Source organism: Rhodoglobus aureus (assembly GCF_039527955.1).
Classification (GTDB): Bacteria; Actinomycetota; Actinomycetes; order Actinomycetales; family Microbacteriaceae; genus Rhodoglobus; species Rhodoglobus aureus.
Map to the genome: position 1 here is coordinate 1 of NZ_BAAAKW010000031.1, position 50,142 is coordinate 50,142.

Annotated in this window: 47 protein-coding genes and 4 pseudogenes; 24 read left to right on the plus strand and 27 right to left on the minus strand. The window is 60.7% G+C overall.

The window, feature by feature from the left end; genetic code table 11:
- Positions 1-102 precede the first annotated feature (102 nt).
- Positions 103-806: pseudogene (locus tag ABD112_RS09030) on the minus strand (IS3 family transposase); the annotation flags it as partial.
- 54 nt (positions 807-860) lie between these two features.
- On the opposite strand from ABD112_RS09030, the gene ABD112_RS09035 reads away from it, so the two are divergent.
- The 6 genes and pseudogenes from ABD112_RS09035 (at position 861) to heR (ending at position 5,183) form a co-directional block, all read left to right on the plus strand.
- A complete protein-coding gene (locus tag ABD112_RS09035; RefSeq protein ID WP_343925168.1) occupies positions 861-1,256 on the plus strand; it encodes a hypothetical protein in 396 nt (131 codons plus the stop codon).
- A 196-nt stretch (positions 1,257-1,452) separates the two neighbouring features.
- Positions 1,453-2,019: a GNAT family N-acetyltransferase gene (locus tag ABD112_RS09040; protein WP_343925170.1), complete on the plus strand. Its 567-nt coding sequence runs from the start codon at positions 1,453-1,455 to the stop codon at positions 2,017-2,019.
- A 65-nt stretch (positions 2,020-2,084) separates the two neighbouring features.
- On the plus strand, positions 2,085-2,432 hold the full coding sequence (locus ABD112_RS09045; protein ID WP_343925172.1) for a LysR family transcriptional regulator: 348 nt from the start codon (positions 2,085-2,087) through the stop codon (positions 2,430-2,432).
- Positions 2,433-2,512: 80 nt separating this feature from the next.
- Positions 2,513-3,008 (plus strand): annotated as a pseudogene (locus ABD112_RS09050) (sugar phosphate isomerase/epimerase family protein); the annotation flags it as partial.
- A 28-nt stretch (positions 3,009-3,036) separates the two neighbouring features.
- The gene (locus tag ABD112_RS09055) at positions 3,037-4,317 is read left to right on the plus strand and encodes an ROK family protein (RefSeq protein WP_343925174.1); all 1,281 of its coding nucleotides are present in this window, start codon (positions 3,037-3,039) and stop codon (positions 4,315-4,317) included.
- Between the two features lie 62 nt (positions 4,318-4,379).
- Positions 4,380-5,183, plus strand: a complete 804-nt coding sequence (heR, locus tag ABD112_RS09060; protein WP_343925176.1) for a heliorhodopsin HeR — start codon at positions 4,380-4,382, stop codon at positions 5,181-5,183.
- Between the two features lie 89 nt (positions 5,184-5,272).
- Here heR and ABD112_RS09065 read toward each other — a convergent pair whose 3' ends face one another.
- Both ABD112_RS09065 and ABD112_RS09070 read right to left on the minus strand, forming a co-directional pair.
- Positions 5,273-6,277: an NADP-dependent oxidoreductase gene (locus ABD112_RS09065; protein ID WP_343925178.1), complete on the minus strand. Its 1,005-nt coding sequence runs from the start codon at positions 6,275-6,277 to the stop codon at positions 5,273-5,275.
- A gap of 51 nt (positions 6,278-6,328) precedes the next feature.
- Positions 6,329-7,033: a type 1 glutamine amidotransferase domain-containing protein gene (locus ABD112_RS09070; protein WP_343925180.1), complete on the minus strand. Its 705-nt coding sequence runs from the start codon at positions 7,031-7,033 to the stop codon at positions 6,329-6,331.
- Between the two features lie 106 nt (positions 7,034-7,139).
- On the opposite strand from ABD112_RS09070, the gene ABD112_RS09075 reads away from it, so the two are divergent.
- On the plus strand, positions 7,140-7,745 hold the full coding sequence (locus ABD112_RS09075; RefSeq protein ID WP_343925182.1) for a TetR family transcriptional regulator: 606 nt from the start codon (positions 7,140-7,142) through the stop codon (positions 7,743-7,745).
- A 56-nt stretch (positions 7,746-7,801) separates the two neighbouring features.
- Here ABD112_RS09075 and ABD112_RS09080 read toward each other — a convergent pair whose 3' ends face one another.
- Both ABD112_RS09080 and ABD112_RS09085 read right to left on the minus strand, forming a co-directional pair.
- Positions 7,802-8,818 carry a LacI family DNA-binding transcriptional regulator gene (locus tag ABD112_RS09080; protein WP_343925248.1) on the minus strand — a complete coding sequence of 339 codons (1,017 nt, stop codon included), beginning with the start codon at positions 8,816-8,818 and terminating at the stop codon, positions 7,802-7,804.
- Positions 8,819-8,917: 99 nt separating this feature from the next.
- Complete coding sequence (locus tag ABD112_RS09085) at positions 8,918-10,618, minus strand: glycoside hydrolase family 13 protein (protein WP_343925184.1); 1,701 nt, start codon at positions 10,616-10,618, stop codon at positions 8,918-8,920.
- 177 nt (positions 10,619-10,795) lie between these two features.
- Between ABD112_RS09085 and ABD112_RS09090 the strand changes: the two genes are divergently transcribed.
- The 5 genes from ABD112_RS09090 (at position 10,796) to ABD112_RS09110 (ending at position 18,327) form a co-directional block, all read left to right on the plus strand.
- Positions 10,796-12,028 carry a sugar ABC transporter substrate-binding protein gene (locus tag ABD112_RS09090; protein WP_343925186.1) on the plus strand — a complete coding sequence of 411 codons (1,233 nt, stop codon included), beginning with the start codon at positions 10,796-10,798 and terminating at the stop codon, positions 12,026-12,028.
- 149 nt (positions 12,029-12,177) lie between these two features.
- On the plus strand, positions 12,178-13,791 hold the full coding sequence (locus ABD112_RS09095; RefSeq protein WP_343925188.1) for an ABC transporter permease subunit: 1,614 nt from the start codon (positions 12,178-12,180) through the stop codon (positions 13,789-13,791).
- A 1-nt stretch (position 13,792) separates the two neighbouring features.
- On the plus strand, positions 13,793-14,704 hold the full coding sequence (locus ABD112_RS09100) for a sugar ABC transporter permease (protein WP_343925189.1): 912 nt from the start codon (positions 13,793-13,795) through the stop codon (positions 14,702-14,704).
- A complete protein-coding gene (locus ABD112_RS09105) occupies positions 14,704-16,665 on the plus strand; it encodes an alpha-amylase family glycosyl hydrolase (RefSeq protein ID WP_343925190.1) in 1,962 nt (653 codons plus the stop codon). The genes ABD112_RS09100 and ABD112_RS09105 overlap by 1 nt, the downstream gene beginning before the upstream one ends.
- A 75-nt stretch (positions 16,666-16,740) precedes the next feature.
- Positions 16,741-18,327 (plus strand): hypothetical protein, encoded by a 1,587-nt coding sequence (locus ABD112_RS09110; protein WP_343925191.1) that lies wholly within the window; start codon positions 16,741-16,743, stop codon positions 18,325-18,327.
- Here the strand turns inward: ABD112_RS09110 and ABD112_RS09115 are convergent.
- The 8 genes from ABD112_RS09115 to ABD112_RS14615 all read right to left on the minus strand — a co-directional run bounded on the left by ABD112_RS09115 (position 18,314) and on the right by ABD112_RS14615 (position 25,806).
- Positions 18,314-19,345 carry an NADPH:quinone reductase gene (locus ABD112_RS09115; RefSeq protein ID WP_343925192.1) on the minus strand — a complete coding sequence of 344 codons (1,032 nt, stop codon included), beginning with the start codon at positions 19,343-19,345 and terminating at the stop codon, positions 18,314-18,316. The genes ABD112_RS09110 and ABD112_RS09115 overlap by 14 nt on opposite strands.
- Positions 19,346-19,413: 68 nt before the next feature.
- Positions 19,414-20,595, minus strand: coding sequence for a glycine C-acetyltransferase (locus tag ABD112_RS09120; RefSeq protein ID WP_343925193.1), 1,182 nt, complete (start codon positions 20,593-20,595; stop codon positions 19,414-19,416).
- Between the two features lie 79 nt (positions 20,596-20,674).
- A complete protein-coding gene (tdh, locus tag ABD112_RS09125) occupies positions 20,675-21,700 on the minus strand; it encodes an L-threonine 3-dehydrogenase (protein WP_343925194.1) in 1,026 nt (341 codons plus the stop codon).
- Between the two features lie 203 nt (positions 21,701-21,903).
- Positions 21,904-23,778 (minus strand): HAD-IIIC family phosphatase, encoded by a 1,875-nt coding sequence (locus tag ABD112_RS09130; protein ID WP_343925196.1) that lies wholly within the window; start codon positions 23,776-23,778, stop codon positions 21,904-21,906.
- Between the two features lie 71 nt (positions 23,779-23,849).
- The gene (locus ABD112_RS09135; RefSeq protein WP_343925198.1) at positions 23,850-24,764 is read right to left on the minus strand and encodes a cation diffusion facilitator family transporter; all 915 of its coding nucleotides are present in this window, start codon (positions 24,762-24,764) and stop codon (positions 23,850-23,852) included.
- The gene (locus tag ABD112_RS09140; RefSeq protein ID WP_343925200.1) at positions 24,764-25,138 is read right to left on the minus strand and encodes an ArsR/SmtB family transcription factor; all 375 of its coding nucleotides are present in this window, start codon (positions 25,136-25,138) and stop codon (positions 24,764-24,766) included. The genes ABD112_RS09135 and ABD112_RS09140 overlap by 1 nt, the downstream gene beginning before the upstream one ends.
- A gap of 99 nt (positions 25,139-25,237) precedes the next feature.
- Positions 25,238-25,510 carry a hypothetical protein gene (locus ABD112_RS09145; RefSeq protein ID WP_343925202.1) on the minus strand — a complete coding sequence of 91 codons (273 nt, stop codon included), beginning with the start codon at positions 25,508-25,510 and terminating at the stop codon, positions 25,238-25,240.
- A gap of 158 nt (positions 25,511-25,668) precedes the next feature.
- Positions 25,669-25,806, minus strand: coding sequence for a PLDc N-terminal domain-containing protein (locus ABD112_RS14615; RefSeq protein WP_425563818.1), 138 nt, complete (start codon positions 25,804-25,806; stop codon positions 25,669-25,671).
- Between the two features lie 311 nt (positions 25,807-26,117).
- Here ABD112_RS14615 and ABD112_RS09150 point away from each other — a divergent pair, with 311 nt between their 5' ends.
- The 5 genes from ABD112_RS09150 (at position 26,118) to ABD112_RS14620 (ending at position 29,353) form a co-directional block, all read left to right on the plus strand.
- A complete protein-coding gene (locus ABD112_RS09150; RefSeq protein ID WP_343925204.1) occupies positions 26,118-27,167 on the plus strand; it encodes a threonine aldolase family protein in 1,050 nt (349 codons plus the stop codon).
- Between the two features lie 9 nt (positions 27,168-27,176).
- The gene (locus ABD112_RS09155; protein WP_343925205.1) at positions 27,177-27,629 is read left to right on the plus strand and encodes a DUF1801 domain-containing protein; all 453 of its coding nucleotides are present in this window, start codon (positions 27,177-27,179) and stop codon (positions 27,627-27,629) included.
- Between the two features lie 8 nt (positions 27,630-27,637).
- The gene (locus ABD112_RS09160) at positions 27,638-28,180 is read left to right on the plus strand and encodes a hypothetical protein (RefSeq protein WP_343925207.1); all 543 of its coding nucleotides are present in this window, start codon (positions 27,638-27,640) and stop codon (positions 28,178-28,180) included.
- 96 nt (positions 28,181-28,276) lie between these two features.
- Positions 28,277-29,158 carry a F510_1955 family glycosylhydrolase gene (locus ABD112_RS09165; protein ID WP_343925209.1) on the plus strand — a complete coding sequence of 294 codons (882 nt, stop codon included), beginning with the start codon at positions 28,277-28,279 and terminating at the stop codon, positions 29,156-29,158.
- Positions 29,159-29,164: 6 nt separating this feature from the next.
- Complete coding sequence (locus ABD112_RS14620) at positions 29,165-29,353, plus strand: TetR-like C-terminal domain-containing protein (protein ID WP_425563819.1); 189 nt, start codon at positions 29,165-29,167, stop codon at positions 29,351-29,353.
- On the opposite strand, the gene ABD112_RS09170 is transcribed toward ABD112_RS14620, so the two are convergent.
- Positions 29,341-29,625 carry a hypothetical protein gene (locus ABD112_RS09170; protein ID WP_343925211.1) on the minus strand — a complete coding sequence of 95 codons (285 nt, stop codon included), beginning with the start codon at positions 29,623-29,625 and terminating at the stop codon, positions 29,341-29,343. The genes ABD112_RS14620 and ABD112_RS09170 overlap by 13 nt on opposite strands.
- Before the next feature lie 233 nt (positions 29,626-29,858).
- On the opposite strand from ABD112_RS09170, the gene ABD112_RS09175 reads away from it, so the two are divergent.
- The gene (locus ABD112_RS09175) at positions 29,859-30,230 is read left to right on the plus strand and encodes a hypothetical protein (protein ID WP_343925212.1); all 372 of its coding nucleotides are present in this window, start codon (positions 29,859-29,861) and stop codon (positions 30,228-30,230) included.
- A gap of 16 nt (positions 30,231-30,246) precedes the next feature.
- On the opposite strand, the gene ABD112_RS09180 is transcribed toward ABD112_RS09175, so the two are convergent.
- Both ABD112_RS09180 and ABD112_RS09185 read right to left on the minus strand, forming a co-directional pair.
- Positions 30,247-30,795, minus strand: coding sequence for a DUF488 domain-containing protein (locus ABD112_RS09180; RefSeq protein ID WP_343925214.1), 549 nt, complete (start codon positions 30,793-30,795; stop codon positions 30,247-30,249).
- A 64-nt stretch (positions 30,796-30,859) separates the two neighbouring features.
- A complete protein-coding gene (locus ABD112_RS09185; RefSeq protein WP_343925216.1) occupies positions 30,860-31,225 on the minus strand; it encodes an SRPBCC family protein in 366 nt (121 codons plus the stop codon).
- A 177-nt stretch (positions 31,226-31,402) separates the two neighbouring features.
- Here ABD112_RS09185 and ABD112_RS09190 point away from each other — a divergent pair, with 177 nt between their 5' ends.
- The gene (locus ABD112_RS09190) at positions 31,403-31,927 is read left to right on the plus strand and encodes a GNAT family N-acetyltransferase (protein WP_343925218.1); all 525 of its coding nucleotides are present in this window, start codon (positions 31,403-31,405) and stop codon (positions 31,925-31,927) included.
- A gap of 2 nt (positions 31,928-31,929) precedes the next feature.
- Here the strand turns inward: ABD112_RS09190 and ABD112_RS09195 are convergent, their stop codons facing one another.
- From ABD112_RS09195 to ABD112_RS09205, 3 genes are all read right to left on the minus strand, one after another.
- Positions 31,930-32,343 (minus strand): iron chaperone, encoded by a 414-nt coding sequence (locus tag ABD112_RS09195; RefSeq protein ID WP_343925220.1) that lies wholly within the window; start codon positions 32,341-32,343, stop codon positions 31,930-31,932.
- Between the two features lie 41 nt (positions 32,344-32,384).
- Positions 32,385-32,825 (minus strand): hypothetical protein, encoded by a 441-nt coding sequence (locus tag ABD112_RS09200; protein WP_343925222.1) that lies wholly within the window; start codon positions 32,823-32,825, stop codon positions 32,385-32,387.
- A 70-nt stretch (positions 32,826-32,895) separates the two neighbouring features.
- Positions 32,896-33,540, minus strand: coding sequence for a gamma-glutamyl-gamma-aminobutyrate hydrolase family protein (locus tag ABD112_RS09205; protein WP_343925224.1), 645 nt, complete (start codon positions 33,538-33,540; stop codon positions 32,896-32,898).
- Positions 33,541-33,613: 73 nt separating this feature from the next.
- Between ABD112_RS09205 and ABD112_RS09210 the strand changes: the two genes are divergently transcribed.
- Entirely contained in the window at positions 33,614-34,504 is an 891-nt protein-coding gene (locus ABD112_RS09210; protein ID WP_343925226.1) for an MFS transporter, read from the plus strand.
- A gap of 26 nt (positions 34,505-34,530) precedes the next feature.
- Here ABD112_RS09210 and ABD112_RS09215 read toward each other — a convergent pair whose 3' ends face one another.
- Positions 34,531-35,001, minus strand: a complete 471-nt coding sequence (locus ABD112_RS09215; protein WP_343925228.1) for an Lrp/AsnC family transcriptional regulator — start codon at positions 34,999-35,001, stop codon at positions 34,531-34,533.
- 148 nt (positions 35,002-35,149) lie between these two features.
- Here ABD112_RS09215 and ald point away from each other — a divergent pair, with 148 nt between their 5' ends.
- Both ald and ABD112_RS09225 read left to right on the plus strand, forming a co-directional pair.
- Positions 35,150-36,310, plus strand: a complete 1,161-nt coding sequence (gene ald / locus ABD112_RS09220; protein ID WP_343925230.1) for an alanine dehydrogenase — start codon at positions 35,150-35,152, stop codon at positions 36,308-36,310.
- Positions 36,311-36,349: 39 nt separating this feature from the next.
- A complete protein-coding gene (locus tag ABD112_RS09225) occupies positions 36,350-37,327 on the plus strand; it encodes an epimerase (RefSeq protein WP_343925250.1) in 978 nt (325 codons plus the stop codon).
- Positions 37,328-37,368: 41 nt separating this feature from the next.
- Here ABD112_RS09225 and ABD112_RS09230 read toward each other — a convergent pair whose 3' ends face one another.
- The 5 genes and pseudogenes from ABD112_RS09230 to ABD112_RS09250 form a co-directional block, all read right to left on the minus strand.
- A complete protein-coding gene (locus ABD112_RS09230) occupies positions 37,369-38,223 on the minus strand; it encodes an alpha/beta fold hydrolase (RefSeq protein ID WP_343925232.1) in 855 nt (284 codons plus the stop codon).
- Between the two features lie 66 nt (positions 38,224-38,289).
- Positions 38,290-38,928: a cyclase family protein gene (locus ABD112_RS09235; protein WP_343925234.1), complete on the minus strand. Its 639-nt coding sequence runs from the start codon at positions 38,926-38,928 to the stop codon at positions 38,290-38,292.
- A gap of 38 nt (positions 38,929-38,966) precedes the next feature.
- Positions 38,967-40,364: a purine-cytosine permease family protein gene (locus ABD112_RS09240; RefSeq protein ID WP_343925236.1), complete on the minus strand. Its 1,398-nt coding sequence runs from the start codon at positions 40,362-40,364 to the stop codon at positions 38,967-38,969.
- Positions 40,365-40,418: 54 nt separating this feature from the next.
- On the minus strand, positions 40,419-40,826 hold the full coding sequence (locus ABD112_RS09245; RefSeq protein ID WP_343925238.1) for a YybH family protein: 408 nt from the start codon (positions 40,824-40,826) through the stop codon (positions 40,419-40,421).
- A 17-nt stretch (positions 40,827-40,843) separates the two neighbouring features.
- Positions 40,844-41,209: pseudogene (locus ABD112_RS09250) on the minus strand (arginase family protein); the annotation flags it as partial.
- Positions 41,210-41,299: 90 nt separating this feature from the next.
- On the opposite strand from ABD112_RS09250, the gene ABD112_RS09255 reads away from it, so the two are divergent.
- Positions 41,300-41,881, plus strand: coding sequence for a helix-turn-helix domain-containing protein (locus ABD112_RS09255; protein WP_343925242.1), 582 nt, complete (start codon positions 41,300-41,302; stop codon positions 41,879-41,881).
- Positions 41,882-41,885: 4 nt separating this feature from the next.
- Here the strand turns inward: ABD112_RS09255 and ABD112_RS09260 are convergent, their stop codons facing one another.
- On the minus strand, positions 41,886-42,233 hold the full coding sequence (locus ABD112_RS09260; RefSeq protein ID WP_343925244.1) for a GNAT family N-acetyltransferase: 348 nt from the start codon (positions 42,231-42,233) through the stop codon (positions 41,886-41,888).
- A gap of 249 nt (positions 42,234-42,482) precedes the next feature.
- Between ABD112_RS09260 and ABD112_RS09265 the strand changes: the two genes are divergently transcribed.
- Positions 42,483-49,904: a DUF5979 domain-containing protein gene (locus ABD112_RS09265; protein ID WP_343925246.1), complete on the plus strand. Its 7,422-nt coding sequence runs from the start codon at positions 42,483-42,485 to the stop codon at positions 49,902-49,904.
- A 134-nt stretch (positions 49,905-50,038) separates the two neighbouring features.
- Here the strand turns inward: ABD112_RS09265 and ABD112_RS09270 are convergent.
- A pseudogene (locus ABD112_RS09270) lies at positions 50,039-50,142 on the minus strand (IS481 family transposase); the annotation flags it as partial.

Here is a 50,142-nt window from a genome sequence, read left to right on the forward strand (position 1 = left end):
GCTCCTTCGCCTTGTACTGCACATTCTCTCTACCCCTCGATCGTCCGACCACAACACACGCCCTCACATTCAGGGTGTTGCAACGATCACTGGAATCCAAGTCGTCGGATGCTCCGTGATATCGGTCACCCAAAGCTCATTCGGTGAGAGGCGGTAGAATTTGCGGTGGACGAGATCATCAGCGGTCGCAACCCCGTGCAGCCGCTTCACTTTCGCCAGCCCCGGCAGCCCCGGCAGCCCGACAATGCTCGCTTGGCTCATTAGAACAGCGACGAGCCGCTCGCTGACACGGACACCCATACCGAGGGTGAGCTCAGCATGCACTCGCCTGGAACCATAGGTTTGTCGGGACGCCGTGTGAACTTCGCGGATCAATCCGGTCAGCCACTGCCTGCGCATCTGCGTCCGGGAGATCGGCCTGTTCTTGTATCGGTAGTAGCCGGGGCTGCTGACGCCTAGGAGTCGGCAACACACTTTGGCCCGGTAGCCCGCCTCGATGAGAACATCGACTACCGGGTGAATCCTTTTGGGCCGGGACGATCCTCCCCGAGCAGCTTCGCCGCGACGTTGAGAATCTCGACCTCCTCCTCGAGTTGCCGGATCCGTTTCCTCGCTTTCGCCAGCTCGATACTCTCCGGCGTGGTGACACCGGGGCGTTCGCCTCGATCGATCTGGTCCTGGCGAACCCAGTTATGGATTACCGCAGCACTGACACCGAGCTCAACGGCAGCAGTCGTGATGGGTTTGCCAGCCCGAACGAGCGCAACAGCACGCATTCGGAACCCAGCAGGGAACGGTCGTGGCATGAGTGAAGCCTCTCAGAGCAAGCCAATCCTCACACCCTCACAGGTAACCAAACCGTGAGGCAGGTCGGCGTCGAAGCGCATGAACGTCGCGTAGCAATCTCGTTAGCCGAGGCGTTCATCGCGGAGCAGAAACGGAAGCTATCTGATGCTCGGATCGAAGACTACGACTACTTTTTCGAACTGAACAGAGCTATGACGCAGCTTGAGGCTCAGCGGGTGCCGGACAGCATCAATCGGATGCTCGAATCGGGTTCTTCTGGACGTGACAGTGGCACATCGATCGAGTTGTCCACGATGCACAATGGCGGCCAGATGGTTCAGCGGGCAGAAATGCCGTTAGAAATCAAAGTCGCCAATCGTGATTTTCTTTTGACCAAGAATGGGACCCAATACTCGCCGCGAGTTATCAACCCTGAATTCCCGAGTGGAAACGCAACAACCCAAAAGTGATGCAGTAAGACACCCGCAGTCTCCGCAAGGGGAGCTGCCGTTCGAGCTGGAATCTAGCGGCCCTTAACCTGGAATGGGATTGGGCGTTCTCCAAAAGTGCTCAACGATTTCAAGGCCACTAGAATTTAATGAAAGGGCCACAACTTGTGGTTCGCAATTCTCGATTTTGCCTAACGCGGGAGGGTCTGACTAGCCGATGAAACTAGGCTTCCGTCCGCGATTTCTTCGAGGCTCATCCCTTGAGCAGGTTGTTCGAGCGCCAACGCTGCGTACCGAGCGCCTCGTTCTGCGGCCGCATCGGCTCGAAGATGCTTCGCGCTGGTACGAGATCCAGTCATCTCCAGACGTGCTGGCATACACGTCTTGGCCGCAACGCGACGAAGCGCAGTCGCGCATCCACTTAGAGGAACGCACTAAGCAAGTGGTGCTGAGTCAGGCGAATGACTTCTTGGCGCTTGCCATTGAGCGCGATGGTGAGCTCATCGGAGACGTGGCGCTGCATTTACGCTCAGTAGTCAACGTCAGTCGCACGGCGGAGATCAGCTGGATCTTGCACCCCGACCATTACGGTCATGGCTTTGCCGCTGAGGCCGCCTCCGCAATGATGGATTTCGCGTTCGATCAGGTGAAAATCCAGTTGCTGGTCGCGCTCATCGAAGCTCCCAACGCAGCATCGATCGTGCTCGCCGAGCGTTTGGGCTTTCGAAAGATGACGCGTGATGACGACACACTTGGATACGTCGCCGGCAACCTGAGGGAATAAGCCGCGGTCTTACGAGAGGGCCGCCTCGTAGGCACATCTGAGTCTGATCGCCTACCCTGAAGCTAATGGACCATTCCCTGCTCAAACAGTTCGTCGCCGCTGGGCGACTACTTCACTTCGCGCACGCCGCTCGGTCGCTTGGCGTTCCGCGCTCGAGCCTTATCGCGGCCGTCAGATCCCTCGAGGGGCAGCTGGGGTACGCACTGTTTGACTCCACTGCCAGTTCGACCCAGCTCACGCCCGAGGGCGAAGCCTTTCTTCTCGATGCCGAGCGGCAACTAGACAAGTCGGCGAAATCTGCCGCAGCGTCCGTAGCAAAACCGGGTGGCAAAGCGAAGGCGTCAAAAGGCAAGGGGCGGGCACCAGCAGTAAAAGGTAAGTCCACGCCTGGTCGCAGGCGCCAATCACGGTAGTCGTCGAAGAACAGCTCAGGCCTGAACTCTTTTAATGATGCGCGGTCGGCAATTACGTCACCGTATGGCTCCCCGTCACCGAGGGTGTGCGCCAGCGCGCGGCCGAAGTAATGAAGAGCACGGCTGCGACTCGCAGCCAAGCTTGGAGTTAAGGCTGTCATCGGCTTCACTGGTTCAAGCATTGGGAAGTACGTAGCGATGTTCCCGCCCATCAGCAAAGAAACGATTGACGCGGGGTATCAAGACTTCTCTGGTGGTTGGAACCCGATCCTCGATATTTTCGATGAGGTCGGCGTGCGATTCGCGTATGAAGTGCACCCCTCAGAGATCGCCTTCGACTACTGGACGACAGTGCGCACCCTCGAAGCCGCTGGCCGCAGCCAGACGTTCGGCCTCAACTGGAACCCCAGCTTCCGCATGCTCAACCAGATCGGTTACGAGGGGCCTATCTCGGTGGAATGGGAGGACGCCGGAATGGATCGACTCATCGGAGCACCAGAAGCTCTCGAGTTTGTTCGCCGCCTCGCATTCGACCCGCCCGCGGCAGCATTCGACGCCGCCTTCAGCTCCAAGTAACTATGCTGAACTGTCGAGAGGAACGCGAGTGAACGCGGACGTGCGAGCTGAGCTCCGAGGGAACAACTTTGACGTTGTGCGACGCCGCAATCTCTCCATCCTTCTTGGCCGCGTGCACGCTGTCGGGGGAATCTCGCGGGCGCAAATGACGCGAGAGACCGGGCTGAACCGCTCAACGATCGCCGATCTGGTTGCCGAACTCGTGCAACTCGGTCTTGTCGTTGAGGCTGGCCCCGACCAAACAAGCCTGGTCGGGCGCCCCAGTTCTGTTGTGGTTCCGAGCGAAAACATTGTCGCCATCACCGTGAACCCGGAGGTGGATGCCGTAACGATCGGCCTCGTCGGGCTCGGTGGCCGCGTCATCCGCCAGGTTCGCTACGACACCGGTCGCGTGCTGAGTGCGCGCGAAGCGGTGAATATCTCGGCAGCAGTGATTGCGGGGATGAAGGGCGAACTCGATTCGAACTATCGCACAGTGGGCATTGGCATCGCTGCTCCTGCCCTGGTGCGTGAGAGCGACGGAGTTCTTTCGCTTGCCCCGCATTTGGGCTGGATCGATGAACCCATCGGCGACATGATGCGCGAAGCGACCGGCTATGTCGTCTATGTCGGCAATGATGCAAGCCTCGGTGCAATCGCCGAGTCGGTGCGCGGTGCCGGCGTTGATGGTCAGGAGCTGATCTACCTCAATGGTGGTGCCAGTGGTATCGGTGGTGGCGTGATCACGGGCGGTGCGCTCATGACCGGCACCTCGGGGTATGCCGGCGAAATCGGCCACACTCTCGTGAACACCAACGGTATTGACTGCCATTGTGGGGCCGTCGGATGCCTCGAAACTGAGGTGCGCCAAGAGCCGCTTCTTGAAGCGCTTGGCCTTGACCTCTCGCAGCCGGATCGCTTGGATGCACTGCTCAAGGAACGCTACGCCGCGGGTGACGGGGCCGTCGTCGAGATCGTTGACTACCAGATCAGCTTTCTTGCTCGCGCGCTCGCCAACGTTGTCAACATTTTCAATCCCGAGATCATCGTGCTTGGCGGGTTTCTGGCGTCGCTGCTTGAGGTGGCGGAAGAGTCCCTCACCCGACAGATGCGGCGTTCGGCGCTTGAAGAACCCGGGCTCGCCGTGCGCTTCGTCAAAGCGACGTTCGGCGATGAGATCCTGACACTCGGTGCTGCAGAGCTTGTGTTTTCTCACTTGATTGCCGACCCCGCGGCGACGATGCGGCCAGCTAGGGGAGCCGCCGTTGTGGACGCCGCCGTTGCGGCATCCACTTCTCCGACTCCGGGCGCAGAAACGCACCCTGCTTAGCCCTATTGCTCTCTGAGGGGCGCTGCTAGCGTGGCACTCACACCGTCGAAAGGGAGCGCCCCATGTCAAAGAAGACATATTCTCCGGAGCAGCAGGTTGATCGGCTGCGCATTTACAACATCGTGGCGGGCAGTCTGCATCTTCTGCAGGCCATTGGATTTGCGGTTGTGCTCACGATGCTCAGTTCTCAGGTTTTGTTTGCGGTGACGGCGGACTACCTCGCGGGTCCTCCCGGAGCGCCGATCCCTCCTGAGCGCGTGACCGTATTTGAAGTCAACATCGGCATCGGTGTCGTTGTGTTTCTCGCGCTCAGTGCCGTGTTCCACTTCCTTATTTCGAGCCCATGGTTCTTCGGTCGCTACAAGACTGGCCTTCTCGAGAGCCGCAACTATTTCCGCTGGACGGAGTACTCGCTGAGTTCCTCCATCATGATCTGGCTCATTTTGGCCATCAACGGAGTAACCGATATCGCAGCACTGTTTGCAGTGTTTGCTGTGAACGCTGCAATGATCCTCTTCGGTGCTCTGCAGGAAAAATACGAGCAGCCGGGCTCTGGAGGGCTTCTGCCGTTTATCTTTGGTTCGATGGTGGGCATCGTGCCGTGGATCCTCATCCTGATCTACTTCTTGCGCCCCGGAAGCGCAAACGAGGTTGCTGCACCCGGCTTTGTAGTCGGCATCGTCATTTCGCTGTTCCTGTTCTTCAACACGTTCGCGATCAACCAGTGGCTGCAGTACAAGCAGATTGGCAAGTGGAAGAGCTACCTGCAGGGTGAGCGCACCTACATCACCCTCAGCTTGGTCGCCAAGACTGCTCTTGCTTGGCAGGTGTTCTCTGGCGCGATCATCCCGGCAATTACGGGATGACGCTGAGGCGCTACTAACGCATTGCGAACGCAGAAACGCACCCCGAGCAAAGCTGTTGGGGTGCGTTTCGGGGTTGTGTGTGGAGAGCGTTAGATGCGAACGATTGCCTTGCCGATGTTTGCGCCGTTCATCATGCCGGTGAAAGCCGCGAACGCGTTGTCGATGCCATCGGCGATGGTCTCGTCGAAGACGATCTTGCCTTCGCCAAGCCACCCCTGCATTGCGGCACCGAACTCAGGCGCGAGGTGGAAGTAGCTGCCCATCGTGAAGCCCTTGATGGTCAGACCACGGGTCACGATGTTGGCGCTGTTCTTGATGCCCTCATCCTTGCTGTTGATCATAGACATGACGCCGCAGACCGCGACGCGGCCGCCGTCCTTGAACGCTCCGAGTGCTGCCGAGAGGTGGTCGCCACCCACGTTGTCGAAGTAGACGTCGATTCCGTCGGGTGCTGCAACATCCAGCTGGCCAGCAATGTCGCCATTCTTGTAGTTGAAGGCGGCGTCGTAACCGTACTTGCTGGTGAGAAGTGCGACCTTCTCGTCGGTGCCGGCGCTGCCGACGACGCGTGCTGCGCCGAGGAGGCGAGCGATCTGACCAACCATGGTGCCGACTCCACCGGCTGCACCAGAAACGAAGACGGTGTCGCCTTCCTTGATGTGAGCGATCTGGGTGAGGCCAGTCCAGGCGGTGATTCCGGTGATGCCGAGAACACTGAGGAACAGCGACGGCGAGATGCCAGGAACGTTGGGGAGTGCCGTGAATTGTCCGGCGGGAGCCTGCGCGATGTCGCGCCATCCGAGCTGGTGCTGCACAAGGGTGCCGACAGGCAGTGACGCATCGTTCGACTCGATGACTTCACCAACGGCTGCGCCGCCCATGGTCTCGTTGAGGTTGAAGGGAGCAATGTACGAGCGGCCCTCGTTCATGCGGCCACGCATGTAGGGATCGACCGAAAGGAATGAGTTGCGCACGCGAACGTCGCCGTCGGCCAACTCGGGTAGTTCGACCTGAACCTTGACGACGTTCTCATTCGTCGGCTCACCGGTGGGGCGTGAGGCGAGTTGCCACTGGGTGCTCGTGGTGGTGCTCATGTAAATCTCCTTGAATTCTGAGAGTGGTGAAGAGGGGAAAACGCGTGGTCGTTATGACTTGTCGACGACGATGCGCTCAGCGACGGCGACGGATGATGCGGGGTTCTGTCCGGTGTAGAGCTGGCCGTCGACTACGACGTACGAAGCGAAGGGCTCTGGAGCCTTGGAGTAGTCCGCGCCTAGTTCGACCAAGCGAGTTTCTACGAGCCACTTGGCTTTGTCGGCCAAGCCGCTGAGCTCTTCTTCGCTGTTCGCGAACCCGGTCATCTTGCGACCCTTGAGAACCCATTCGCCGGTCGCCTTGTCGTTCGCGGCGAGGAGAGCTGCGGGGGCGTGGCAGAGCACTCCGAGGGTGGTGTTCGACTTGACGGCTTCGACGATGAGTTGTCCTGAGTCGTCGTCGACGGCGAGGTCTTCCATGGGGCCGTGGCCGCCGGGGTAGAAGATCACGTCGTAGTCACCGGCGTTGACGGCATCCAAACGAAGCGGGTTCTTCAGGACATTCTGCAGACCAGCGATGCGTGCTTCAAAGTCAGAGAGACGCTCGGCTGAACCTACGCCGCCTTCGCTGAGGCTCACGACGTCAAAAGTGGGGGCGACACCTGCGGGGCTGGCGACCTGAATCTTCCAGCCGGCTTCAGTGAAGATGCGGTACGGCTCGAGGAATTCTCCGGCCCAGACACCGGTGGGGTGCTGTGTGCCGTCGGCGAGTGTCCAGTGTGATGCAGCCGAGAGAACCATTAGTACTTTTGTCATGCCAACTCCTTACGAAACCGTTTGGCTTCTTACCAAACCAATTGGTTCGACAGTACGTCGGCGTGTAAGCTAAGTCAAACCATCCGGTTCGATTTGGAGGTGTTTGGTGGTTTCGACAGAAATGCCGCGTGATCAACTCCGTGGCCGCGAAACAAAACAGCGCGTACTAGAGGCCGCAGCGGCCGAATTCGCCGAGTACGGTGTCGCCGGTGCGCGCATCAATCGCATCGCAGAAACAGCAAAAGCGAGCAAGGAACGCATCTACGCCTGGTTCGGCGACAAGGATGCGCTCTTTGACCATGTCATGCAGATCGGCCTCGACCGACTCGCCCAGGCGGTGCCCATCGACGCAGACCTCGTCGAATACACCGTGCGACTACACAACTACTTCGTGAACGACCAGAGCGCTCAGCGCGTCACCATGTGGGCGTGGCTGCACGACGCCGAAACCCTCGGCACCTTCTCTGAGGGGCGAGTTGAGGGCTACCGCCACAAGCTCGACGTCATCCGCGAAGCCCAAGATCGTGGTGTCGTCGATGGCTCCTGGAAGCCCGAAGAGCTGCTCGCCATGCTGCTCGCGGTGGCCAGCAACTGGGAGCGTGCGCCCGCCGAACTGCGGAGCATCGGATGCGCTGAGTTCGCCGGAAGCGAGAAAGCCCGCTGTGATTCCGTACGCGAAGTTGCGCGTCGCCTCGTTGAGCCGCGCGGCTAGAGCGCGCCGCTGACGACGGCGGCTGCTTCGGGCTACGACTCGAGCGTAAGCGCTGCTTAGCCCGTCGGCCGCGATGTGCTCGAGCGCACGATGAGGTCGTAACCGAGCGGGATGTTGCCGGGCACTTCCGCGTGCTTGCCGGGCCTCAGCTCATTCATGAGAATATCGACCGCGTGCTCGCCCTGCGCTCGCGGGTACTGGGCGATGGTGGTGAGTCCGAAAAACTCAGAGAGCTCATGGCCGTCGATTCCAATGATGGAAACGTCGCGAGGCACAACCAACCCCAGATCGCGCGCGGCCAGAATGCAGCCGATGGCCATCTCGTCCGCGGCAGCAAAAATGGCGGTGGGGCGACTGCGCGGGTTTCCGAGAAGCTGTTTGGCAGCGTGATAACCACCCTCGATCGTGAAATCAGCGCTCGTAAAGTATTCGGGGCGGGGTTCGATCCCAGCCTCGCGAAGGGCAAGTTCGTAACCAACGCGACGGTTGGTGGGAATGTGAAAGTCGAGGTCATACGTCTCTGAACCACCCACGTGAGCAATGCGCTCATGGCCCAGCGCCAATAAGTGTTCAGTGGCGAGACGAGAAATCGCCACATCATCCACGGTCAACGTACGCACACCCTCGATGGGCCCGCCCACACCAACAACGGGTTTGCCGAGAGCGTGCAAGCTGGCAACTTCGACTGGCGAGAGCTCAAGCGAGATGGCGATGATGCCGTCGATGCGCTGTCGCTGGAGGAACACATCAAACACGCTGTCGCGCTCGCCGCCGCCACCAGACAGGTTGTAGAGGGTCACGTCGTAGCCATGCCGCATCAACGCCTGCTGGGCACCTTCCACCGCCGAGATGAAAAACCAGCGTGCCAAATAGGGCACGATGAGCCCAACGTTTTTGGTGCGCCCCGAAGCCAAGCTCGATGCGCTCGACGAGACGACATAACCAAGCGCGGTAGCGGCATCCGCAACCTTCTCGCGGGCGGCGGCCGAAACGGGGCCATTGCCACTGAGCGCGCGCGACACCGTTGCCGTTGATACGCCAGCGCGCTGGGCAACGTCTTCGATGCTCACCATCAGTTGCCCTTCGTTGGATGCTGACGAGAATGGATGGCGACCGACAGTAAGCGCGCCGTTGACAATTCTATCGACCAGCACCCCGCCGGGGGTGCTGGTCTAGGCTCGCAGCCACACTGTCGTGTCCGCGGGCAGTTCTTCGCCGCCGAGTGCGCCGCTAGAAAGCAGCACCTCGCCGGCAGGCAGGGGCACGGCGATGTCACCCGTGTTGGCGTAGACGAGTACGTCACCATTGCGCAGGGCGAGCACCTTGTTGGCGCCAGTGCCGGTACCGGCGTCGAGCCATTCAAGCTCGCCGGTGCCGAGTTCGTGGGCACGGCGAAGCGCGAGCGCTCGCGTGTACATCGTGAGCGTCGAATTGCGGACGTTGCGCTGCGCATCGCGGGCGAGAGGTGCCCAGTCTGCGGGTTGCGGCAACCACGTGGCATCCGAGGGCCCGAAGCCGTAGGCGGGGGAGTCGGACTCCCAGGGGATCGGCACGCGGCATCCGTCTCGACCGTAACGCTCGCCGTTGGTGCGGAACCAGGTGGGGTCTTCGCGGGCCTCATCGGGCAGATCGATTACTTCTGGCAGACCAAGCTCTTCGCCCTGATAGATGTAAGCGCTGCCGGGGAGGGCGAGCATGAGTGCCGTGGCGGCACGGGCTCGACGCAGCCCCAACTCGGGAATCGGAAGACCGGCAGAGTTTGGGCCAATGCCGTGCCCCTGCGGGTTCGCTGCCGTGAGCGCCAGCCGTGAGGCATGGCGCACAACATCGTGGTTCGAGAGCACCCACGTGCTGGGCGCGTCAACGGCAGAAAAAGCACTGATCGACGCATCGATGACTGCGCGCAACGGTTCGGCAGCCCACGGAGTTTCGAGATACGGAAAGTTGAAGGCCTGGTGCATTTCATCCGGGCGCACCCAGTTGGCCATGTCGGTAAGGGGGTCAACCCACGCCTCGGCAGCAAGAATGCGCTCGCCCGCGTAGCTATTCAGGATCTCGCGCCACTCTCGATAGATCTCGTGCACACCATCCTGAGCCCAGAACGGTGCTCGGGATGCTGCGAGGTCGTCGGCCGCAATGTCGGCGTCGGCAGCGGTGCCGGCTCCGCCCATGCTGCCGCCTGCGACCGGAGGAGTCCAGTCGGGGAGGCCGTCGGCTTTGATCATGCCGTGGGCGACATCCACTCGGAATCCGTCGACGCCACGGTCGAGCCAGAAGCGAAGTACGTCTTCGAATTGGCGACGAACCCAGGCGCTGTTCCAATCGAGATCGGGCTGGGTGCTGTCGAACAGGTGAAGGTACCACTGGCCGGGGGTGCCGTCAGGGTTTTCGGTGCGAGTCCAGGCTTTGCCGCCAAAGACGGAATCCCAGTTGTTGGGCGGTAGTTCGCCGTTCTCACCGCCCCCGTCGCGGAAAATGTAGCGGGCACGTTCGTCGCTGCCGGGTGCCGCTGCAAGGGCTTCTTGGAACCAGCGATGATCGCTTGAGGAGTGGTTGGGAACGAGGTCGACGATCACGCGGAGGTCGAGTTCATGCGCGCGCGCCGTCATCGAATCGAAGTCGTCAAGCGTGCCGAAAAGCGGGTCGACATCGCAATAGTCGGCGACGTCATAGCCGGCATCCCGCTGCGGAGAAGTGTAAAAAGGCGAGAGCCAAACCGCATCGATGCCGAGTTCGGCCAGAGCGGGGAGTCGGTCACGAATGCCGCGCAGATCGCCCATTCCATCACCGTTAGCGTCGGCAAACGACCGCGGATAGATCTGATAAATCACGGCGGAACGCCACCATTGGCTGTTCAGGAGAACGCTAGTCATAGCCGCTACAGTATCGCTTTCTTCCAGAATATCTAAGCGCTTGCACATACGTCGTTCTCATTTCTCCTTGAAGAGTCCTGCAATTCGGTAACGAACACTTGCCGAAGCGCCCTACTAAGAGGTATACATGGAAGCGCCTGCAGTTTGCAATGCTTTCACTGACGAAAGGCAGCACCAATGAGGGTGAACAACAAAGGACTGTGGGCCGCAGGCGCGCTTGCAGTTACTGCATCGCTGGCGCTATCCGGATGCACAGCAGCATCCGACACAGCAAATAATGGCTCCGGTAACGGCGGCTCGCTCACTGTTTGGGTCGATGCAGACCGTGCCAGTGTTCTGAAAGACGCCGCAGCAGACTTCACCGCCGAGACCGGCGTAGAGGTCAAGCTCGTCCAAAAAGAATTCGGTGACATTCGTGACCAGTTCATCGCCCAAGCACCAACAGGCAAGGGCCCCGACATCGTGATCGGTGCCCACGACTGGCTCGGTACGTTCGTGACCAACGGCGTCGTTGCGCCCGTCGAGCTCGGCGACAAGTCGGATGCCTTCCAAGACGTAGCAATCACCGCAATGAGCTACGACGGACAGGTTTACGGCGTTCCGTACTCGATCGAGAACATCGCACTCGTGCGCAACACGGCCCTCGCGGCTAGCACTCCGGCGACCTTCGACGAGATGATCACCATGGGCGAGGCTGCAGGAACCGAGTACCCGTTCCTGGTCGGACTCGACCCTGAAGCGGCCGACCCGTACCACCTTTACCCCTTTCAGACCTCGTTCGGTGCCCCCGTTTTCGGCACCGCCGCTGACGGAAGCTACGACTCTGAGGCACTCGAAATCGGCAACGCCGGTGGCGAGGACTTCGCGGCCTGGCTCGCAAAGCAGGGTGCAGCAGGAGTACTCAACACCAACATCACCGGCGACCTTGCCAAAGAGAAGTTCGTTGCCGGCGAATCGCCCTTCTACCTGACCGGGCCGTGGAACGTGCCCGCAGCAGTCGAAGCAGGCATCGACGTAGCAATCGAACCGATCCCCTCCGCTGGTGGTGAAGATGCGCAGCCGTTCGTGGGTGTGCAGGGCTTCTTCGTGAGCTCCAAGAGCGAAAACGCTCTTGCAGCTAACGAGTTCATCGTGAACTACATGGGTAGCGAAGATGTGCAGACCGCGCTGTTTGAGGTTGGCGGACGCGCTCCAGCGCTCACGGCATCCTTCGAAGCAGCAAGCGCAGACCCGATCGTTGCCGGATTCGGCGCCGTCGGTGAAAACGCAGTCCCCATGCCCTCGATCCCGGCAATGGGAGCCGTGTGGGAGTTCTGGGGCGTAACTGAAGCCGCCATCATCAACGGTGGCGACCCCGCGACGCTCTGGCAGAAGATGTCAGGCGACATTCAGACCGCTATCGCTGGATAGCGCACAGTGGCCGCCCGTCTGCAAGCGGGCGGCCACTTCATCCCCCTTTAGCAACTCGGGTGCTGCGGTCACGAATTGCAGCCCACCCCGCCCGCTGTTGACGACACGCAGCGCCTGAATGAACCGCACGACTTCAACGGAGAATCCCTGTGACAACACCCCCCGCGACTGATCCTGGCCCCATTCGGCAGTCCGCCCGCGCCAAGCGTGCGACCCGAATTGCGGATGCCGCAGCGGGCGGGTGGAAGCTGGTCGCCATCAAGATCTTGGCCCTCGGTGTCGTTGACGCGATCGCGATCTTTGCGTTGTTCGTGCTCGTTCGCGGCCAGGACTGGCTTATTGCCGGTCTCGTCGTTCTGGTCACCCTGATCGTCAACTGGATCTACTTCTCCCGCGGCAAGCTCCCGGCCAAGTATCTGGCGCCGGGACTGATCTTCTTGGCCATCTTCCAAATCTTTGTGTTGCTCTACTCGGGCTACATTGCCTTCACCAACTACGGGACCGGCCACAACTCGACGAAAGCGGATGCGGTCAACTCGTTGCTGTTGTCGTCGCAGAACAGGGTCGCGGATTCGCCAAACTACCGGCTAACGGTGCTCGAACAACTCGGAGAGCTTTCCTTCCTCGTCACCGAACCAGACGGCAGTGTGAGCATCGGAGGCAACGAGCGTCCCCTTGAGGACGTGACCAACGCCCGCCTCGAAGGCGGCATTGCGGTGGGTCTCGACGGCTACACAAGTCTCGGCTTTCAAGACATCCTCGGCCGCCAAAGTGCAATTGCTGCGATCAGCGTTCCCCTCACCGATGACCCCAACGACGGGATGCTGCGCACGCCTGACGGCTCGAGTGCCTTCCTCTACACTTCATCGCTCGATTACGACGAAGATGCCGGCACGATGCGTGACAAGAACTCCGGCATCACCTACTCCGATATCGGCACAGGTGCGTTCACCTCAGATGGAGGCCAAGAGCTGCTGCCGGGATGGAAAATTGAGGTCGGGCTCGACAACTTCGTTCGCGCATTCACTGTGGAATCCATCCGTGGCCCGCTAATCAGCGTCACCATCTGGACCTTCGCATTCGCGTTCCTGTCGGTGTTCACGACCTTCGCGCTTGGACTGTTTTTGGCGATCGTCTTCAACGACAAACGCATGAAGAGCCGCAAGTACTACCGCATCATCATGATCCTGCCCTACGCCTTCCCCGGCTTCCTCTCGGCGCTCGTGTGGGCCGGAATGATGAACCAAGAGTTCGGTTTCATCAATACAGTGCTGTTGGGCGGCGCCGAAGTCCCCTGGCTGACGAATGAGTGGTTGGCCAAGGGGTCGGTGCTCTTCGTTAACCTGTGGTTGGGCTTTCCGTACATGTTCTTGGTGACGACGGGTGCGCTGCAGGCGATCCCCGAAGAGCTCACCGAAGCAGCAACAGTGGATGGTGCGAAACCGTGGGCGATCTTCCGTTTCGTGAAGCTGCCCCTGCTGCTTGTCTCGGTCGCACCTCTCCTGATCTCGTCGTTCGCGTTCAACTTCAACAACTTCAACCTCATCTACATGCTCACCAATGGTGGACCACGTGATGTGTCGGCGGGGGTGAATGTGGGCGCCACCGACATCCTCATCTCGATGGTATACAAGGTTGCCTTCGTTGGCGCCAACCGCGACTACGGGCTCGCCAGTGCGTTCGCGATCATCATCTTCCTGCTGGTGGCGGGTATTTCGATTATCAGTTTCCGTCGCACCAAGTCGCTTGAGGAGCTGAACTGAGATGACCACGACAACTCACGAACACGATCCGGATGCCGTCGTAGTCGGTCACCCGCGTCGCTCATTCAAACGGTGGGCGCGCGAGACCGGCTGGCGTCATCTCATCGGAATTGTCATGTCGATCTTCGCGGCATTCCCGTTGCTGTATGTCTTTAGCGCGTCGCTAAACCCGGGCGGCACCCTCGTCACGGCCAACTCGTTATTCTCGAGTTTCAACTTCGGGAGCTACGTCGACCTCTTCAACCGACCGCAGCAGCCCTACGCTGCGTGGTTCGGAAACACACTGCTGATCGGCGGCATCTCCTCAATCGGCACCGTGTTCCTGGGCGCCCTCGCGGCGTATGCATTTTCCCGCATGCGCTTCATTGGGCGTCGCGTTGGATTGCTGACGCTGCTGCTCGTTCAGATGTTCCCGCAGCTGCTCGCAGTAGTTGCCATCTTCCTGCTGCTCTCGGGAATCTCCGAAATTTTCCCGGGGATCGGACTCAACAGTCAGATCGGGCTCATCATGGTCTACCTGGGTGGCGCGCTCGGAGTGAACACCTACCTGATGTACGGGTTCTTCAACACGGTGCCGTCATCCATCGATGAGGCAGCAAAGATTGACGGTGCCGGTCATGCGCGCATCTTCTTCACGATCATCCTGCGTCTCGTAGCCCCGATCTTGGCGGTTGTCGGGCTGCTGTCATTTGTGGGAACGACGAGCGAGTTCGTGATCGCCAGCATCGTGCTGATCGACCCAGACAAGCAAACCCTCGCGGTAGGGCTGTATCAGTTCGTCTCGCAAGAGTTCTCACGCAACTGGAGCATCTTCGCCGCCGGTGCCGTGCTCGCGGCCATCCCCGTGATGACCCTGTTCTTGTTCCTGCAGAAATACATTGTCGGCGGTCTGACCGCAGGAAGTGTGAAGTAATGGATGCCCTCCTCCCGCACCACGACGGCTCAGCACTGCACGTCTCTACGCAGACCCCCGCGCTCGGCGACATCGTCACGATTCGCCTTCGCGTGCCTGTCGCTTATGGCCCGCTGAAGGCAGTGCGGGTTCGCGAGAATCCCGACCATGAACCCCGCTGGACGGATGCTCGCCTCACTGGCTCTGCTGCCGGCTGGGATTGGTGGCAGGCCGAGATTGTGGTGTCGAACCCGCACCACGGGTATCGGTGGCTGCTGGTGCACGAGAGTGCTGGCGGGCACGCGGGCGCTGGTGGCAATGCCGGTCGCGTCGAGTGGCTCAATCAGAGCGGCCTGCACTCGATCGAGACGCTCGACTCCGAAGACTTCACTCTGCTCGCAACCCCGGCCGCTCCGGAGTGGTTGGCCGAGACGGTCATGTACCAGGTGTTCCCCGATCGCTTTGCCCGGTCATCCGCGGCGGATGCGCACCCCACCCCCGAGTGGGCGATTGCTGCTCGGTGGGATGAACCGGTCGACCCTGTGCTGCCGGGTCGTTCGCAACAGTTCTATGGGGGAGACCTCGATGGCATCCGCGAACACCTCGATCACTTGCTGTCGCTCGGCGTGACGATGTTGTACCTGACGCCGGTCTTCCCCGCCCGCTCGAACCATCGCTATGACGCCTCGAGCTTTGTGGATGTCGATGAACTGCTGGGCGGGCGCGATGCGCTGATCCGTTTGGTGGAGGAGGCTCACGCTCGCGGTCTCAAGGTCATCGGTGACCTCACGACGAATCATTCGGGTGATGCGCACGAATGGTTCCAGGCCGCGCTCGGCAAGCCAGACGCGGCGGAGGGCGACTTCTACTACTTCACGAACGACGAGCACACCGAGTACGTGGGCTGGTTGGGCACCCCGACGCTTCCCAAGTTCAACTGGAACTCGCCAGAGCTGCGTCGCCGTTTCATCGAAGGCGATGACTCGGTGGTTGCCCACTGGCTGAAGGCGCCATACAACTTTGACGGTTGGCGCGTGGATGTTGCGAACATGACCGGTCGCATGGGTGCCGAGGATCTCAACGAGGAAGTGCGGCAGATCACGCGCCGCACCATGGAGGCCGTGAATCCTGACACCGTCCTGCTCGCCGAATCGACGAACGATGCCGCGAGCGATCTGCAGGGCGATGCGTGGCACGGGGCGATGACGTACCCGTCATTCACGCGCCCGGTCTGGGGTTGGCTCACCGAACCCGGCGACACCTCTCATGTGACAGCGGATGGCTCGATTGACCCTGAGGCGTGGTTCTTTGGGCAGCCGATTGGTGGCATCCCGAACTACAGCGCCCGCGACTTTGCCGAAATGACGGTGCGGTTCACCGCGAACATCCCGTGGCGCATTCGTGTCGGAAATATGAACCCGCTCAACACTCATGACACTGCCCGGTTCCGCACGCATGCGCCCGCGGAAAACATGCCGCTTGCTCTCGCCCTCTCCGTCACTCTGCCGGGTGTGCCCGTCGTGTTCGCCGGCGACGAGTTTGGTCTCAGCGGCGACGACGGCGAAATGTCTCGCACCCCGATCCCGTGGGGAAGCGAAACCGACTCCACCGTCGCACCAACCCTCGAGCTCTATCGCGAACTGATCGCGCTGCGCCGAAGCGTTCCCACCCTCTCGCACGGCGGCCTGCGCTGGCTGCACGTCGCCGATGACGCCCTCGTATTTGTGCGAGAAGACGTCGATGCCACGGTTCTCGTGGTGGCCGCGCGCTCGCCGCTGACCGTGACGCTCCCGCCGAATGCGCTGGCTGCGACGGGTCTGGCGGCGAACGACGGCGCTGCTGCGAGCGGGGCGGATGTCACGATCCCCTCGTTCCTCGCCGGCGATGCGACTCTGGCATCCACTGCCGCCGGGCTCACGCTCTCCGCGGCCGCCCGCACGTGCGCTATCTGGACTCTGCCCGGCGTCGAGGTGTCGGTGTAGCGCGAATCCTTGCACATTTCGCGCGAACCTCGCGCAGTGTGGTGGAGCCGGTGTTAGGTTCTGCTTGTCGCTAACGTGAGCGGCCAGGGAGAGCAGGGTGGAATGCGTTTCGTCGCAGTCGCAACTCAGCTTCGCACGGAGATCTTTCGGCGCTTAGGTATCGAGAGCCTCTGGTTCTTGGGGGCGCTAGGTCTTGCGCTGTTCGTCGTGACGTACCTCGCAGGATCTGCCGGCCGGGGCGAGCTGATGTTCCTCGACGGCGACTCCATGGTTGTGCCGCTGTTTTCACGGTCGGTCCTTGAGGGGACCGCGAGTAACTGGGCGATGTCGGCGGTGCTGTTCGTGCCGGAGATCCTTATGTTCCTTGGCCTTTTGCTGACCGACCGCGGCATCCAAGAGGCACAATTTCTTGCCGCAGTCCTGAACTTCGTGGGGCTCTATCTCGTCTTTCGGGTGGCCGCAGTCACTGTCGCCAAGGGAAACCGGGCCGCGCTCGCCGCGACGGCAGGCTTCGTGGCGGTGTGTCTTCTCGCACTGGCGGAGGGCGACGGTGACGGCGACAGCCTGCAACTTGCCTCGCTGCTCGCAATGAACACTTACTATGCCGCGACCGTCCTCGGCGCGGTTCTCACGGTCGGACTCACGCGCCGCATTGTCGCTAGCAGTTCGCCGCAGCGAGTGCCCGCGATACTGATGTTCGTCGTCGCAACCGTGTCGGTGTTCTCCAATCCGCTCTATCTCGCTTGGGTCACCGCCCCGCTCGTGGTCATTGTGCTCGTCGTTTGCGCTGGAGCCGCGTGGGGGCGGGCTCCTGTGTGGGCCATCGCCGCACTCATCGGCGGCTCTGTGCTCGGATACTTGCTGCGGATTCCGTTGGCGCCGTGGATCGTAGCGAACCCCGATAACTACTTTCAGCCGACACGATCGCGCGGATCGTTCGCCTACTACTGGTCTCTCCTCGTCGAGCGACTCTCGAGCCCGGCCGGTGTTCTCGCGGTTGCTGTGGTGATTGCGCTGACCCTGCTTGGCGCTTGGCTGACGGTGCGTTCGCTGCGTCAGGGTGCAATTGCTTCGGCCGTTCTGGCGGCGTATTCGTGGTTTGCTCCGATGGCGACCACTATAGGGTTCATCCTGATGGGCACCGAAGCAGCGCGCTACTTGCAGCTGTGGGCTTTTGCGCCGGCACTCGCGCTTGTTGTTCTTGTTGCGGATGCTCGGCCTGCGAAGCTTGCAGCGATGCCGTGGCGGCGACTCGCGGCTCTGGCTGCCATCCCGGCGTTGCTTGGTGGCGTCATGTTCGTCGTCGCACTCCCGGCAGCGGTCGAGCGGGCATCCGTGGCAGATCCCTCTCTTGCGTGTGCGGTCGACTGGGTGAACCAATCGGGCGAGGTTGGTGCTGGACAGTTCTGGAGCGTGCGAGCGGTCAAGACTCATGTGGCCGATCCGGCCCAACTCATTCAGGTCGATTTTGCACTCCGCGACTACGCGTGGCTCGTAGATCGAGCAGATTTCGCTCAGTCCGCGGTGTCATTTCTGATCGTTGACAACCAGAGCGGTGCCTTCACGCTTCCTCCTGGCGCAGAAGATCTGCCCTCGACCACGATCGATTGCGGTCGCTTCCAGATCGTCGACTACAGCCCGGCGAGCATTACTCGGCCGTAACGTCGATCAGCACCTTGCCGACCGCTCCGCCTTCGACCATGGCGTGGGCATCCGAAGTGTGCGCAAGGTCGAAACGGTGGAGGGGTAATCCGGTCTCGTCGCCCACGGCTAGCGCACCGTCGTCGAGTGCAACATTGATGGCCTCTGCTGCCGCGCGAATGGCATCCGATCCCACCGTGTAGAGCAGCACGAACTGGTAGCGCACGTTGAGCGCGAAATGGCGGCGAACGTCGAGGGTCACGAGGTCGCCGCCGTTGTTGGCGTAGACGGCAATCGAGCCGCGATTGCGGATGACGGCGAGGTCAAGGTCAGAATTTTGCGCCGGGGCGACTTCGACGATGAGGTCGACGCCATCGGGTGCAATCTGTCGAATCTGCTCGACGATGTCGGCGTCGGTATAGGTGAACACGTGCTCTGCACCGGCAGCCGTCGCGAGTGCGGCCTTCGCTGGCCCGCTCACGGTGGTGATGACGGTTGCTCCTGCCCAACGCGCGAGTTGGATCGCCGCGTGACCAACCGCGCCAGCACCACCGGCGACGAGCACGACCTTGTCGGCCAGAGCGGTCGGATGCAGCCGGTCTGGCCCGTCTTCGGCAACAGTCAGCGCGCGATATGCCGTGATCGCGGGAACACCGAGGCTCGCGCCTTGGTCAAAGCTGGCGTTGGCGGGCAGGGCGAAGACCCGTTCTGCCGGAAGCACGGTGGCTTCCTGGCTCGTGCCGCTGCTCGCACGTTGATAGGCGGCGAGCGCTAGCCACACACGATCGCCGACGCTCACATGCTGCACGTCAGAGCCGATCGCCTCGACGATACCGGCGCCGTCTTGGCCGGGCACGACGTCATCGAAGGGCAACGCCTGGCCGGGGGCCGCACCCCGGCGCGACTTCCAGTCAGTGGGATTCACACCGCTCACCACGATCCGCACACGCACCTCGTCGGGCCCGGGTTCGAGCACCGGCCGATCAACGAGCTGAAGTACGGAGGGGTCACCGGTCTCGCGGTAGACAATTGCTTTCATGACAAAGCCAACATGACTGCGCTGCGGGATATTTCCCCCACCGCTAAAACCGTCGCGTCGACGATTCGCTAGACCGCGATCGACTCCCGCGCCGCAATAAATGCCTCAACGCAGCGAGTGATGTCCTCGCTTGAGTGCCCGGCCGAGACCTGCACGCGGATACGGGCTTTGCCGAGCGGCACGACGGGGAACGAGAAAGCGATCACGTAGACGCCGTGCTCGAGCAGAGCATCCGCCATGGCAACAGCTTCGTGCTCGTCAGCGAACATGACCGGAATGATTGGATGCTCACCTGGCAGTAGCGTGAACCCGGCCTCAGCCATCCCGCTGCGAAACTGTTCAGCATTCGCCGTGAGCTTGGCGCGGCTCTCGGCCCCTTCGGCCACGAGGTTGAGCGCTTCGATCGAGCCGGCCACCACGGAGGGCGCGACGGCGTTCGAGAAGAGGTAGGGGCGGGCGCGCTGGCGCAGCAATTCTACGATCTCGGAGTGGGCACTGATGTAGCCACCGGAGGCCCCTCCGAGTGCCTTGCCGAGGGTGCCCGAGATGATGTCGACCCGGTCGGAGACACCGCAGTGTTCGGGGGTTCCAGCGCCGGTTTCGCCGACGAAGCCGACGGCGTGGGAGTCATCGACCATGACCATGGCGTCGTACTGTTCGGCGAGGTCGCAGATCGCTTCGAGGGGAGCGAGGTAGCCGTCCATCGAGAAGACTCCGTCGGTAACGATGAGGCGGCGGCGGGCATCCTTCGCGGCAATCAGCTGGGCTTCGAGGTCGGCCATGTCGCGGTTCTTGTAGCGGTAGCGGGCGGCCTTCGAGAGGCGCACGCCATCGATGATCGAGGCATGGTTGAGCTCATCAGAAATCACCGCATCCTCGGCGCCCAACAGCACCTCAAAGATGCCCCCGTTGGCGTCGAAACAGGAGGGGAACAGGATGGTCGCCTCCATGCTCAGCAGGGCCGAAAGCCGATTCTCCAACTCGACATGCTGGGTCTGGGTGCCGCAGATGAAGCGCACACTCGCCATCCCGAAACCCCAGTCGTCGAGAGCTTCTTTGGCTGCAGCCACGAGGCGCGGATGATTGGCGAGACCCAAGTAGTTGTTGGCGCAGAAGTTGAGCACCGGCTTCCCTGCCGATTCCACGTGGGCCGCCTGGGCGGTGTCGAGCTGGCGCTCCGTTTTGTAGAGGCCCGCCGAGCGGATCTCGCCGAGGGTCTCGTTGAGCTGTTCGCGAACTGTTCCGTACATGATGTTCTCCTAAAAAGTGGGGCCTGCCGCACAGGATGGTGGGGCGAGGTCGCGTGTGGGGGCGGTGGCGGGTGCGGCGCTACGACCAGTCGATGATGACCTTGCCGCCATTGCCCTTGCGGGCGGTCGCGAATGCTTCTTCCCAACGCTCGGCAGGGAATCGGTCGGTGACGACGGCTGAGACATCCAAACCGGTGTGCACCATGGCGTTCATGGCGTACCAAGTCTCGAACATTTCGCGACCGTAGATGCCCTTGATAGTGATCATGTGGGTCACGACGGTGGCCCAGTCAATGCTGATGGGTTCGGCAGGCAGACCGAGCATGGCGATGCGGCCACCCTGATTCATGTTGCTGATCATCTCGGGCAACGCGGTTGCATGTCCGCTCATTTCGAGGCCTATGTCGAAGCCCTCTTTCATGCCGAGTTGCTCTTGAGCTTCGGCGATGCGCACCTTCGACACGTTGATCGCCAGGCTCACGCCCATGCCGCGAGCGAGTTGCAGGCGTTCTTCGTTCACGTCGGTCATCACGATATGGCGGGCACCGATGTGACGAGCGACCTGGGCCGCCATGAGCCCGATTGGCCCTGCGCCAGTGATGAGGACGTCTTCGCCAACCATCGGGAACGAGAGCGCGGTGTGAACGGCGTTGCCAAGCGGATCGAAGATGGCCGCGAGCTCGGGGTCGATGTCGAGTGGATGCCGCCACACATTCTGTTCGGGAATAACGACGAACTCGGCGAATGCCCCATCGCGATTGACGCCAATGCTTGACGTAAATTTGCAGAGGTGGCGGCGGCCTGCGCGGCAGTTGCGGCAGTGTCCGCAGACGACGTGACCTTCGCCTGAAACGAGAGCACCCACCTCAACTGAGGTGACTCCTTCGCCGAGCTCAACGACGTGGCCCGAGAACTCGTGGCCTGGAATAAGAGGAGCGTTGATGGCGCTGGCGGCCCAGGCATCCCACGATTCAATATGCAGATCGGTGCCGCAAATGCCCGTGCGGGCGACACGGATCTTGACCTCCCCACGTCCGGGGGTGGGTTCTGGTCGTTCGGCCAAGATGAGGCCTGGTCCGGCCTTGTCCTTATAGAGGGCTTTCATCGTTGATTCCTCCTAGCTGCGCGAGACCCTACCCGTGACGCACTTGTGGCGCGCCGAACATGAGATCTCTGCTGATGTGTCTTAGCCGGTCGAGAAGCGTGCTGCGTCTCGCTCCGATTCAAGCGTCTAAGGAATCATAGATCTAAGCAGGGCCATCGAGGACTGTGGGTTTGTGAACTAAGTCGTCATAGCGTTGAGGTGTCCTACTTGTGTGGTTTTTTGACGGAGACACGGTTTATCAAGGAGCGCACGATCCTGCGGCCCGTCCGGTCGACTTTTGCGAGCAGTTCGCCCACGACGAACCCTGCGCGACTTTTACTTTTCACATTGGAGTCTGTGAGCAGGCTCGAAAGTTGGGTAGAGATCTCGAAATAGGCGCGGCGGGAATAATGCCGGAGATTATTGGTGAGATCAGTCGTTGATGACACGACCAGGCGAACGTCACAGAGCTGAATTCCGGGCACCTCCTCGACCAGAAGATCGAGGGCGTGGTTGCATTCGGCATGATGCTTATGGCGATCCAGCTCAGCCTCGCTGGGAGATACTATCTCCGCTCCGTTAATGATGATGAGTCGCACCGTCTCTGGCAACTTCTCTCGCAGCCAGCGAATATTGTGCGCTACTGTAGCGGGGCTAACCATCCCCTCGAAGTGAAAGTTCTCACTGAACCAAGCGAAAAACTCTTTCGTATAGCCGACGCGACTTTGACGAGATGTGTATCGCTCCTGGTATGAGGTGCTGGTTGCATCCATCGTGTACTCGCCAAACGGCACCACGAAGTCTGTGTCGCGGTATCGATACAACCCTTGGGTAAAGTCCATCAGCGCGCTGTAGACGACGGTGTCGAATTTCTCCGGAGAAGAAATGATTGCCGATTGATAAGCGGCACGATCTAGAAATGGGAGCCTGTCAATAATCTCGCCATAATCATTTAGTGTCTCTTCTGACGCGCGCTTCAGGATCTCTGTGTGCTCTTGATGGACAAGGGCTCCTGTCGAGCTGGGGAACGAAAACTCTGATTGAATGTCTCCGCCAAGGTGCTCGAGTACCACCGAAAGATCGCAGCCACCTTTGAGGAGTACTCGCCCGGTGCGTCTTGAGGTTTGGGCGGCTGCCGGCACTCTCTGGCTCTCGTCATCGCGTTGTGCTGTGACCCAAGTGATTGGCTTAGATGAATCAAGTGGGGTAGCAACCTCTCCCACAATCTCAAGCGGCAGCGCACCTAACTCTTGGTAGACCCAATTCTCGATCCCCATATTCAGGATTCGGCACGAGAAGGAGAAGTTGATGAGGCTTTTGCCGTCGTGGACGAAGAAGCCGCAGATGCCGTGATCGCCGAAGTTGTCACGGGCAGTGATGTAGCCGCTCACGAAGTCTTCATTCGCCAGAGTGGACTCGAATTCAGCTCGAGTGAATCGCTGCTTTGTGTAGTTCAATTGGTTCGAACGGTTCACAAGCTCCAGAAGGCGGTCGAGCTGGGTGGTCGGGTCAGTGTGAATTCCGACACGAATATTAGACGAGATGAGGAACTCTTCATTGCTCCCGCCCATCTCATCGCGAGCCTTCACTTTTGCTTGAAGAGTTCGGTACTGTGCAAGCCTCGACAGCTTGGTGTCATCTTTGCCTTTCACCGATGGCCGCGCGAGCAAGCCTGCCAGTTCGTGAGGTTCTGCTGTTTGAATGCCGGGGACATAGTGTTCTGCCTCCCGCAAATTTCCGACATTGTCATCGACAAATAGAACGTTGGGTGGGCGCAAGCCCATGTCTTGAAGCATTGCCGCAATTCGAGGGCCCTTGGGAGTCCAATCGACACTAGGAAACACGAACAGTTCCCACTCGCCGGACCGTTCGAGCTCTTCTTTGGCCTGGTGTAGGTCGTTCTTGGAGCAAATCGCGCTTACTACGCCGCGACGGTTCAGCTCCCGGACTATCTGGGAATTTCGCGGGATGCCGTGCACGGCGCCTTCGCTGAGAGTGCCGTTCCAGTAGGTCTCGTCAAGATCCCAAATCACCAATTTGACGTCAGCTTCAGGCGTCGTTTTCGGCTTGGTCGTTCGCGTCGGCGTCTGGTCACTCATGTAGGAATTCTACTGGAGGGCGACGTTCTGAAGTCACGCAGAGCGATTGCTGACCTCGCGACGCTGCATCACTAGTGGTGGTGAACGTGTTCCTCGTTGATATTGCTTTCGGGCTCAATCTGGAAGGTTGAGTGCTCGATGCTCAGTGCAAAGTGCTCAGCAACGCACTTCTGCAGTGCGGGCAGCATTTCGGCCGCGTGGCCGTCGATGAAGCAGGAATCTTCGACGATGACGTGTGCGGTGAGCACGGGCAGGTCCGATGAGATGCGGGTGATGTGCAGGTCGTGCACGTCGGTTACATGCTCCATCGCCATGATGTGGGCGCGAACGTCCGTCGGGTCGATGCCCTTGGGCGTGGACTCGAGCAGCACGCCCACGCTGGCCTTTAGCAGGATGATGGTGCGGGGCACGATCAGTAGGGCGATCAGGATGCCGACGACGGCATCCGCCTCATACCAACCGAAGAGTGCGATCACGATGGCGCTGATGATCACACCGACAGACCCGAGGGCGTCGTTGATGACTTCGAGGAACGCGGCTTTCATGTTGAGGTTGGAGTTGCGCCCGCCAGTGAGCACGATCATCGCGGCGATGTTTGCGACAAGGCCAATGATTCCGAAGATCAGTAAACTGCTCGCTTGAATCTCGGGCGGATCGAAGAGGCGGCGCACACCCTCGATGAGGGCGTAGATGCCGACCGCGAACAACAGGCTCGACTGGGCCATAGCGCTGAGCACTTCGGCGCGTTTGAGTCCCCACGAGTGGGTGGCGGTGGCAGGACGTTGCATGAGCCCGGCAGCGAGCAATGCCATAAGTAGGCCGGCTGAGTCGGTGAGCATGTGGGCGGTGTCGACGAGCAGTGCGAGGCTGCCGGTGACGATTGCGCCGATGGCTTGAGCGATAACGACACCAACGGTGATGATGAACGCGATCAGCAGCCTAGTGCGATTGTTGTTGCCCGCGGCGTGGTTGTGCCCGGCACCCATTAGTGGGCTCCGACTGTGTTCGCGCCGACCGTGTGGTGGCTGTGGCGCACGGTGTCGTCGACGGCGTGCTCGGCTTGGAAGACGGCGACTCGGATGAGTTCAAGTGCGTGGTCGTTGCTGAGTCGGTAGTACACGCGGGCACCTTCGTGGCGCGTGGTGACCACACGGCTCATGCGGAGTTTCGCGAGGTGTTGCGAGATGGTCGCTTGGGGCTTGGTGACGCGTTCCGCGATCTCACCAACGGCGAGTTCTCCTTCGCGAAGTGCGAGCACGATGCGAAATCTCGTCGAATCGGCCAGCAGGGAGAAGATCTCTACTGCAACGGCGACGTAGTCGTCGCCAGGGTCCGCCCACTCGGAAATATCTGCGCTCATGCGAATACTATTACATGCGCAAGTTCTAATATCAAGCGTGAGTTCGTGATTGAGGGGTGCATCCCAGACTTGATTCGGGGCGCCACCCGGGCTGTGCGTCTAAATTTTGGGCTGCGGCTGCGGCTTAGGCGCGGCGAGTTGACGTTGTCGCTGATGGCGAGCCTTTGCTTCGCCGAGCGTTGTGCAGGAGCCAAGCGGGCGAGCGCGATGGTCAGTGATGAAGTATTCACCGCTGGAACCTCGCTCGATCATGCCAGCGAATTCGCCGCTAGCATTGCCCACCCAGAGGCCGGCTTGGATGCTTGTCCAAGCCACTGCTGGGCGTGCTCTGTCTGCTGGACCTTCGGTCGGCCGGGGCGCGGCAATCGTCATAGTTTTCTACTCCTTCGAGTTCACACTATTGAAGACCTCGGACACTGGTGTTGTGCATCCCGCTGCTGTGCGGTGGGTTCTCACTTATATTCAACCCCTCGTGAAGCGGTCTGTCGAGACCTCATTCGAGCATTTTCGATGTTTGTAACATTCGGCGCTCAGACGCGCACTGATTGCACTCTTTCGCCTGGACCTTCGCGCGCTTTGCGGCGGCCGATCGCAAACCAGGCGAGTGGGCCGATGACCCCGATGAAGAGGCAGATCGCGACCCAAATGGCGCGCTCGAGGCCACTCACCAGATGCCGCAAAAATGCTCATGTTTGCAAGACTGCCCGTGGTGCCAGACGCAAGCAATCGCCCCGACGGCGGCGCCCAGTTGCGTCACGCGCAAAAATACTGCGACAGCGCCTCAGGCGCAAGGACACCGCTATCCCGCACAGCCACCGCAAGTTATCATCAGAGTGAGTGGCTCGGAGCAGTGCTGATCGTTGCCGAACACTTGACGGTTGCGCTTTCTGCGGTGGCGAAACTGTCAATAGCACTCTGTGGCTCAAGGCCCGACAGTGCATCGATTGGCATCCCGTGTTTCTCGTTACAGAAAGCTGCCATGACCTCGACCGATTCCATCCTGCGCGGGTATCTGAGTGACAACGCTGCAGGTGCTTCACCGCAGATTCTGGATGCTGTTGTCGCGGCATCCTCTGGACCGGCAGCCCCCTATGGCAATGATCAGCTCACGGCTCAGATGCGCGCCAAGATGGCGGATATTTTCGAGTGCGAGCTTGATGTGTTTGCGGTCGGAACCGGTTCCGCGGCGAACGGTATCGGTCTTGCGGCATTGACGCGTCCGTGGGGGAGCATCCTCGCTCACACCGACAGCCACATTCAGAACGATGAGGCTGGTGCGCCCGAGTTCTTCACCGATGGTTCGAAGATCGTGTTGTTGGGTGGCGAGCACTCCAAGATCGACCCCGACGAGCTGCGAGTGGCGGTGAAGGCAGGCCGCGGCGATGTGCACAGCGTGCAGGCGTCGGTGCTCAGCATCACCCAGGTCACGGAGACGGGCAGCGTTTACACGATTGATGAACTGCGCGAACTGACGACGATCGCGCGTGACGCAGGGTTGCGCATCCACATGGATGGTGCCCGGTTCGCAAATGCGCTCGTCGCGCTCGATGTCAGTCCGGCTGAAATGACCTGGAAGCTGGGCGTCGATATGCTCTCGTTTGGCGCCACTAAGAACGGCGCGCTGACCTCGGATGCCATCGTCAGTTTCGACCCAAGCCTGGCGACCGAGCTGTCATTCCGCCACAAGCGCGGCGGTCAACTCACCTCAAAGATGCGCTTTCAGGCCGCCCAACTCGATGCCTACCTGAGCAATGACCTGTGGCTCGATAACGCTCGCCAAGCCAACGCGATGGCTGCACGGCTGCGAGCGGGGATCGCGGATGTCGCCGTCGTGACTGTCACGAGTGAGCCCGGCAGCAACATCCTCTTCGCCATCTTCCCCGACGAACTATCGGGAGCGCTCCACGACCGCGGTTTCGGTTTCTACACCAATCGCTGGGAGCCAGGTGTCGTGCGAATCGTGGTGTCTTTCGCGCACCAGATCGCTGACATTGACGAGTTTGTGGCTGCGATCCGCGAACTCGCGTAGCGTCGAAGAGTGACAAACTCTTCGAGCGTGAGCCTAGGCAAGAGCGCGAGCATCGGTACGAGCATCCCGAGCGAGGTCGCTGCAGCCTTCGACGATTGGGATGCGCCAACCCGTGACGCCCTGCTCGAACTGCGCGACCTGATCCTGAGCACCGCGGCGGAGACCGTCGGTGTTGGCGCGATCACTGAGGCGCTCAAGTGGGGCCAGCCGGCCTATCTGACGAGCGAGGCGCACAGCGGAAGCACGATCCGGGTTGCTCCCGCCGGCGCGAAATCGAACCATGACTATGCAATGTTCTTCATTTGCAGCACCAGTCTCCTCGGGGACATCCGGGCGCGGTTCGGTGACATCTTTACCTATGAGGGCAAGCGCGCACTTCTGTTCAACGTCGGCGTCGAGCTCCCCGCGAACGAACTTCGCGAGTGCGTGAGTATGGCGCTCACCTACCATCTGGGCGATTAGGCTAATCGATGAGCGGGCGACACCGAACCGGTTGGCGGCCTCTACTCAGCATTCAGCGCACGGTCGTCGATTACGATCGATTCGGGAACGCAGCAGGGATGGTGGAGATGACGCAGCAGGGCATTAGCGCTGTTCGGGCGCTCCGTATTGCACTGTTGGTTGTTGCCGCCCTCATTGCGGCCATCTCTCTTGTAGCGATGCACTCTGTCGTTGCCAGCGCCAGCGCGAACGCGAACGCGACTTTCGTTTCGAGCGCCATTGCGGGCCAGCCGAGCTCGACGGCGCCCACCGCAACTCACACCGACGTCGTTTCGCACAACTCCGAGACGCCGAACATTGATGTGTGTCCGTGCCCTGGCAGCTCAAGTTCGTCGGCAGGCATGGCTGAGTGCGCGCCTCTCGCGTCACTTGCCGGTGTCACCGTTGTTGCTCAGCTTCGGGCCGAATGTGCCGCGCTCTTGCCGCCCTTGCCGCGTACTGCTTTGCGCGCCCTGGTGGTTGCGCAGCCCACAGCTCCGTCACTTCACGTTCTTTCGATTAGCCGCACCTGATTAGCCGGATGTCGGCTTCGCCGAGATCTCACGGTACCCATCGTGGTGCCGCCGATAGGTGTATGAAGAACATGAAGGAACACAGTGAAGAACAGAATGAAGAAGACCACCATGACGCTCGCAGCGGGCGCCATTTTGACCGTCGTTGGCTTAGCAGGGTGTGCCTCGCCCTCGTCCAGCGAGACCCCCGAGTCCGCTCCGGCGGCGGGGAGCATCTTTGAGGGCGTGCACGGCTTGGGCATTGATTCGAGCGAGAACCTGTTGGTTGCGAGCCATTCGGGAATCTATCGGGTGGATGCCACTGGTGAGTTGAGTGGTCCGCTGGGCGGTGAGCCATTCGATGCGATGGGGTTCACGGTGGCGGGCGACGAGTATTTCGTTTCGGGGCATCCGAGTGCTGGGTCATCTACATTTGAGGGTCCGAATCTGGGGCTACTTTCTAGCGCGGATGCGGGCGAGTCGTGGTCGAGCCTGTCCCTTGCAGGCGCGACCGACTTCCATGCGCTGACGGTGAACCAGAACGATCCGGAGCGGGTGTACGGGCTGTCATCTGATGGCTCGCCTCTGCTGGCGAGCGAGGATGGCGGGGTCACGTGGAGTAAGGGTGCGAACATCCAGGCCTATGCGTTGGTGGCTGATCCGAACACGCCTGAGCGACTCTTCGCCACGACTCCTGAGGGCATGCGGGTGAGCGATGATGCGGGGCAGTCGTTTACTGCGCTTGAGGGCACACCACTTCTCTATTTGCTGGCTGCGGTTCCCAATGTTCCGGGCGCGCTTGTTGGCGTGGATGTTGAGGGCGCTGTGTGGGTACGCCCTGCTGAGGATGCCCAATGGTCCGATCGCGGCACGGTGGAGGGCACCGCGTATGCAATTGCGGTTGGTGCTGACGGGGAACGTATTGCGTTGATCGATGACCGCGGACTTGTCGAGTCGTTTGATGGCGGCGAATCGTGGACGGTTCTCACCGCGGGCTGATCGTTTGTGTGGCGAGGGGTCGGTGCAACCCGCTTTCTCCGCTCAGCTCTGCGCGGTTTTGTGTCGCTCGAGACGAACGGTGCATTTGAGTTGCCGGTCGATCGCGAACGCAGTTTTGCGGAGCTGGTCGACAGCGTGGTGACGGCGCTCGCCGCGTGGTCTGACGCTGAGTTCAGGAGAAACTACTGCTCGTAGGACACCGCGAGACTGTCATTCACGCGCTCCCAAGTTTCATCAATCTCACCACGAAAATTATCGGGTAGTACGATCGCATGGATCGTGAGCTCGGGAGTCTCTAGATTGATTGGGATCCCGCTCTTCACAAACTCTTCCGGCGAAACGCACGCAACTAGGGAAACTCCCTCGCGTCTAGGAAGGTCCGGAACTGCGCCATAGGCACACCATGCGTCGTCAGAGGTAACGGCGGCAAAGACGCTCAGCTCTTCGAAGTCGCCCACGGAAGCCATGTCATCCGGCCAGCATCGTGGTGGCGAGAAGGCGCTTCAGCGGGGGCATATCGCTAGTGTCGCAATTTCGCGATCCAATAACAAGGATGCGTCACTTTCTTCGGCCAGGATAGGTGACGGTTCTGGTGTCGAAATGGTTCCCTTGCGCGCTCGGCTTGAGAGTGGAGGTCACAGCGATGACCTCGACAGCGGTGATATCACTCACAGCCTCCGCCCCAACGTATTATCTGGTCATGACGGAATCGACCTCTTCAGAAGCCGAGAGCAGTTCTCGCCGTCCTGCTCGCACTGCAGCGTTTGCCGCTGTGGCAGTATTCGGGTTTCTGATATTGCGGATTTTCGCGGTCGCTGCGGAGGACTGGGACGCGGCGTTCTTGGTGAGCACAGCGCTCAGTCTCGATGACGGTGTGCCACTGGTTTTCGGGTCGCTCATGGCTGGACTCGGCACGGTTTTGGCTTTCGCGCTCACCGTGAGTGCACAAATGTGGTGGCTGTTGCCAACGATCGCGGTTGTCTTCGGGCTGCTAGCGCTAACGCGCCGCCTCAAAGCTAAGAATCGCCTGCGGGCAGCCGCAGCGACAGCAATGGCGAGTGTCGGCTGGTAGCGGGCGCACGAGCGGTTCAGCGCTCTTCAGTCTCCTCGTCGCGCGGATACCAGACACGTTCTCCGTCGAGTTTCGCGAACCGCGTCAACGTGTGGGGCTTAGTGGATGTCAGGTTCATGATGTCCTCGACGGGGATGTCGCGGGCGAGGAGAGCATCCCCGATGAGCGACCGGTGGCACCGCCAGGGCACTGCTTCTGCGCACATGATTGCGACAGTGCTCTCGGCTGCGGCCGTCAGCAGGGATTGGAGGCCATCGGTAAAGCCCGAAGTTTGCATATAGTCGGCGTAGTTGCGAAAGCTCTTGTTGCGCCAAGCGCCGTTGATCGATTCGTGCCCGGCTGGGCTGTGACGAAGCCCGCCAAGTTCGGCGATACGCTCATAGCCGATCCCGTCCTCGCTCAAGCTTCGTGAGAGTTCTTGCTCGCCGAATTGAGGATTGTGGCGAGAACCGGGCACCGTGCGAACGTCGACCAATCGGTTTACGCCGTTCTCTCGCAGCATCCGGATGAATTCTTCAATGGGATGCGTGGAGTGACCGATCGTGAAGATTGGTTGCGTTCGCACGGTGTATCTCCGTTCTCATCTTCGGTCGGAGCGTGAGGTTAGTTACAGGATGCCGTGTTGTGCCTTAGCGGCCTAGCCCGTCGTCAGCTCGCGGAATTTCTCCGCGCCACTTTCCTGACTCGAAGCCGTTGGATTCGATGAGGCGTTTGAACTCCGACAGATCCTTGCTGATCTGCATGTCATCGATCTGAAGGATTTCGCCAGTGCTGCGCCAGGCAATTCGTTCGTCGGGGTGCTGCTCAACGATGTCTGCATCGAACTCCCGGTCGACTCCACCGACGGATACTTCCCAGTGAAGTTTGCGGTCGTCGAGCTGGGTGATCGAGTTCACGCCCGACATGAACGCGGGAAAACTCTCGAACTGCGTCCACTGGTTGTAGGCGACGCTTATTGGCACGTCGACTTCGATGTCCTTTGTTACGGTTCCCATCGAAAACCTCCTGTTTCGTTTGAACAGCTGGGTCTTCACTCTAGGAACTGCAACCGCGCATAATAGGTGCTTTTCAGCGATTGTTGAGGTGTCGTACGAGAAATTCCCAGCGTTCTGCGGGTGAGGCTAGGATCGACGCAATCGCGCTTCACGTCGACTGGTGGGAGGGTCCAATCAATGTCTGATTCGAGTGAACTTCCAGAACTATCGCCGCCGTGGTTGCCCGACGATTGGGAGCATCCGCGGCACGTCTCACTACCAACGGGGCATCACCTTCGCCCGATCCGGGCAGACGATACAGATCTAGATATGGATGCGGTGATGAGTTCGCGGGCGCGGCTGTGGTCGATCTACGGTGAAGCGTGGGGTTGGCCGCCGGCGACGATGACGTCGGAACAAGACAGAGGCGATCTGCAACGCCATGCCGACGAGATCGAGACTCACGAGTCATTCAATTTCGCGCTCTTCGATGGGAACGAAACGGAACTCATCGGGTGCGTTTACATCGATCCGACGGACAAACCCGGCGCAGATGCGGATATTTCGTGGTGGGTGCGCGACGAATACGTTGGTTCAGAAGTTGAGGCTGCGCTGAACGCATTCGTTCCGACCTGGATCGCAACAGGCTGGCCCCTAACGGCACCGCGATATGTTGGGCGCGACCTGAGCTGGGCGGAGTGGATCGCGATCCCCAGTGAGTGAAGCTAGCCGACCGCCCGCGTGACGAGCTTGGTTATCTGGGCTTCGACATCATCCGTCCAGCTGATAAGTGCGTAGGCTGCAGGCCACATTGCACCGTCGTCGAGCGCGGCTTCATCGCTGAACCCGAGCGTTGCGTAGCGTGACTTGAATTTGTGGGCGGCTTGGAAGAAGCAGACGACCTTACCGTCGCTGGCGTAGGCCGGCATCCCATACCAAGTCTTTGGCGTCAGCCCGGGTGCTGCGGCGAGAACAGTGGCATGCAAGTGTTCGGCGAGGTCGCGGTCATCGTCGGGCATCTCGGCGATCTTGCCGAGCACATCCTTCAGGTCTTCTGCCGCTGACGCGTCTCGCTTGGCTTCGCGAGCGCGTTCTTTCATCGCTGCGCGTTCGTCGGCGCTGAAGCTTTCCTTCGCCATGTGGTGCTCGCCTTCTCGCGGAAAATTCCTGTGTCGCGAGACTACTCCCAAACGGCGAGGTTGTCGTTGATGCGTACCCAACCGTCTTCGATCGTGCCGGTGTAGCCGTCAGGGAGAAGGAGGGCACCACCGCTTCGCGTAGAACTACCGCCTCGAATCTCAGCACCGTTGATGCCGAAGTAGATGGCGGGCCCACAGGCCGTTGAGACCACCCAATCGTTCTCACTCGCCAGTGGTGCGAGCGCTGCGATAACGCACCACTCATCGTCGTCATTGCGGCTCGCATACACCGTCATGTCGTCGTACTCGCCAATGAGGGTCAAGTCAATGGTCGGAATGCCCTCGGGGTTCTCTACCCAGTCCGGTAACTGCGCGTTACCGCCTTCGTCCATGACGGCAAGCTGTGGACCAGCGGTCGTGCTGCACGCGGTGAGCATGAGCGCTGCGCCGACCGCAATGATGGCAATGATCGGTTTCCGCATGCCTTCAGACTGTCAGCCCCGGCATCCATTCTCAAGGATGCGTCATTTTTGTGAACACTCTTATTGTGTGTCAGCTGACCGCGGCGCCAGCCCGCAGTTCACGAAACTCGACCGCCTTTGCCGAAAGCCATCCGAAGAGGCGGGCGCGGTCGTCCGCATTGGATTCGCTGTCTTCGGGATGCCACTGCACGCCGATAAGGGAGTGTGCGGGGTTTGTGCTTTCCAGCGCTTCAATCACGCCATCGGCGGCACGGCCTGCAGCGCGCAGGCCTGATCCGATCGCATCGACTGCTTGGTGATGGCCAGATCTGATGGTCATGGTTTGTTGCCCAAACAGACCGGCCAGCTCAGAGGACGGTTCTAGCGCCACGTCGTGATCGACCATCGCGTCAACGCCCGAGCCGCTGTGAACGACGGTGCTCGGCTCGAGGTGCTGAATGAGGGTGCCGCCACGCGCAACGTTCACAATGTGCATCCCGCGGCAGATCGCGAGAATCGGCAACTCGCGCTCAGTGGCCTGGTTCAGGGCGGCCTCCACGTCGGAGGCGGTGAAACCGTCAACGCTGATCACTCGCGCACCGGTCGCTTCGATCGCCGACTTCATCGATTCTTCGAGGCCGTGGATGAGCGCCGTCAGCTCCGGCTTCTCCCGATCGCCACCGGCGGACGCCCGCGAAAGAACAATGGTGGGCATGTACGCGCGGGTTGAGATCATCTGCTAGTTCCTCTTGCTGGCATTCGGCCGCGGGGGCCGCTGAGATTAGCCTAAGGCCGCGCGGAGAGAAGCCGTGGCACCGCCGGTCGGGCCGACGATGCGGGTGGCGTGGGGTTCGCTGACGCCGAATGCTGAACTGCTCAAGAAGGGGCTGAGTTTCGATGCGGTCATAGAAGAGCTGCTCTATCTCGTTGGCCCCGCTGTTTCCGGCTTGGCGCTCGCGGTCATTGCTCCTGGGGTGGCGCTCATCATCCCCGCGACTTTCGTGCTCGTGGGCGGTCTTCTTTTCGTGGCAACTCCCACCGTGGGGGCGATGAAGGCACGTGTTCGGCACGCTCCCCAGAACGGCGACGAGAAGCTCACGCTCAGGCCGCTAATTTTGGATGCTCGATTTGTGGGTCTTCTCTTGCCGGCTCTCATCGCCGGCAGTGTCGCCGGTTTACTCAGTGTTGCGGTACCGGTGGCGCTTGCGGCCTATGGGGGATCGGCCGCCGCGGGAATCGCGCTTGGTTTGTTCGCCGGAGGCAGCGCACTCGGCGGGCTGCTGTATGGCGCACTCACTGTGCCCGGCTCGCCCGCGCGGCAACTCGTTGTGCTTTCGGTCGCGCTCCTGGTCAGCACTTCGCTCGTCGCCGTCGTCAGTGGAGCGATAGCTGTCAGTGTTGTGCTCGTCGTGGCGGGGCTGTTCTTCTCGCCCGTCATGATCGTCACGTATGTCGCCGCGCACACTTCCGGAGGCGCGCACCAGCAAAACTCTGCCATGACCTGGGTGAACACGAGTCACAACGTTGGCGGTGCTGCCGGGAGCGCATTAGCAGGGGTGCTCATTCAAGCGTCGGGGGTTCCGGCCGCGATTGGCGGGATCGCCCTCGGTGCGCTTCTCTTACTAGGCATCAGCACCGTACTCAGCGGGAGGCGCGTTGGGTCCCTTTCAGAGCCCGTCGCAGCAAGCGAGTTCGAATAGCGGCCTCTACGAGCAGCGAGCAGCGCTTAGGAAAAGTCGGTGGCGACCGAGTTGCGGTGGTACTCGAAAATCATGCTGGTGTTGGTGGACGCGACGCTGTGTCGAGCCGAGAGATGGTCGACGACAAAGAGCCGAACGCCGGAGGAGTTTTCGACCGCAATGTGCACCAGGAAGTCATCGCTGCCGCCGACGAAGAATAATTGAATGACTTCGGGCAGGCGGCGAATTTCGTCAGTGAACTTCTGAATGCTCTCCTGGCGGGCACCGGGACGCAGCGATACTCCAATAATCGCTTGCAGGCCCCGCCCGAGCTTCTCTTGATTGAGCGCTGCGTGATAACCGGTGATGAGGCCGCGGTCGAACAGCGACTTGATGCGGGTGTGGGCGGTGGATGCTGCAATGCCCACCGTGCTCGCAATTACCGCATTGCTCATTCGGGCATCGCGCGAAAGAAGGGTAAGAATCTTCGTATCGATCGGATCAAGCTCATCGGACATGCGAATATCCTTCGGTGAAAGCGAGCAATAGAGGCCATTTTCGTTCTATTTTACGCATTCTTTGTCAATTTGCCGATCAATATTCTGACTTTTCCATAAAAGGCAGAATTTCTGACAGGCTAAGCGCACAACTGCGAAAGGTAAGTCGATGCAAATTTCTGTGCCTGCTGAAATTAAGAACAATGAGAATCGCGTCGCGATCACTCCTGCGGGTGTCGACACCCTGGTAGCAGGCGGACATACCGTCACCCTGCAGTCCGGGGCCGGCCTCGGTAGTGGCTTTACCGATGAGGACTACGCTGCCGCAGGCGCACGCATCGTCGTCGCGGCCGAAGAGGTCTGGGCATCCGCCGACCTCGTCGTGAAGGTAAAAGAACCGATCGCTTCGGAGTACGGCTACTTTCGCAAAGACCTGACTCTCTTCACGTACCTGCACTTGGCCGCAGACCGCGCCCTGACCGAAGCCCTTGTTGCTTCCGGCACCACCGCGATCGCCTACGAAACCGTGCAGGCCGATGACCGTTCGCTTCCCCTGCTCGCCCCCATGAGCGAGGTCGCTGGTCGACTCTCGATTGTTGCTGGCGCCCACGCTCTCCTCAAGGCCGAGGGTGGCGGCGGTCAACTGCTGGGCGGAGTTGCTGGAACGCCAAAAGCAAAAGTCGTCGTCATCGGCGGCGGTGTCGCCGGTGAACACGCTGCAGCGAACGCTTTGGGTTTGGGCGCCAACGTCACGATCATCGACATTTCCTTGCCGCGTCTTCGCGCGCTCGAAGTACGTTTCAACGGTGAAGTGCAGACTCGTGTCTCGACGCGCTACGAAATCGCCGAGCAGCTTCTCGAGGCCGACCTCGTTATTGGTTCGGTGCTGATCCCTGGTGCCGCGGCCCCCAAGTTGGTGACCGACGAGATGGTTGCCTCGATGAAGCCCGGTTCGGTGCTTGTCGATATCGCCATCGATCAGGGTGGATGCTTCGAAGGCTCCCACGCCACCACCTACGACAACCCCACGTTCGCCGTTCACAACTCGCTCTACTACTGCGTCGCCAACATGCCCGGCGCTGTTCCGCGCACCTCGACGCGTGCGCTCAGCAACGCCACGCTGCCGCACGTTGTTGCGATCGCGAACCTCGGTTGGGATGCCGCTGCTGCTGCATCGCCGGCTCTCGCTCGCGGCCTGAACGTAGCCGGTGGTGAAATCGTCAACGCGGGCGTTCGCGCGGCAATGGCTGTCGCCTTATCGCCAGCCTCGGATGCCCGCGAAAGAACAATGGTTGGCCCGTTCGCGGGAGTAGCTAGCGGAGTTCACTAGCTAGGCTGGGCTGATAAAACTTCAGCACGGATTGGGGGCATCGTGACCGCGAAACCGGTGGCAGTAATCGCAGGGGCGAGTGGATTCGTGGGCACCGCGTTGGTGCAGGCGTTCCGCGACGACGGCTACGACGTTCGACTCATCGGCCGCTCGGCTGAGGTGACGTGGAACGATCCTGCCGGCATCGCCCGGGTTATCGACGGTTCCGCTGTGGTGATCAACATGGCGGGCAAGTCGGTCAACTGCCGCTACAACGACGCCAACCGCAACGAGATTTTGCGGTCTCGAGTCGACACTACTCGGGCACTGCGAGAGGCGATCGCTGCGGCATCCAACCCGCCGGCGGTCTGGTTCACTTCGTCGACCGCCACCATCTACCGGCACTCGACCGACCGCCCCAACACTGACGCCGATGGGGTGCTCGGCGAAGGCTTCTCGGTGGATGTTGCCCGCAACTGGGAGCGCGAATTCTTCGACGGCGACCTGCCGCAGACACGTCGCGTCGCACTGCGTATGGCAATCGTTTTGGGTGATGGCCCGGCCACGAACATCCTGTTCCGTCTCGCACGCGTAGGGCTGGGCGGACCCCAAATCGACAGCTGGTGGTTTGCGCACCGCCGCTACCGCGGTATCGGGCCAACGCCGTCGGGCGGCGAGCGCACGTCGTGGCACCGCACCTCGGGCAACCAAAAGTTCAGCTGGGTGCACATCGACGACGTCATCAGCGCGGTGCGTTTCCTTCTCGCTCGCGACGACATCGCCGGCACCGTCAACCTCTCGTCTCCGCATCCCTCAGACAACCGCACGCTCATGCGCACCCTGCGCCGCGCGGTCGGTGCACCGTTCGGCCTACCCGCCTGGAAGTGGATGCTCGAGCCCGCCATGTGGGTGCTGCGAACCGAACCCGAACTCGTGCTCAAAAGCCGGTGGGTTCTGCCAAGCACGCTTACTGATGCAGGGTTCCAGTTCAGGTACACCGAGCTCAGCGGCGCCGTCGAGGATATTTCCGGACGGTAGGGGTTACTCGACCGCGATCGACCCGGAAGAACCGGCTGAGGCTACGCGGCGCTCGCGTCGGCTTCGCTCAAAAACTGGCTGATCGCATCCAGAACCTGCTGGTCGCGCAGCACCCGGTGATGGTTGAGCCCGGAGGTGAGCATGGTGCGTGAGGTTTCCGGATGCGCGGCAGCGAGCACCTCGGCCTGACCGTATGGCACCCAAGAATCGTCGCGGTCGTGGATGATCAGCAGAGGCACCTCGAGCGGCGCTGCTGTCGCCGACAGGGAATTCCAGAAATCGGGCACCTTGCTAAACCGGCGCCGTTCGATGCGACGCACGAGGCCGTCGAGGGTGCGCGGGTTCAGCCGCATGATGCCGCTGACGCTGGTCACCACATACCGCAATTCGGCCACCCCGCCGATGGACACCAGCCGTCTGGTTTCGGTTCCGTTGCGGATGGCAAGAGTCGACGCCAGGTTGCCAAACGAGTGCGCCACCATTGCCTCAAATGGGCCGTAGCGCTCACCGAGCGCTTCGATGACGGAGGCGAAATCACGCACATCGGGCAGTCGTCCCCGTGAATGGCCATGACCAGGGGCATCGAACGCGAGGATGGTGCGATCGTCACGGCGCAGCTCTTGCACAATGTCACCGAACTCGGCGGCGCGGCCATGCCATCCATGAGTCAGCAACACAGCGTTAGGGCCATCACCCCAGGTGTACACGGCAACGCGATGGCCGTTGACCCGAATCGTCGAGTGGGTGGCCTCAGCGATGATCGCTTGCTCGCGAGGGTGCACCTGTTTAGGAAGTCCGCTTGAGAGCCAGAGAACGTACGCCGCCTCAGCCGCCAGGCGCGGAGTAAATCGCTGCATCAGTCCCAACGTGGCGACGGCGGTGTCACGTACAGACATCACTCTCCAATCGACCGTATTGCGAACACGACCGATCGTACGACACTCGCCCCGCGTTCTGCTGTCCTAGTCGTCGAGAGTGACAGCGCGCACTGGCGCACCATCCGCGTCGATCGCCAGCGGGAAGAAGCCGACCCGAAGCCGCTGGGGCAGGCCGTCTAGCCCGGTGATGTTTTCGACGATGAGAGCGTCACCGCCAAGCACCACTTCGTGAACGGGGAAGCCCGTCGAGCCCTCACCCGTTGGGTCGGGGCTGAGAGTGTCGACGGCGAGCAGCCGCATCCCTCGACGCATCAATTCGGTAGCTGCGTCCGGGGCAAGCGCGGGGTGGTTCAGGGCTTCATCGGTGCTGAAGTGCTTGGCCCATCCGGTGTTCATGATCACGATGTCGGGCACCGCCGGTGGCAGTTCTCCCAGAGCAGCGGTGATTTCGTCGAGCCCATACGTGGCGTGGGCTGCCAGTCCGGAAAGGTGCACGACAAGAGCATCACCGACGAGCTCATCGATGGCGATCGAGCCCGTCGTGCGCCCGCCCGCAACGGTGTGCGACGGCGCATCGAGATGGGTGCCGGTGTGTGACCCGAGGTGGAGCAGACTGACGTCCACCCCATCCTCGGCCACCGCAAGAGCGCTCTCGATTGAGACTGCCGGATCACCAGGGTAAACCTGCATGCCCGTGATGATCGGGTGGCTCAATTCGCGCATCCTGCACCTACTTCTTTGTTTGGTCGTGCCGAAAGTTGTTATGCAGAGTGGATCGGTGTGGCATCTTCGTCAGCATTTTCTGCGAGATGTTGGCTGCGAACAGCCTGGTGACGACCCCGCTCAGGAAGCATCACCGCAAGGTAGAGCACGAAGGTGAGAACGAACGCGGGAATGGTGGCACCGATCGGCAGGGGCCACACGTACGCCCAGATGTAGGACATGCTGGCACCGATGACCCAGATGATGACGGCGAACCAGTTGACGCCGGCCTTGTACCAGTAGCGTCCACCGCGAGCCTCAAGGATGTCCTTTGTGTAGGCGCCGCGCTTCACGATGTAGTAATCAACGATCATGATGGCGAAGACGGGAACGAAGAATGCGCCAATGACGACGAGGAAGTCGGTGAACTGGTTGAGCAGTTGCAACCACGTTGCGCCGATGATCGAGATGACTCCGAGCACAAGAGCGGTTGGCAGGAACTGCAGCTTGCTTCCCACCTTGGCGTTGACCACGGAGGTCACCATTCCGTAGACGACCATGGTGTTGGTCGCCATCACGGAGAGGAAGATGACGATGGCCAGCGGTGCGCCGAAGGCGGCCACGATTGTGGTGGGGTCGAAAGCGGCAGCTTCGTCGCCGGAGAGCAGTACGTACACGAACGCGGTGAGGCCGAGCGTCATGGCGGTAACGGTGGAGACCGTGTAGCCAATACCCGAGCCGATCACGCCAGCTTTGGTGGTGCGTGCGAAACGGTTGAAGTCGGCGGAGAGCACCGTCCACGAGATTGCCGTGGCGATCACGATGTCGAGCACGATGATCGGGGTGAAGCCGAGAGTCGCATCGGGAGCGACGGCCTGGAAGTTGCCCAAATCGAACGCGGTGAATGCGGTGATGAAGATCCACGCCATGATGGCGAGAATGAGCACGGCAAGCCATGGCTCGATCTTCGAGATGCCTTCATGGCCGAGGATCGCAAGAATAACGACGATGCTCTGGCAGATCACGGAGAACAGGATTGGGTTTGAGTATCCGGTTGCGCTCTCGACGAGGAAGTTGACCGTAACGCCGGCGAGCATCGCCTGCACCCAGCTCCATCCCATGAGCACGATCACGTTCGCCGCGACGGGCAGCAGGCTGCCGCGCGTTCCGAAAGCTCCCCGGGTGATTGCCATTGTTGGCAGCCCCGTGCGGGTACCGATGGCGCCGATTGAGGTGAGCACGACGGCACCGGCGAGAGTTCCGACAACAATCATCAGGAATGCGGTGGCGAAATCAACACCGGGAACGAACAGGGTTCCGGTGAGGAGTGTTGTCACCACGAGGTTGGCGGCAAGCCAGATCATTCCGATTCTCAGGAGCGAATACGCTCCTTTGACGGGCTTTCCCCCATCGGATTGGGCTTGGGTGTGGCGGTTGAGGCGGGAATAGAGCGACATTGCTTCTGTCTCCTGAGTAGGGGTGCGGTAGGGGTTGGGCGTTGATTTTTTGGATTAGTGGGCAGGGTCGGGCATCGGCGAGAGATGTTCGTGCACAGCCAGCAACTGGTCGTTATCGACACGGAACACGATGGTTTCTCGTTCACGGTAGGATTCTTCGCTTTCTCCGGTGTTTACGCGCGTGAAGACGCTGTGGCTAAACACGGCACCGCCAGGAAATGACTGGACTGACGCATCCGAAGATTCGCAGTCGAGCACTTTCCAGCCGCTGTCGACCCAGCTGGCCCACAAGCGCTCGTACTCGGCGCGATCGCTCAGACGGGCTGGCTCGGTGTGGAAGATGAATGTCGCGTCTGGCGCGAATCCGCGAAAGTAGCGCTCGCCGTCAGTGGACTTGAATGCGTCAACGATGGCGGATGCTGCGCTCAGTACGTCATTCTCGTGCGGTGTTCTACTGCTCATCGTGCGCTCCTCTAGCTCTCGGGTGCTGCGGTTGCTTGGTGGGTGTCGCGTGGAGCGATGGCGCTGATCAGCTCGTAGGCGACATGACTGGCGGCGACGGCGGTGAGTTGAGCGTGGTCGTAGGCCGGGGCGACTTCTACGACATCTGCACCAACGATGTTTTTGTCAGAAAGCGCCCGCAGCAGGCGTGAGGCTTCGCGCACGTGAGCGGGGCCGAAGCGGGCGCCGGGCCGATAACTTACTCCGCTGTCGAAGGGAATGCCTACGATGGCTACGTCTGCTCGTCCTACATCTTCGATGCGAGGAAGACGAGCAAATGTGGCGATGCCGGCAAAGCGAGGGACAATACTTGCATCGACCGGGCCAACAACAAGTTTCGTCATAGTAAACTTTCGATAATCAGCAGTAAACGTGAACTTAGAGTAGACCCAGAGATCGCCCTCGTCAACCCCGCTTAGTGATGGAGCAGTGCTATGAAACCGTTATCGCCGTCACCCAGCGCCGATGCGCTCGCCATCGGCGCGCGCATCCGCAGCGCCCGCAAGGCTCAAGGTTTTACCCTCGAGCAGATCGCGACATCTGCCGGACTCACTAAGGGTTTTTTGAGTCGGCTTGAGCGCGACGAAACCTCGCCAAGCGTCGCCACACTGGTGCAGTTGTGCCAAGTTCTTTCGCTCGAAATCGGGTCGCTTTTCGCCGAGCCCGAGGCCGTGAAAATTTCTTTAGCGGATGCTCCCCACATCAACCTCGGGGGGCGAGGAGTTGATGAGCGGCTCATCTCCCCACGCAACGAATCGCGGGTGCAGGTCATCCGCACGAAGATGGAGCCGGCGGCAAATGGCGGCGAGGCTTTCTACACAATCAGTTGTGAAATCGAAGTTCTCCACGTGCTTTCTGGAGGAATCACCTTGCGATTCGTGGACCGTGAGATTCCGCTTGAGGCCGGCGATTCGTTAACGTTCCCGGGAAGAGAACCGCATAACTGGGTCGCCGACCCTGAACGCGGAGCCGAAGTGGTCTGGACGATCGTTCCCGCATCCTGGCGCGGAGAGTAACGAGTCAGTTGTGGCAAGAGCTCAGCGCGACGACATCCCACTGTCCGAAGGACCCGAAGCCTGCGGAGAGAGCTAGCGCGGCAGAGGCTGCGTTGTCGATCTGGCAGCGATACTGCGGTTCGTAACCGGCCGCGAGAGCATGAGCGCTGATCGCCCGATCGGTTTGTTTGGCAAGCCCGCGCCCACGGAAATCGGGCATCGTGATTCGGCAACCAATAGTCGAGCACGATCTGCGAATACATTCGAACCCTTTCGGTTGCGGTGACGCTCTCGGCGGGACAGATTCGCAGACTAGCAATCGGCCTAGTGAATGGCGTCGCGGAGCACGCCAGCGGCACAACTTCGATCTCAACTGAGCTGTCTACCCCTTGCAATGGGGGCGGTGGATGTCCGGTTTAGCCCCCTATCAGGCACACGTCTCTTCTAGTCTGGGCTGGACGGTACGTGAGCAAATGCGCCAGTTCCGCTGAACCCGAAATTGCACAATCCCGAATCTGCATAGACCCGAATTAACTAACCTCTTTGCCAGCCTTACCCGAGCGGCAGCCCTCTTTGGTGCCGGATGCCCGGGTTTCGGTGGCAGTACGCGAGAAACCCACTGATGCGAACCCGAAACGCCCATTCCCGAGCGTGGAAACACACCGACGGTCGAGCACGCCCGTTTCGGAAGTCGATCTCCGCGGCAACGGCCCTGTTGGTCGTGGCTGCGACACTCATCCCAGCAACCGCTGCGGCCGCTTTCGAGCCGGCAGCCGTTCGCAACGTCAAGTCGGCGAATGCGACCGCCGTCGGTCCCGGTGACACGTTCAACTGGATGATCGAAGTCGGCTGCTCTGTGCTGACTGACGAGTGTGTCGATGCAATTCTGACGGATGACATCCCCGCGGAGTTCATCCTTCCCGCTCCTGGAGACATTCTCCTGACCCCTGCGCTGAGCGCGTCCGAGCGCACCATCACTGTGAGCGGGCAGACCGTTACGGTGGCATTTCACCAGGATCTGAAAACTCCGGCCGGCGAAAAGGGCCTCACCAATGGCACTGTCACCGTGACGATCCCAGTGACTGTGCGATCCGATCTCGATTACACGCCGACCCCGCGCACCGTAGAGAACACCTCGGAGATGGTCGCGGAGAACGCCCCGATGCGCTCCAGCGCTGCGTCCGTTCAGCTCACGGTTCCGCTGAAGCTTGCCACTCAGCCTACGAAGTCGTTTTCTCCTGCCACAAACATCGCGGTTGCGGGCCTCGGGACTCAATTGACCCTTGGTGGAGCGAACATCTCAAACGCTGCCGTTTCGTCGCTCACGATCCAGGACCCGGTGAACCCTGCAGCCGCAGGAAACATTTTCCGCACCGCGCTCGAGCTGAAGACTCTCGACTCGGTTACCTGGCCCGCGGGGGCAACGTCCGCCGTGGTCTCGCTCTGGGACGCGTCCCTGACAACACCAGCGTGGGTGGATGCTCCTCCCGTCAGCGCTGGAAATGCTCTCGCCTTCCCTGCCAGTGTTGACCCCGCCGATGCCGGTGGTGTGCGCATTGCGTTCTCTTCTGGCGCATCCGCAGCCATCCCACGCGCGGCGAGTGCGAAGTTTGTGCTGAACCTGGAGAACCGCGTTGGTATCACTCCCGCCACCTACTCCAACACTTCTCAATCGGTTGTCGCGCGTGACGCACTTTCTGCCAACAAGCCGGTTACGGCCACGTATGTGGTGACAGCAGCGACGAGTTCCGTCTCTGCCGGAAAGTCGATCACTCCTGACCGGATGTCGACGGTCGCGTTCGGCGCCAATGACCTCACCAAGGGCACCGTTACTCTCACTGGTGGCAACACGGGCTCGATTTCGCTCGCATCGCTCACCATCTCGGAACCTTCTGATCCGACCCTCGTCGACGGAACAAACCCGCTCGCCCCCGCCCACACTGGCGGCGGACTGATCTTCAGCGGCTTTACTGGTGGAGTTGCGTGGCCTGCAGGGGCAACCGCCGCAAACATCACCTACTACTTTGCCGACGGCACTAGTTCGGTTCTCCCGGCGACCGCCCCAGGTTTGCCGGCGACTGGATCGACGAAGCGGGTCACCGGGTTCAGCGTCACGTTCACCGGGACGATGGCGCAGGGCGTCTCGGCAACGGTGCCGTTTAAGATCACGTCAAATCCGCTGCAGGTTTCACCGAACCTGAGCGTGCTCTACACAAACCAAATCAAAGTCACCGCGGTTGACAAATACAGCCAAAATGTCGGACCAAAGTACGCGTCTGACACGGTGACTGTTCTCGCCGAACAGGTCAAGCTCGAGACGTCGAAGTCGCTGTCCCGAGGCCCCCTGAGGGCGGCTTCCGGGCAGTCCACTACAGCGACCCTCACGACGCACGTGCTCGACTATCCGAACTCCACACGGGCACTCGATCACATCGAGATGATTGACCCGTCAACAGGCACGGGCCTCACTGACTGGTACAAATACTTCAACGCCACGAGGCTCGTGGTTACGCCCGTACCTGGCGACGCGACCCTCACGATTTCGTACCGTGACTCGGCCGGAACCTACACGCCTCTCACCGTTCTCGGCCCCGGAATTCAGAACTACGACATTCCTTCCGCGGTCCGTGGCAATATTTACGGCCTCAAACTCGACTGGGACAGCACTACGGGGTTCCAGCCAGATCAGACTCTTGTCGCGAACGTCGAATATGCGCTTCGCTCGACACTGAGAGGCACCGCAACGCCGCTGCCCAACGCCGCAGCTGAGTTGGAGAACTGCAGCGCATCCAGCGGAACAAGCGGTGGAGGGGCGGCCGCCTTGGCCTCAAACAACGCCGTCTCCGACCCGTGCCCAAAGGTCACGCTGGTTCCTTATGACAGCTCGGGGAGCGGTGGCTCAGCAAACTTGCTGGACAAGAAGTTCATCAATACGAATAACACCAACAGCCAAGACGTTATGAACACTCGCAACGGCGAGAGCACGCGGGCACGACTCTCGTGGTCAACGGACGGTTACACAGGCGTGAACCAGATGGTGGTCTACGACGGGGCCGTCGATTCTTCAGGAAACCCGGACCCCGCAGCGTGGGCCAAGGGGATGTACGACGCTTACAATCTGACTCAGGTCCCCAGGATCAGCTCCATTGACTCCCTCGCGAAGTACGACAAAGTCGCCATCGAGTTCTTCAACAAGACGAGCTCTACCTGGGTCACGATCTCCGGATACTGCACGACGGCAGCGCCCTGCGATGGAGGCACTGCAGCCAGCCGAACTCTCACGACCGCGCAACAAGCGGACTTCGTCGCCATCCGGTTCACATTCACTGAGGGTGCGAACCGTCCCGGGCTTGCCCCAGCCCCTGGCAGTGGGGTTGCAGACTCGATGGGCAACAACCGCAATATCGATCTCGTGTTCCAGATGCGAGACTCTCTGCGCAGCAACGGCGCATCGCCGGTTGTTGACGGTTATCGCTACAACGCTGATGTGACTACGGTGGCTCCGCCGGCTATCGCGCACAGCGTTATCCGAAACGATGCGTGGTCGCAGGCAACCCTCACCGAGGGTGGTCCACTGACGGACCGGGCATCTGACACCCTCGAGCTTCGTGATCCTCCGCTTGCAGTTTCGGCGAACAAGACCTGGACGGGCGGTCCGATCCCGATCCCTGATTCCTCGGTGACAGCGCAACCCTCGAGCCGGGTCACGCTCTCAGCCATAAACCAAACAGCCGCGAAAGTGGGCTCCCTGACGGTCAGCGAACCGAACACGTCAGTCGCGACACCCAACGATTCACCGTTCGAGGACTGGAACCTTACGCGGTTCCAATCAGTCACTCACCCGTCTGGCGCTACTGGCCTCACGGTCACCGTCATCCGGTCGACCGGCGGAAACCTGACAGCAACCGGGTCGAATTTGGCCACCGTTACCTCCACGATCACCGGGTGGTCCGCCGCCCAACTCGCCAACGCGACGGCGTTCACCTTCGTGTACACCGGCCAGATCAAGGCCAGCAACGGCACGGCATCGATTGTGTTCGACTTGGGCCTACGAACCGCAAAGCGAAGCGGTGGCACAATCGTTCCCGGTACGGACTACAACTCAACACAGGCGACAGTTGCCGACAGCCGGTGGGACAGCGCGAGCTCGGTCACCAACCCCACCTTCCAGAACGCGACTCTTTCCGCGCGCAAGGGCGCAAACATCGCCCTCGTCGCCACCACCATCGGAGTCTCGACAACAAAAGCCTTTAGTAAGACCTCCGAAACTGAACCTGATCGAAGCATATTTCCCCTTACGCTCGACGCCACGCCCAGCGGCAGCGAGAGAGTACAGTCCCTGACCATCACGGATGACCGGGCAACGTTCTGGAACGCGTTCAATTTCACGGGAGTCGCGGCGGGCACCCCTGTACTCCCAGTCTTTAGCCCAACGTCCTCCGCAAGCGCAACCGTCATCCAGGTCGAAGCCTGTGTCGGTGGAACGTGGACGGCATCCAACGTTGCGAGCACTCCAGGCTCCAGCTGTGTCGACCGTGGTGGCGCTTGGACTGGCGCGGGAACATGGAAGACGGCAGCCCAGGCGCAGGTCAACTTCCTACCCTCTGGGGTAACCGCAGCCCAGGTGGAAGGCCTCCGACTCACGGTGAAGCGTCTTGACGACTCCCAGTGGGAGAACCCACAGGCGCCAAAGGTGAGCATCCCGATCCTTGTACAACGACGTGTTGACCTGCGCACGGGGGATCCGGTTCGCACCGACCTGTCGGTCAATGCAGCTTCGCCGGGCGAAGCCTCTCCCGGCACCACTACGAACTCGCTTCGTGCCGAGGTGCTAGGGATCTGGGGCAAGACGGCGACCGCGAACAACTCGGCCACCTACCTGTTCAAGCACGCGACCACGGGCGTGCAGGTGCAGAAGCGCCCGACGGGTGTGAAAGCGCCTGGTCGTCTTTTCGACTACACGCTCTCGGTGACCAATACCGGAAGCTGGCCGATCGTGAACCCGGTCATCACTGACTACCTGCCCAGTGACAGCACTGGTGCACAGCTCATCTTCGATCCTGACAAGCCGTGGACGTACAAGTACGCATTGTCAGGGGCTGCACCAGCGTCGCCCAACGGGACTGCTCTGCCTTCAGGCACCAGTGGCCCGACGGTCGATGCCACGTCGGATGCCTATGGCCCGACTCAGATCAAGTTCACGTTCCCCACCGGATCGGTACTGGAAGTCGGACAGAGCTATGTGATCACCGTCCCGATGATGTTCCGTCCCGGACTCATCAACGACACTCTTGTCACCAACCGGTTCGGAATCCGTGGCGATCGCGCATTCGATACGTGCACAGCCCCTGCGGGATTCAGCGCGAGCTACGACGTACCGTCCGGCGAGTGCTCGACCAGCACGACGGTGCGCCCATCAGAACAGGCGGCACTTCGCGCGCTCATGACGGTGAAGGCGAACCTTGACACGGACTTCCCCAATGATCAAGGTTTCATCGGCGGAACGAACGCGGACTGCACCGCAGCAAAGAGTAGCGCTGGATTCTCTCAGCTTCCCTGTATCCCACTGACGCTTCCGGGTCAGAAGGAAACTTGGCGCCTCACCGCGCAAAACACGGGAACGACCAACATGCCACGATTGGTGCTTTCGACGCGGCTCCCGGATGTGAGTGACAAGACTATTCTCGACGGCTTCGTGCGCGACTCGCGCTGGACTGCGGGGTTCGCAGACGAGATCACGGCGAACATTGGCATCCCCGGCGCCGTAATCACGACGTACTACACGACGGCAGCGTCGCCCTGTAAGGCGGTCCTCCAGACCCCGTCGAACGCGAACGCCTGCGGTAGTGACCCGGCAACAGGATGGGCTGCATGGATCGCCGGCGCGCTCGCCGACCCGACAGTCGTCACCGGGCTCCAGTTCGTAATTGACTTCCCTAACGCACGCCTGTTCAAGCCGGCAGACGTCGTCACGATTGATATCGTGACGCGAACCGCCGCGCTGTCGGCAACACCGGGTGCGAATACGACGGCAAAGAACTCGCTGTCAGCATCCGCAATCACGAGGACTGGCACGACGGACACCCCGGTGACTGCGCTCGACTACTCGGTCGTTTCGGTTGCGTTGGCCACCGGTGGCCTTCGTCTCGAAAAAGAGATCACCGGACCCGCAGCATCGTTCATCCCCAACGGTCAGACCTTCACAGGCAAGCTCGTGTGTACGTCATTGACGGAGACAATCGAGCGCGACTACACCATGACAATTGACACGAGTACCGTGCCTGCAACGGTTCCGGTTGTCACGTTCAATGATCTGCCAGGCGGAGCTGAGTGCACAGTCACGGAGACAGCGGCTAGCGGCCAGTCGAGTTACACAGCGACGACTGTCACTATCGACCCGCGGATCACCGATCCCGATCGCTTCCCGATGGTCACGTTGACCAATGACTACCAACTGGCTGGCCTCACGGTGTCGAAGACTGTCACCACTACGGCTCCAGTGACCCCGACGGAGTTCGCGTTTACCGTGAGCTGTAGGTTCCTTGGTGTAGCAGTGCCCCTTGCTGCTGCGGATGCTTCCTTCACGTTGGATGACACCGAGTCCCGCAGCATCACCGGTATCCCGGTCAATTCCCGTTGCGTCGTCACAGAAACCGATGCAAAGGGTGCGGACACGACGATCATGACGGCGAGTACGGACTCGACTCACTCTGGATCGAGTGTTGCCGTTGACAACACTGCTCGCACGGCGACGTTCACCCGGTTGAGCCCGAACAATGCCGACGATGACATCACCAACACGACTACAGCTGACAACAGGTTCGACGCGCCCGCCGCTCTCGTCGTCACGAAGAAGCTGCTCGGCGACGGCTCAGCCCAGTTCGGTGAGGGCAAGACCTTCAGCGTTGCTGTGCTCTGTACGTTCGGAACGACAACTCAGTACGACGACTCGGTGTTGCTGAATGCCGGCAACGCGTGGCAGGTCGTGCTCGAGGACATCATCGCCGACTCAGACTGCACGTTCACCGAGTCAAGTCTTCAGGGCGCGGATGCCGTGGTCATCACTCCGAACGACGGTAACGATACGACCGTGGGCAGGCTCACAGTTCCCGCACCGACAGTCGCAGTGCCCTCTCCGGTTGTCAATATTGACGTCACCAACTGGTACTTGACGGGCTCAGTTGAGGTCACAAAGACCTTCGCAGGCGACACTGGCGCGATTGACAAGTTTGCACGCAACCCCGTACCTGCGATCGAGTTCGAGTTCAGCTTGAGCTGCATTCGAGACGGAGAAAGCGTTGTCATTCCTGGTGGGGCAACCCGCACGGTAACGGCGGCATCGCCGGTAGCGGATTACACCAGCCTTGCTTCTGGAGCCGAGTGTGCCCTCACGGAAACTCGCACCGGGGGCGCAAGCATCACGAGAGTCCTGGACGAGAACTCCGCCGAGGTAGTCGATGGAGCATTCACGATCGCTGTCGACAACAGGGTGTTGTCGGTCGATGATCAGGTTCAGCCAGACCTCTCGGTTGAGAACACCTATCGTTTCGCTGAAGTTGCTGCGACTAAGCAAGTCATTAACGCCGCGGATGCTGGCTCTCGTGCCACCGGTCCTTTTGAACTCACACTCGAGTGCACTCTCGACGACAGGAACATCACCGCTGCGGAGGGTGCTGCACAGGCAATCTCGAATGGTGAAGTTGTGACGTGGACTGAACTCGCCGAGGGAGCGAACTGCACGATCGTGGAGACAAAAACGGGCGGTGCGACGCAGACGACGACAACGATGACAGCGGCTGATCGCAGCACTGGACCCTCAATCGTCGGGACCTCAGTGACTCTTCTTCCGCTGCGGTGGACCGGCGCCGATGCACCCAACGCGATCACCTTTACGAACTCGTTCCACCTCGCCTACACCGGCTCAGATGCAGACCTAGCATCTCGTGTACTGCTGCCGTTAGGGCTGATCTTGGTTGGCGGACTGTTCCTTGGCCTTGTCGCTACCAAGCGTCGAGGTCGCCGGGAGCTGCTCTCAAGCGAGTAGCGCTAGCGCAGTCGATCAGCCCGAGAAGTGCAGCCGGTAGAGCGCAGGATGCGGTGCTACGCGATGCTTACGGAACGTCGCGAGCACGAAGTTGTGAAAGCTCCGCTTCGCGATCAGCGAGGGCAGAACGTCGGCTAGTTGTACTGCCCAGAGAGGTTAGTTAACCGGCTGATGGGTGGGTGGCCTCCGATTGCAGTGTGGGGCCTGTGATGATTGTATTCGTGAAGCCAGGCCGGGA

Bases quoted from the DNA above. Each gene is read 5' to 3' on its own strand.
- ABD112_RS09040 (WP_343925170.1), top strand. From the start codon at position 1,453: ATGAAACTAGGCTTCCGTCCGCGATTTCTTCGAGGCTCATCCCTTGAG.
- ABD112_RS09045 (WP_343925172.1), top strand. From the start codon at position 2,085: ATGGACCATTCCCTGCTCAAACAGTTCGTCGCCGCTGGGCGACTACTT.
- heR (WP_343925176.1), top strand. From the start codon at position 4,380: ATGTCAAAGAAGACATATTCTCCGGAGCAGCAGGTTGATCGGCTGCGC.
- ABD112_RS09065 (WP_343925178.1), bottom strand. From the start codon at position 6,277: ATGAGCACCACCACGAGCACCCAGTGGCAACTCGCCTCACGCCCCACC.
- ABD112_RS09070 (WP_343925180.1), bottom strand. From the start codon at position 7,033: ATGACAAAAGTACTAATGGTTCTCTCGGCTGCATCACACTGGACACTC.
- ABD112_RS09080 (WP_343925248.1), bottom strand. From the start codon at position 8,818: ATGGTGAGCATCGAAGACGTTGCCCAGCGCGCTGGCGTATCAACGGCA.
- ABD112_RS09085 (WP_343925184.1), bottom strand. From the start codon at position 10,618: ATGACTAGCGTTCTCCTGAACAGCCAATGGTGGCGTTCCGCCGTGATT.
- ABD112_RS09090 (WP_343925186.1), top strand. From the start codon at position 10,796: ATGAGGGTGAACAACAAAGGACTGTGGGCCGCAGGCGCGCTTGCAGTT.
- ABD112_RS09100 (WP_343925189.1), top strand. From the start codon at position 13,793: ATGACCACGACAACTCACGAACACGATCCGGATGCCGTCGTAGTCGGT.
- ABD112_RS09105 (WP_343925190.1), top strand. From the start codon at position 14,704: ATGGATGCCCTCCTCCCGCACCACGACGGCTCAGCACTGCACGTCTCT.
- ABD112_RS09115 (WP_343925192.1), bottom strand. From the start codon at position 19,345: ATGAAAGCAATTGTCTACCGCGAGACCGGTGACCCCTCCGTACTTCAG.
- ABD112_RS09120 (WP_343925193.1), bottom strand. From the start codon at position 20,595: ATGTACGGAACAGTTCGCGAACAGCTCAACGAGACCCTCGGCGAGATC.
- tdh (WP_343925194.1), bottom strand. From the start codon at position 21,700: ATGAAAGCCCTCTATAAGGACAAGGCCGGACCAGGCCTCATCTTGGCC.
- ABD112_RS09130 (WP_343925196.1), bottom strand. From the start codon at position 23,778: ATGAGTGACCAGACGCCGACGCGAACGACCAAGCCGAAAACGACGCCT.
- ABD112_RS09135 (WP_343925198.1), bottom strand. From the start codon at position 24,764: ATGGGTGCCGGGCACAACCACGCCGCGGGCAACAACAATCGCACTAGG.
- ABD112_RS09140 (WP_343925200.1), bottom strand. From the start codon at position 25,138: ATGAGCGCAGATATTTCCGAGTGGGCGGACCCTGGCGACGACTACGTC.
- ABD112_RS09145 (WP_343925202.1), bottom strand. From the start codon at position 25,510: ATGACGATTGCCGCGCCCCGGCCGACCGAAGGTCCAGCAGACAGAGCA.
- ABD112_RS09150 (WP_343925204.1), top strand. From the start codon at position 26,118: ATGACCTCGACCGATTCCATCCTGCGCGGGTATCTGAGTGACAACGCT.
- ABD112_RS09160 (WP_343925207.1), top strand. From the start codon at position 27,638: ATGAGCGGGCGACACCGAACCGGTTGGCGGCCTCTACTCAGCATTCAG.
- ABD112_RS09165 (WP_343925209.1), top strand. From the start codon at position 28,277: ATGAAGAAGACCACCATGACGCTCGCAGCGGGCGCCATTTTGACCGTC.
- ABD112_RS09170 (WP_343925211.1), bottom strand. From the start codon at position 29,625: ATGGCTTCCGTGGGCGACTTCGAAGAGCTGAGCGTCTTTGCCGCCGTT.
- ABD112_RS09175 (WP_343925212.1), top strand. From the start codon at position 29,859: ATGACGGAATCGACCTCTTCAGAAGCCGAGAGCAGTTCTCGCCGTCCT.
- ABD112_RS09185 (WP_343925216.1), bottom strand. From the start codon at position 31,225: ATGGGAACCGTAACAAAGGACATCGAAGTCGACGTGCCAATAAGCGTC.
- ABD112_RS09190 (WP_343925218.1), top strand. From the start codon at position 31,403: ATGTCTGATTCGAGTGAACTTCCAGAACTATCGCCGCCGTGGTTGCCC.
- ABD112_RS09195 (WP_343925220.1), bottom strand. From the start codon at position 32,343: ATGGCGAAGGAAAGCTTCAGCGCCGACGAACGCGCAGCGATGAAAGAA.
- ABD112_RS09200 (WP_343925222.1), bottom strand. From the start codon at position 32,825: ATGCGGAAACCGATCATTGCCATCATTGCGGTCGGCGCAGCGCTCATG.
- ABD112_RS09205 (WP_343925224.1), bottom strand. From the start codon at position 33,540: ATGATCTCAACCCGCGCGTACATGCCCACCATTGTTCTTTCGCGGGCG.
- ABD112_RS09215 (WP_343925228.1), bottom strand. From the start codon at position 35,001: ATGTCCGATGAGCTTGATCCGATCGATACGAAGATTCTTACCCTTCTT.
- ald (WP_343925230.1), top strand. From the start codon at position 35,150: ATGCAAATTTCTGTGCCTGCTGAAATTAAGAACAATGAGAATCGCGTC.
- ABD112_RS09230 (WP_343925232.1), bottom strand. From the start codon at position 38,223: ATGTCTGTACGTGACACCGCCGTCGCCACGTTGGGACTGATGCAGCGA.
- ABD112_RS09235 (WP_343925234.1), bottom strand. From the start codon at position 38,928: ATGCGCGAATTGAGCCACCCGATCATCACGGGCATGCAGGTTTACCCT.
- ABD112_RS09240 (WP_343925236.1), bottom strand. From the start codon at position 40,364: ATGTCGCTCTATTCCCGCCTCAACCGCCACACCCAAGCCCAATCCGAT.
- ABD112_RS09245 (WP_343925238.1), bottom strand. From the start codon at position 40,826: ATGAGCAGTAGAACACCGCACGAGAATGACGTACTGAGCGCAGCATCC.
- ABD112_RS09255 (WP_343925242.1), top strand. From the start codon at position 41,300: ATGAAACCGTTATCGCCGTCACCCAGCGCCGATGCGCTCGCCATCGGC.
- ABD112_RS09265 (WP_343925246.1), top strand. From the start codon at position 42,483: ATGCGAACCCGAAACGCCCATTCCCGAGCGTGGAAACACACCGACGGT.